Source organism: Pseudomonas sp. HLS-6 (genome assembly GCF_002753995.1).
In the GTDB taxonomy this organism is placed as follows: Bacteria; Pseudomonadota; Gammaproteobacteria; order Pseudomonadales; family Pseudomonadaceae; genus Aquipseudomonas; species Aquipseudomonas defluvii.
Window position 1 is genome coordinate 1 of record NZ_CP024478.1, and the last position, 57,671, is coordinate 57,671.

Consider the following 57,671-nt stretch of genomic DNA (forward strand, 5'->3'; position numbering starts at 1 on the left):
CACCACGCTCATCGCATCGGCATGTGGATAACTGCGCGGCCGGTCGGGTACAATGGCTGCTTGTTTTTGCCTCACCGGCTTTCAAACTCAGGGGATATCCGTGTCAGTGGAACTTTGGCAGCAGTGCGTAGAGCTTCTGCGCGATGAACTGCCTGCCCAGCAATTCAACACCTGGATCCGTCCGCTACAGGTCGAAGCCGAAGGCGACGAGTTGCGCGTGTATGCGCCCAACCGTTTCGTTCTCGATTGGGTCAATGAGAAGTACCTTGGGCGTCTGCTCGAACTGCTAGGCGAACAGGGCAACGGCATTGCGCCAGCGCTTTCCTTATTAATAGGCAGCAGACGCAGCTCTGCGCCTCGCGCTGCGCCCAATGCGCCGCTGGCGGCCGCTGTTGCCGCTTCCCAGGCGCAAGCCGCTCAAGTCGCCCCGCCGGTCGTTGAACCGATCGCTGCGCCAGTTGTGGCTCAAATCGAGGATGCGCCTTCACGCGATAGCTTCGATGCCATGGGGGAAAACAACGCCCCCCCTGCTTCTGGCGGCCGGGCCGAACAACGAACCGTGCAGGTTGAAGGTGCGTTGAAACACACCAGCTACCTGAACCGTACCTTTACCTTCGAGAACTTTGTCGAAGGTAAATCCAACCAGTTGGCCCGTGCGGCTGCCTGGCAAGTGGCCGACAACCCGAAACATGGCTATAACCCCCTCTTCCTTTATGGGGGCGTTGGCCTGGGTAAAACGCACTTGATGCATGCTGTGGGTAACCACCTGCTCAAGAAAAATCCGAATGCCAAGGTTGTCTACCTGCATTCCGAGCGTTTTGTTGCGGATATGGTGAAGGCGCTGCAGCTCAATGCCATCAACGAATTCAAGCGTTTCTACCGTTCGGTCGATGCGCTGCTGATCGATGACATTCAGTTCTTTGCCCGTAAAGAGCGTTCGCAGGAAGAGTTTTTCCACACCTTCAACGCCTTGCTTGAGGGCGGTCAGCAGGTCATTCTCACCAGTGACCGTTACCCGAAGGAAATCGAAGGCCTGGAAGAACGCCTGAAGTCTCGTTTCGGTTGGGGATTGACGGTTGCCGTCGAGCCACCGGAGCTGGAGACGCGGGTGGCGATCCTGATGAAGAAGGCCGATCAGGCCAAGGTCGATCTCCCGCACGATGCGGCGTTCTTTATCGCTCAGCGGATTCGTTCCAACGTCCGTGAACTTGAAGGTGCGCTCAAGCGGGTTATTGCCCATTCGCACTTCATGGGCCGTGACATCACCATTGAACTGATTCGGGAGTCGCTCAAGGATCTTCTGGCGCTGCAGGACAAACTGGTGAGTGTGGATAACATCCAGCGCACCGTTGCCGAGTACTACAAGATCAAGATCTCCGATCTGTTGTCCAAGCGGCGTTCCCGCTCGGTCGCGCGACCACGACAAGTGGCGATGGCGTTGTCCAAGGAACTGACCAACCACAGCTTGCCTGAAATTGGCGACGTATTTGGCGGTCGTGACCACACCACAGTGTTGCACGCGTGCCGCAAGATTAACGAACTCAAGGAATCCGACGCGGATATCCGCGAGGACTACAAGAACCTGCTGCGGACGCTGACAACGTGATGACTGTCAGCGCAGCTTATTAAAGGCAAGGGACTAGACCATGCATTTCACCATTCAACGCGAAGCCCTGTTGAAACCCCTGCAACTGGTCGCAGGCGTCGTCGAGCGCCGTCAGACCTTGCCGGTATTGTCCAACGTGCTGCTGGTTGTCCAAGGCCAACAACTGTCGCTTACCGGTACCGACCTGGAAGTGGAACTGGTTGGCCGTGTGCAATTGGAAGAGCCTGCCGAACCAGGCGAGATCACGGTACCTGCGCGCAAGCTGATGGACATCTGCAAAAGCCTGCCGAGCGATGCGCTGATCGACATCAAGGTCGATGAGCAAAAGCTGCTGGTCAAGGCGGGTCGCAGCCGCTTCACCCTGTCGACCCTGCCTGCCAACGATTTCCCGACAGTCGAGGAAGGCCCTGGTTCGCTGACCTGCACCCTGGAGCAAAGCAAGCTGCGCCGATTGATCGAGCGCACCAGCTTTGCCATGGCGCAACAGGATGTTCGTTACTACCTCAACGGTATGCTGCTGGAAGTATCCACAGGCACACTGCGAGCCGTTGCTACCGATGGCCATCGCCTGGCAATGTGTTCGATGAGCGCAAACATTGATCAAGCAGATCGTCATCAGGTGATCGTGCCACGCAAGGGTATTCTTGAGCTGGCGCGTCTGCTGACCGAGCCTGAGGGCACTGTCAGCATTGTGCTTGGCCAACACCATATCCGTGCAACCACTGGCGAGTTCACGTTCACCTCGAAGCTGGTCGATGGCAAGTTCCCGGACTATGAGCGCGTGCTGCCCAAGGGCGGCGACAAGCTGGTAGTGGGCGACCGTCAGGCACTGCGTGAGGCATTCAGCCGTACCGCAATTCTGTCCAACGAAAAGTACCGTGGTATTCGTCTGCAACTGGCCAATGCCCAGCTGAAGATTCAGGCGAACAACCCGGAGCAGGAAGAAGCGGAAGAGGAAATCAGCGTCGACTACAACGGCAGCTCGTTGGAAATCGGTTTCAACGTCAGCTACCTGTTGGACGTACTGGGTGTCATGACCACCGAGCAGGTTCGTCTGATTCTGTCTGACTCCAACAGCAGTGCCCTGCTGCAGGAAGCAGGCAATGACGATTCCGCATACGTCGTCATGCCGATGCGTCTGTAACCTTGTCTCGCATAGTCTAGATGTCCCTCAGTCGCGTTTCTGTCACCGCGGTGCGTAACCTGCACCCGGTGACATTCTCCCCCTCCCCCCGCATCAACATTCTGCATGGCGCCAACGGCAGCGGAAAAACCAGCGTTCTTGAAGCGATCCATTTGTTGGGTCTTGCCCGCTCCTTCCGCAGCACACGTTTGAACCCGGTTATTCAGTATGAACAGTTGGCCTGTACCGTGTTCGGTCAGGTTGAATTGGCCGAGGGTGGTTCAAGTAACCTGGGTATTTCCCGGGATCGCCAAGGGGAGTTCACTATTCGTATCGACGGGCAGAATGCCCGTAGCACGGCTCAATTGGCTGAAATTCTGCCGTTGCAATTGATCAATCCGGACAGCTTTCGCCTCCTTGAGGGCGCTCCGAAAATCCGCCGGCAGTTTCTCGATTGGGGGGTGTTCCACGTGGAACCTCGCTTCATGGGAACCTGGCAGCGACTGCAGAAGGCCCTGCGGCAGCGGAACTCATGGTTGCGGCATGGTACACTTGATCCGGTTTCGCAAGCGGCATGGGACCGGGAATTGTGCCTGGCCAGTGCGGAATTGGATGAATACCGCCGTACTTACATCAAAGCCTTGAAGCCGGTTTTCGAGCAAACCTTGAGTGAGTTGGTCGAGCTTGAAGGATTGACCCTCAGCTATTACCGCGGTTGGGACAAGGATCGGGAGCTTAGTGAAGTTCTCGCCAGCTCCCTGCAGCGGGATCAGCAAATGGGCCACACCCAGGCCGGGCCGCAACGTGCGGATCTGCGCTTGAGGCTAGGCGGGCATAACGCCGCGGAGATTCTCTCCCGGGGCCAGCAAAAGCTAGTGGTGTGCGCATTACGTATCGCCCAAGGCCATCTGGTCAGCCAGGCTCGGCGAGGTCAGTGTATTTATCTGGTGGATGACTTGCCGTCCGAGTTGGATGAGCAGCACCGCCACGCGCTTTGTCGTTTGTTGGAAGAATTACGCTGCCAGGTATTTATCACCTGTGTAGATCACGAATTATTGAGGGAAGGCTGGCAGACGGAAACGCCAGTTGCCTTGTTCCACGTGGAACAGGGCCGTATCACCCAGACCCACGACCATCGGGAGTGAAGGCATGAGCGAAAATCAAACGTACGACTCCTCCAGCATTAAAGTGCTGAAAGGGCTGGATGCCGTGCGCAAGCGTCCCGGTATGTACATTGGCGACACCGATGATGGTAGCGGCCTGCACCACATGGTGTTCGAGGTGGTCGATAACTCGATCGACGAAGCCCTCGCTGGCCACTGTGACGACATCACCGTAATCATTCACCCGGACGAGTCCATCACCGTCCGCGACAACGGCCGTGGTATCCCGGTCGATGTGCATAAAGAAGAAGGCGTCTCCGCAGCAGAGGTCATCATGACCGTTCTGCACGCTGGCGGTAAATTCGACGACAACTCCTATAAAGTCTCCGGTGGTCTGCACGGTGTGGGTGTTTCTGTAGTAAACGCCCTTTCTGAGCAACTGGTATTGACCGTTCGCCGCAGCGGCAAGATCTGGGAACAGATCTACGTTCACGGTGTTCCACAGGCACCGATGAAAATCGTTGGTGAAAGTGAAACGACTGGTACCCAGATCCACTTCAAGCCATCGGCTGAGACCTTCAAGAATATCCACTTCAGCTGGGACATCCTGGCCAAGCGTATTCGCGAACTGTCGTTCCTCAACTCGGGCGTCGGCATCCTGCTGAAGGATGAGCGCTCCGGTAAGGACGAGCACTTCAAATACGAAGGTGGTCTGCGCGCATTCGTTGAGTACCTGAACACCAACAAGACGCCGGTCAACCAGGTGTTCCACTTCAATGTCCAGCGTGAAGACGGTGTGGGTGTCGAGATTGCCCTGCAGTGGAACGACAGCTTCAACGAGAACCTGTTGTGCTTTACCAACAACATTCCACAGCGTGATGGCGGTACTCACTTGGTTGGTTTCCGCTCGGCGCTGACCCGTAACCTGAACAACTACATCGAGCAGGAAGGTCTGGCCAAGAAGAACAAGGTCTCGACCACTGGCGACGACGCCCGTGAAGGTCTGACCGCGATCATCTCGGTCAAGGTTCCAGATCCGAAGTTCAGTTCCCAGACCAAAGACAAACTGGTTTCTTCTGAAGTGAAGACGGCAGTGGAGCAGGAGATGGGCAAGTACTTCTCCGACTTCCTGCTGGAGAACCCGAACGAAGCCAAGGCCGTTGTTGGCAAGATGATCGACGCGGCGCGTGCTCGTGAAGCCGCGCGCAAGGCTCGGGAAATGACCCGCCGCAAAGGTGCGCTGGATATCGCCGGCCTGCCGGGCAAACTGGCTGACTGCCAGGAGAAGGACCCTGCCCTTTCCGAACTGTACCTGGTGGAGGGTGACTCCGCAGGTGGTTCGGCCAAGCAAGGCCGTAACCGCAAGACCCAGGCAATCCTGCCGCTCAAAGGTAAGATCCTCAACGTCGAGAAAGCACGTTTCGACAAGATGATCTCTTCCCAGGAAGTCGGCACGCTGATCACTGCCTTGGGTTGTGGTATCGGGCGCGACGAGTACAACATCGAAAAACTGCGTTATCACAACATCATCATCATGACCGATGCTGACGTTGACGGTTCGCACATTCGTACCCTGCTGCTGACCTTCTTCTTCCGTCAGTTGCCGGAGCTGGTTGAGCGCGGCTATATCTACATTGCCCAGCCACCGCTGTACAAAGTGAAGAAAGGCAAGCAGGAGCAGTACATCAAGGACGACGAGGCCATGGAAGAGTACATGACCCAGTCGGCCCTCGAGGACGCAAGCCTGCACCTGAACGACTCGGCCCCGGGGATTTCCGGTGAGGCGCTGGAGCGTCTGGTCAACGAGTTCCGCACCGTGATGAAGACCCTCAAGCGTCTGTCGCGCCTGTACCCACAGGAGCTGACCGAGCACTTCATCTACCTGCCGGCGGTATCGCTTGAACAATTGTCTGACCATGCCGGGATGCAAGCCTGGCTGGCCAAGTTCGACGAGCGCCTGCGCACCAGCGAGAAGTCCGGCCTGGTCTACAAGGCCAGCCTGCGTGAAGACCGCGAGCGCAATGTCTGGCTGCCAGAAGTGGAAATCACCTCTCACGGCTTGGCCAGCTACGTGACCTTCAACCGTGACTTCTTTGGCAGTAACGACTACCGGACCGTTACCGCTCTGGGTTCGCAGTTGGTCACTCTGCTGGACGACGGCGCCTATGTTCAACGTGGCGAGCGCAAGAAGGCCGTTACCGAATTCAAGGAAGCCCTTGACTGGCTGATGACTGAAAGCACCAAGCGCCACACCATCCAGCGCTACAAAGGGCTGGGCGAGATGAACCCGGACCAACTGTGGGAAACCACCATGGACCCAAGCGTGCGTCGCATGCTCAGGGTGACCATTGAAGACGCGATCGCTGCCGATCAGATCTTCAACACCTTGATGGGCGATGCGGTCGAGCCGCGTCGTGAGTTCATCGAGAGCAACGCACTGGCAGTGTCCAACCTGGACTTCTGATTAGCTGTATGTAGGTTCACAGAAAAGCTGCACGCTTTCACAAATAGATGACCGGCCGGGCTTCAACCATGGCCCCTGTCGGTCACCATCAAGCCCGCCTTCGCGGGCTTTTTTTTGCCTGGAATTCCTGCCGGGGCGCCCTACTCCGCTCATTGGAAAATGATGCAGATGGGGGGATTTGAGGAAGTGATTTGATGGGGCGCTGGAAGTGCTGAGAGGGTCGGCGGGCGGATCTGAGCAGCAGAGAGATTGAGAGGACTTTAAAACTAATATTTGAACACCTTAATAGTTAATTAAGCGTACGTGTTAAGTATTAATTTGAACAATTTAGTATGGAAATGGAATTTGGTGGAAGTTGCCATTTTGGATTTTTTGTAGATTTCGAAGGGATGTTGGAATAAGATCTATGACCAACTTTTCCGCTTTGCACTGAAGATTTTCAGCCAAATCAGCTGTTTGAAGCGAGAGCTTCAGACCTGATCCAAATTGCTCCAGCGATCACGAAGTCCCGCCGCGTCAGGATAGTTGTCGTGTGAGTTGATTCGATGAGTCTTGGTCGGTGGGCGGACGTGAGAGCCGTGTGGCGCGTTATTCGATAGAGCATCGGGAGTGGGTGGTGCGGCAGATGATGCCGCCCTTGAACCGGACGGTGCCGGAGCTGGTGGAAGCGACAGGCATTACTGATGCCACCCTGTATGCTTGGCGCAAACAGGCCAGAGCAGCGGGAGCAGTGGTGCCGGGAGATGGACAGCAGGCCGACCAGTGGTCGAGCCAGGACAAGTTTCGGGTGGTGCTGGAAAGCGCCAGCCTCAATGCGGCTGAGCTGGCGGAGTACTGCCGGCGCAAAGGCCTGTATGTCGAGCAGATCAACGCCTGGCGCGAAGCCTGCGAGCAGGCCAACAGCCTGGCTCAGCCGAGCAAGACCCGGCGCGAACGCGAAGAGGAAAAGGCCGCGAAGAAGCGCATCAAGCAGCTGGAGCGTGAACTACGGCGCAAGGATGCGGCGCTGGCAGAAACCGCGGCTCTGCTGGTGTTGCGAAAAAAAGCCGAGGCGCTCTGGGGGAAGGACGAGGACGAATGATCAGCGCCCCGGATCGCCGTGAAACGCTGCAGTTGATCGAGGACGCCGTGGCGGCGGGAGCGCGGCGGGCGCAGGCCTGCGCCGAACTGGGCCTGTCGCTGCGCAGCCTGCAGCGCTGGCAGCACTGCCCGGAGGATCGGCGTCCTTCGGCACAGCGAGCTGAGCCGGCCAACAAGCTGACCCCGCAAGAGCGCCGCCGCGTGCTGGAGGTTGCCAATCAGCCCGAGTTTGCCAGCCTGCCGCCGCAGCAGATCGTGGCGCGGCTGGCCGATCAGGGCACCTGGCTGGCCTCGGAGTCGACCTTTTACCGGTTGCTGAAGGACGCCGAACAGCAGCATCCGCGCGGCCGTAGCCGCCCACCGGTGAAACGAGCGCTGACGACCCATGTGGCCGACGGCCCGAACCAGCTGTGGTGCTGGGACATCACCTGGCTGCCGACCACGGTCAAGGGCCGTTACTTCTACTGGTACATGATCAAGGACGTCTACAGCCGGAAGCTGGTGGCCAACGAGGTGCATGAAAGTGAAAGCGCCGAGCAGGCCGCCCAGCTGCTACGCCTGGCCTGCCTACGTGAACAGCGAGCAGGCCAGCCGCTGGTACTGCACTCGGACAACGGCAGCGCTATGAAGGGCTCGACCATGCTGGCGGCCATGCAGAACCTGGGTGTGATGCCCTCGTTCAGCCGCCCGCGGGTGAGCAATGACAACGCCTATGCCGAGGCCTTGTTCCGCACGGCGAAGTACTGCCCGCTGTGGCCGGAGCGGCCCTTCGACACGCTGGAGCAGGCCAGGAACTGGGTGAACAGCTTCGTGGCCTGGTACAACCATGAACATCGCCACAGCGCCCTGAAGTTTGTGACCCCGGCGCAGCGACATACTGGCCAGGCGGAAGAGTTGCTGCGCAAGCGTATCGAGCTGTACGAGGCGGCGCGTGCACGGCACCCGGAGCGCTGGAGCGGCAACATTAGGAACTGGGTGCTGGCACCAATCGTGTGCCTGAACCCGGAGCGGGAAGCGGTACTGCAGCAAACATCAAAGGCAGCGTGACACGCTCACGCGACAACTACCTTGAAAATCGCCGAAGTGGCCGTTTAGAAATAAAGAGAGCAAGCCGATTGCTTTAGATTCTGATCAGTCATGAGAGTCATGACCAATGAGAGAAAAGGAGACCTGAAAATGTAGAAAAACGCGATCAATCCCGAGAGGACTGACCGCGCTTAGCGAAGCAGACTTGCGTCCTCAGAACCCGCAATGTCTGCTTTTTCGAAGCGACTGTCAATCCTCTCCCATTTTTTCGACCTTAGCGAGGTTACTCGACGGCACAGTGTTGCCTGTCGAAAGGCCTCACTTCGCCCGCCCTGCGCCTTGATTTTTTGGCGCAGCGTCGGCGCTCGTTTCGAGATTTTCGGAGGTGTTTCATGACAGTACGAAAGGTGGTCACGCGGCGGTCCAACCATTACCGCGGCTACTTCCCATCGCTCAAAAATAAAAAGCCTGTGCCCTGGGAGTCCCAGCTCGAAGGCGCTCTTTTTCGGCTTCTTGAGCTGTCTCCTGCGGTCATCGGCTACGTCCCGCAGCCCAGTGAGGAACGTGTTCCATCGCTCCAGGGCTACTTCAAATATTACCCAGACGTACAGGTTTTCCTCGCGGATGGGCGCGAGTGGTGGTTTGAAGTGAAGCCTCACGACCGACTGAAGATTGCCAGCGTCAGGCAGCGACTGGATGCCGCTGAGCGCTACTTCAACGCCACTGCCCGTAACTTTTCGGTGATCACTGAAAAGTTAATTGAAGCTGAACCCCTGGCTACCAATCTTAGAAGGCTGATGTATCACCGGCGCGGTCCAGAGCTTTCGCATCAGGCGTTGGAGGAGGTAATGGCGACCTTCAACGAATGGCCGCCTATGACCGTTGCAGATCTGCTCTACGTGGTTGGTGAGGGGAAAGCCTGGCGCTTGTTAGGCCTTGGGGTGGTGGGCATTGACCTTGATAGGTCAATTGACACTGACTCCCCGGTCTTCCTGCAAGGGGGGCACCGTCATGCAAACCTTTTCCCTTAGGGTGAAATTGGTCGTCATCGTTCGTGGCGTACTGATGGTGCTTGAGAAGAGGCTTATTGACCGGAAGCTGCTCTTTTTCGATGAGCTTGGTGAGCCCACGAAGCTATCCGAGAAGGAGTTCTATGAGGCCTACGAGAAGCGCGAGATCGAGATCTCCGCTGATCAGCCATACCTTGGGAGGGTTCCGTATGTGCGGAACGTCCCTCCAGATATTTCATGCTTCCCCAAAAAACATGGAGATGAGGCATTGCGTCGACGCAAGTATCTGGACGACCTAACTAAGCGCGGTAAATACAAGCTACCGGGTGACGAAGACATGATCAAGAAGCTTAGAGATATCGCCAAAAAGATTGGGGATGCGTGCGCACCCTCGGTTTCCACTATTCGACGTTGGGCAGCCAAATACATTGGCCAGAACGTAGTAAAGCTTATCCCTCAGCATGCCAAAAAGGGTCGGGCTGCCGCGATACAGGGAGAGCTCGAAGTTATTCTTGAAGGGGTGATTAATAAAACCTACCTGCAGGATACGATTCCAGCGGTCAGCGTGGTCGTTTCAGAATTCGAGGATCAGATAAAAGAGAGGAACAAAAGTCGTTTGCCTTCGGATCAGCTCAAGATCCCAAGCGGAATGACTGTCCGAAGGTACATCGCCAAGCTGGATCCGTACCTTGTGGATAAGGAGAGGCTCGGAAAACACGCAGCAGACAAGAAGCACCGTGTTGCGGCGGGTGTCCTACGTGTCCATGAGATTTTGGAACGTTGGGAAATTGATCACACCTTGTTGGACGTCCAGCTTGTGGATGAAACCTCGGGGCTGTGCATTGGGCGCCCCTATCTGACGATCGTCCTCGACCGCTTCTCTCGAATGGTGATGGGATATTTGCTCCACCTGTCGGCGCCAAATACGGAAACCGTGCTTCGTGTGATCGAACGCTCAATCCGTCCAAAAGCCGAATTGCTGAAGCGCTTTCCGAAAGTGAGAAATGAATGGTGGGCACGTGGGCTGCCGGCTCGAATAGTCCCAGACAACGCAGCGGAATTTCACGCGGGCGATCTCATCATGGGATTCAACGAGTTGGGTATCGAGATCATGTATCCCGCTTCAAGGGCCCCTCAAAGGAAAGGTGCCGTCGAACGCTTTTTCAGCACACAGAACCTGGGGCTTATCCACAACCTCCCGGGTACCACCTTCTCGAATATCCAGCAGCGTGGCGATTACGACTCGGAGAAGAATGCATGTTTCACGCTCCCTCAATTGGAGGCGGTGGTAGTGAAATGGATCGTCGATGGTTACCACCAGACTCCTCATCGGGGGCTGGACAACAGAACACCGGCTCAAGTCTGGGGGACTAGCGAGGCGAACCATGTCATCAGCCTTCCCGTCGACCTGGACTCGTTGGAGTGCATTCTGGCCAAGCGGGCCTCGGTGAAGGTTCACCATTACGGCATCGAGGTTGCCAAAGTGGGCTACCTGTTGGCGCTGATGGAAAATTGACCCACCCTGCCGATTGAAATTTGACCCAGGGCGGATTGCTGATTTTGTTACCAGCAACTGTGGATAAGTCTACCAGCGCAGCTGCTTTTGAACCCACTCCCTCGCTGTCCCAGTTCAGCTGTTGAAGACCTGCCACATGCAGCCATGCAGCAGGCCGTCGTCACCATGAAATCAGAACGACTCATCGTCCTCCGGTTCCTGGCCGTCCTTACGCTTTCGCTCCCGTGATTTGATCTTGGCCTGGGCCGCCAAGCTACTGTGTTGCAGGCGATAGGACTCGTTACCGGTTTCGACGATGTGGCAGTGGTGGGTCAGCCGATCCAGCAGGGCGGTGGTCATCTTGGCGTCGCCGAACACGCTCGACCATTCGGCGAAGCTCAGGTTGGTGGTGATCACCACGCTGGTGTGTTCGTACAGCTTGGACAGCAGGTGAAACAGCAACGCACCGCCAGCCTGGCTGAACGGCAGATAACCCAGTTCGTCGAGGATGACCAGATCCATGCGCAGCAGTGCCTGGGCGATCCGCCCGGCTTTGCCGTCGTGTTTTTCGCGCTCCAGCAGATTGACCAGATCGACCGTGGAGTAGAAGCGCACGCGCTTGCCATGCCGGGTGATGCCGGACACGGCCAGCGCGGTGGCTAGGTGGGTTTTACCGGTGCCTGGCCCACCGATCAGCACCACGTTCTGCGCGGTGTCGGTAAAGGCCAGGCTGGCCAGCTCGCTGATCAGGCGTGCGTCGGCGCTAGAGGCGTTGAAATCGAAGCTGGCCAGATCGCGGTGCATCGGCAGCTTGGCCATGTTCATCTGGTGGCTCACCGAGCGCATGGCGCGATCTGTGTGCTCTTGTTCCAGCAGGTGTTCGAGCAGCCACTTGGACGAGGCTGTGTTCGACTCACCCTGTGCAGTTAACTCCGCCCAGGCCGTGGCCATGCCGTGCAGGCGCAGCTCCTTGAGTTCCGCCATCAAATCACGCATGACCGACCTCCTCGACCTGGCCACGCAGGCGGTCGTAGCGCGCCGTGTTAGCGACGGGGGCTTCCTTGAGCGACAAGTGGGTTTCGACGCTGGGTGGTGGTTCGGATGCTGTCAGCCGTGCCACGACATTGAGGATGTGTTCGGCGCTCAGGCTGCCACTCTCCAGTACCAGCTCAACGGCTACCAGCACGGCATCGAGCCCGGCGACCGGTACGGCAGCCAGAACTTGCGCCATGATCCGGTCACCGCCGGCATGACGCCCCAGACCGTGCTTAAGCTGACGCAGCGGCGCCGGCAGATCAGCAAAGGGCGCGCCGTTGCGCAGCGCACCGGGCTTGCGTTCGATCAGCGGGAGGTAGTGCTGCCAGTCATAGCTGACCTGGTCGCGATCCAGCAAGCGGACATGGCTGGCGATCAGCGCGTCGTCAGCCACCACCTCGATTCGCGTCGGATACAAACGGCTGCTGACCCACTTACCCGCGTACTCACACGGCACCGAGTAGCGGTTGCGCCCGACGCTGACCAGGCAGGTGCTGGAGACCCGCGCAGGCCGCTCGACGTAACCGTCGAATGGCGCTGGCACAGGCATCAGTTCAGCGCGCTCCAACTCCAGCACTTCGGCCACACTCAGACCGCTGTATTGAGGGTGCGTCAGCTCGTTCCAAAGCGCGCGGCAGCGCTGGCCCAGCCAGGCATTGAGTTCCTCGAAGGAGTGAAACTGGCAGTCCTGGGCGTCTAGCCAGATATGCCTGCGGCTGTCTTGCACGTTCTTTTCAACGATGCCCTTTTCCCAACCAGCGGCGACGTTGCAGAAGTCCGGATCGAACAGGTAATGCGCGCACATCACCGCAAAGCGTGCATTCACCGCCCGGCCTTTGCCCTTATTGACCTTGTCGACGGCGGTCTTCATGTTGTCGTAGATGCCCCGGCGCGGCACGCCGCCCAAGGCGCCGAACGAGCGTGTATGGGCGTCAAATAACATCTCATGGCCCTGGCTCGGATACGCCACAAGCCAGAACGCACGGCTGGCACACAGCTTCAGATGTGCCACCTGCATACGCCGGTAAATGCCGCCGACCAGCAAGCCTTCCTCGCTCCAGTCAAACTGAAACGCCTCGCCAAGAGCAAAGGTCAGCGGCACAAAGGCCTGCGACGCCTTGCCCTGTCCCCCTCGCCAGGCACGGATAAACGCGGTGAGCTGGCTGTAGCCACCGTCATAACCATCGGCTTTGATTTGCGCCAACAGCGCCTTGGCACTGCGCCGCTGTTGCTTGGGGCGCAGCGAATCGGCTTTTAGCGCCTGCTCTAGCGTGACGTGAAAAGGGCTGAGTTTGTTAAAGATCGCGCGGCGTTGGTACACCGGCTGCTTGGCCTCAGGTGCTCTGACCCACTTGCGAATCGTGTTGCGCGCCAGCCCGGTGCGCTTGGCTATCTCATGCAGCGACAGCTTGTCGCGGAAATACATCCGCCGAATTTTGCCCATCATTTCCATACTGATCACCCTGTGTTCTCCTGCTCAAAAATTGAGCAGAAGCAGTTGAACACCTGGGTCAGTTTTCAGTCGGCAGAACAGCCTCTACTGGGTCAGTTTTCGGTCAGCGGCAACACTCAGCTGTCAAAGCAGGCTGGTGCAGAACCGCCTGGCCGATGATCCGGTCCACATCGAACATTCAGAGGCCAGAATAAGAGCCTCCGACAAAGGGCTTACAAGGGGCAGTGAAATCCAGCGCTGAGCGATACGAAGACGTCTGGACGTTCATCATGCCGAGCACGGTGTGGAACAGGTTGTCGTGGCTCAGCGGTGACGTGGTTTGAGCTTTCAAACAACCCACGTTGACCTTTTCGCTCTTCGCGAGCGAGTCAGACATCCAAAGTACCAACGGCACCTTTGTTTGCTCGTCAGGAGCCATCGCGTAAGGCAGCCCGTGTAGATAGAGCCCACCCTCCCCCAGCGATTCGCCGTGGTCCGAAACGTACATCAGCGCAGTGTCGAACTTGGTGTTGGCCGCCAGGATATCGATGAGATTTGCAGTCACATAATCGGTGTAGAGGATTGAGTTGTCGTAGGCATTGACCACCTCCTCCTGCTTACATTTGTCGAGCTCGTTGGTCTCGCACACCGGTGCGAATTTCTTGAATTGCGAGGGGTAGCGCTTGTAGTAGGCCGGGCCGTGACTGCCTTTGTAGTGGAGCACCAGGACAGCATCGCCTTCCTGGCGCTTGATGAAGTCTTGCATCTCCGTGAGCAGCACCCCGTCCTTACACTCCTCGCTGGTGCACAGTTGGGAATCCGCGTGAGAGGCAGCCTTGTGGTTGGGAACCCTGTCGCAGACCCCTTTGCACCCCGAGTTGTTGTCAGTCCACATGACACTGATGCCAGCGCGTTGAAGCACGTCGAGCAGCCCTTCTCGGCTCTTGGCCAAGCCATCTTTGTACTGGGCCTTACCCACGTCCAGGAACATGCATGGCAGCGAGACCGCGGTAGCGGTACCGCAGGAGCTCACGTTCGTGAAGCTAATGACATTTCGCTTTTCTAGTTCCGGATTCGTTTCACGGGAGTAGCCGTTGAGGGAGAAGTTGGCGGAGCGAGCGGTCTCTCCTACTGCCAGTACCAGCAGCCTGGGTTTACGAGCCGCACCCTGTCGATTAACTACCGCATCAGTACCAATGGCCGTCAGCGTTTTAGGTGAGGCCAGCTGACGCTTCAGGTACCCATGGCCAGCCGCAAACAAGTTGGTAGGTACCAGAATCAGCCGGATCTCCCGATTGTTGCGCAGCAAGGAGGCATACGACTGGTACTGACTCAACGCGATGCCAGATAAGGTCAACAGAGCGAGCGACAGAGCAATGAACCTGCTGACCAAAGCTTTGGCCCAAGGCTTGCGCCGGAGGGGAACCCGGGCAATCAGGTAGACGGGCAACACCCCAACCATTGCGACCCAAAGACCGAGCTTCCAATTCAGCAGCTCGGTTGCCTCAGCGACGTCGGTCTCCACAACGTTGGTGAACATTGTGTAATCGATCACGATGCCGTAGGCATTCATGAAGTAACTCGCAAAAGACGCGCTGATCAGTACCAGGCACAGTATGGGTTTGGCCAGCCGCCCCCATGACAGCAAGCTCAGAACGGTAAACACCCATGCGAATACTATGACTGGGAGGCTAGCCGCTAGCTGCCAGTTCACTTCATCGGTTTTGAATACCAGCTTCCAGAGCACGTTCCAGAGCTCAGCGTTCGCGAATAGCAGTAACCAAAAAGTCACCAGGCCGATTAGCAAATTAGTACTGATGCCTTTCTGCCGCGCATTGCGAATAGCAAAGATCCATTTGCTTAACAGGGTGTGAACAATGGATTTGGAAGGTGTCATTATCAAACTCTGGAAGCTGCTTATCCATGGCGGTAGCTATGGAGTTAGCGGGAGCTACAAGGCAAACCGTCGACAGATGCTGAGCGATTGCGCAATGTGCGGAGCGTCAGAGGCCTTAGGCCCCTAGGCGTTGGGGACGCTTAGTATGTGTGAGGCATAGGGATAAAAAGAGAAATGAATCTCGCTGAGCGCATTATTTCCGGGACCTGATAACGACACGATGACCTCGGGATTACAATGCTGACAGAAATCCAATTACTGCTGTTTTGATTGTCATTGATCACGCTATGATCAAAATTAGGGGGATACTACCCACCAAAAGCAATGCTCCGCTCAGCTAGATAAATTTAATTTCACAAACAAAACGGTTTCGTTTTGTCGTAGGCTAATTTTGAACTTTCAATTCAACTTACAAGTCTTTCTCGCGAGCAGAATATTATTTTCAACTTTTGCTCGTTAATATGTCACCCATCAATGAGGGGCGAATACCATGAGCTTTTTCAAAAACATCCTGGGCGGGCACCATGGCCGTGGAAACCACGGTGGAGGCAAGCACCACAGCGGGGGACATGGGGCCGAGCAATATGATCGCCATGGCCGGCAGCAGGGCTGCGACGGCGGTAATCAGGTGTATGACGGCGGGCGCCCTCCCACTCCTGCCCCCATCAAAGATCTGCAGGGCTGCAGGCAGTGCCGGACGGCCAACGATCCGTCAGCACGCTTTTGTCTAAACTGCGGAACACCGCTATCGAGTGGTTGCACCGCCTGCGGCTCGCTGCTGAGTGCAGGAGCAAGATTTTGCAGTCACTGTGGCCAAGCGACGCTCTAAGGCTAGGTAGACAGGAAGGCCAACGAGACCACAACCCTGCGCAAGGAGAAATACGTGGGTTCAAATCATGACCATGGCAGCGCTGCAGTACGCGAGGGGCATCAGAAGAAGCTAATCATGGCGCTCGGCTTGACTGGCAGCTTCATGATTGCAGAAGTGATCGGTGCGTGGATTACCGGCAGCCTGGCGCTGCTGTCGGACGCATCTCACATGTTCACAGATACTGCCGCCTTGGCGATCTCACTGATTGCACTTCAGATAGCCAAGCGGCCGGCGGATCAGAAAAGAACCTTCGGCTATGCGCGCCTGGAAATTCTGGCTTCGACGTTCAACGCCGTGCTGCTCTTCCTGGTGGCGATGTACATCTTGTATGAGGCCTACCAGCGCTTCTTCATGCCGGCGGAGATCGCTACCGGAGCGATGATGTGGATCGCAATCGCCGGCCTGATCATCAACCTAATTTCGATGCGCCTTCTGGCATCTGCGAGCAACGAAAGCCTCAACGTCAAAGGAGCCTACCTCGAAGTTTGGAGCGACATGCTCGGCTCGCTTGGCGTAATCATCGCGGCACTTATCATCCGCTTCACCGGCTGGACCTGGGTCGACACGATTGTCGCTGTGGCGATCGGCCTTTGGGTTCTGCCGCGGACGTGGCAGTTGCTTCGCGAAAGCCTGGGGATCCTCATGGAGGGTGTCCCGAGGGGGCTCGACGTTACGGCAATCGAGGCCACCATCCTCGGAGTAGATGGCGTGACGGACGTTCATGACTTGCACGTGTGGGCTGTCAGCAGTGGCAGTAACGTGATGACGTCGCACGTAGTGGTTCGGGATTCTGCAGATGGGGATGCTGTGTTGGCGGCCGTCGTGGATGCTGTCAGCGATGCATTCGAAATCCATCACTGCACCATCCAGATCGAGCGGGCAGCTTTCCACGAGAGCGTTCCCTCACCCTCGCACTGACCGATCGGTAAACACCATGCAAACACATCACCCTCCTGGCTGAGGGTGATGTTGCAAAAAAAATGCGGTGAGGGATGCCGTAAACGGCAGGAGCGCTTCAAGGGGGTTGGTGAATGGCTTCGCCTGCCCTCGTCAACAACCTCCAGAAGGCTCAGCGATGGCCTGGATCATCACGAAGTACCTACTCACTGCCGGTATAGTGATTCTCGTGTCAGAGCTGGCGAAACGCAGCGACAAGCTGGGCGGCTTGGTCGCCGCCCTACCCTTGGTCACGGTCGTGACGTTGGTCTGTAAGCGTCCAGCCAAGTCACCTTCCGCAATCCCGCATTAAGGGCGATGGTGTCCGCGTATTTTTAAGCGGACGCGATAGCCCTTATCGCCGGGATTTCCATGCGCCAACGAAGCTCTTACCCCAAACCGTTCAAGGCCCAGGTTGTTCAGGAGTGCCTGCAACCTGGTGCGACCGTCTCCAGCGTGGCCATACGCCATGGCATCAACGCCAACGTCATTCGCAAGTGGCTACCGCTTTATCGGGATCAACTGCCAGCGGCGTTGCCGGCGTTCGTTCCTGCGAGGGTTACGCCCAAACGACCAGCTGAAGCAGCGGTGATTATCGAGCTACCGCTGGGCGCGCAATCGGTCACGGTGAAATGGCCAGCCTCCGATCCTGAAGGTTGCGCCCGCTTTGTCCGTGGGCTCGCCCAGTGATCCGCGTGGATAGTATCTGGCTCGCCACCGAGCCGATGGATATGCGTGCGGGTACTGAAACCGCGTTGGCCCGCGTGGTGGCGGTGTTCGGTGCGGCGAAGCCGCACTGCGCCTATCTGTTCGCCAATCGCCGCGCCAACCGCATGAAAGTTCTGGTGCATGACGGCGTGGGTATCTGGCTCGCCGCGCGGCGCTTGCACCAGGGCAAGTTTCATTGGCCAGGCATCCGGCACGGCTCGGAAGTCGAACTCGACACCGAGCAACTTCAGGCTTTGGTACTGGGGTTGCCCTGGCAGCGAGTCGGCGCAGCCGGCGCGATCACAGTGCTGTAGCACCTGCCATTAGCCCATCGGTTTATCTCCGCTGACCGCCTGCTCTGGCACAATCAGCGGCATGACTTCCTCGCCCAATCTCGACCAACTGACACCTGACCAGCTGCGCGCACTGGCCGCGCAGTTGCTCACGCAAGTCGATGCGATGGGCAAAAAGATCCACCGCGATCAAACAGTCATCGAGCAGCTCACCCACGAAATCGCATGGTTCAAACGGCACAAGTTCGCCAAGCGCAGCGAGCAGCTAAGCCCTGATCAGGGCAGCCTGCTTGATGACCTGCTCGACACCGACATCGCCGCCATCGAGGCCGAGCTGAAAGCCGTCAATCCTCCGGTTACCCCAGCCGAACCACGCCAACAACCCAAGCGCACACCGCTGCCACCGCAATTTCCGCGCACCGTGATCCGTCACGAGCCGGAGAACACCCAGTGCGCCTGCGGTTGCCAGCTTCAGCGCGTCGGCGAAGACGTCAGCGAAAAGCTCGACTACACGCCGGGCGTGTTCACCGTCGAACAGCACGTGCGTGGGAAATGGGCCTGCCGCCAATGCGAAACGCTGATCCAGGCGCCCGTGCCGGCCCAGGTGATCAACAAGGGGATCCCTACCGCCGGCCTGCTGGCTCACGTGATGGTGGCCAAGTTCGCCGACCACCTACCGCTGTACCGGCAGGAGAAGATCTTTGGCCGTGCCGGCCTGGCCATCGCTCGTTCGACACTGGCACAGTGGGTCGGGCAAACCGGCGTGCAGCTCCAGCCCCTAGTCGATGCGCTGCGCGAAGCGGTGCTTGCCCAGCGCGTGATCCATGCCGACGAAACCCCGGTTTCGATGCTCGCGCCCGGCGAGAAGAAGACCCACCGTGCCTACGTCTGGGCCTACAGCACCACGCCCTTCGCCGATCTGAAGGCCGTGGTCTACGACTTCAGCCCCAGCCGTGCCGGCGAGCATGCGCGCAATTTTCTTGGCCAGTGGAATGGCAAGCTGGTCTGCGACGACTTCGCTGGCTACAAGGCCAGCTTCGAGCAAGGCATCACCGAAATCGGTTGCATGGCTCACGCCCGCCGCAAGTTCTTCGATCTGCACGCGGCGAACAAAAGCCAACTGGCCGAACAGGCGCTGCACTCTATCGCTGGGCTGTACGAAGTCGAACGCCAAGTGCGCGACATGAGCAATGAAGAACGCTGGCGAATACGGCAGGAAAAGGCTTCACCGCTCCTCGACGCACTACATGACTGGATGCTGGCCCAGCGTGATCTTGTGCCCAACGGCTCAGCCACGGCGAAAGCTTTGGATTACAGCCTCAAACGCTGGGTAGCGCTGACGCGCTACCTGGACGATGGCGCTGTGCCCATCGACAACAACCAAGTCGAGAACCAGATCCGCCCGTGGGCTCTAGGTCGCTCCAATTGGCTGTTTGCCGGGTCGCTACGCAGCGGCAAACGGGCGGCGGCAATCATGAGCCTGATCCAGTCGGCGCGGATGAATGGGCATGATCCGTATGCCTATCTCAAGGATGTGCTAACGCGACTGCCGACGCAGAAGGCCAGCGCTCTGGCCGAGCTGCTGCCGCACAGCTGGGTATCCGTCGGCAAGGTGTAATGCCCGTTCGCTTACGTTGGTCTGGCTCTATTTAGAGAACCAGAGCATGGAGAAGATCTCCAACCATGCTTGGTACACGTTCTGGTACGTGCTTCCGACCCTACCGATGTTTATTGCTTTTCCATTGCTGCTACCTAAGCTCGGCTTTTGGCCGACACTGATCAGCAGCATCCTCATCACAATGGCCAGCTTCGGAGGCTTCGCCATACTGCTGCGCCGGTTCGGCATTGAGCTTCTATGATCCGGTGGCCGCAGGGATCATCTTGATGAGTCTTAACGGCTATTAACACACTCGCCCTTCACCAGGTAGCGAACCATGTGCAGTTCGCCTTTCGAGTCTTCGTAGGTCATCATGCTTCTTACATTACCGCAGTACCGCACACTGGGTGATACATACACCAACTTACCAACGTCCAGGTCCATGCCATAGGCGTAGTCTTCTAGTTGAGGCATGGGCTTTTTTACGCGTTGAGCATAATCCGCTGTAGCCTCTCTAGCAGTACGCTCGATGCGTTTATTGATCTCCATACCGCTTTGGGCATTGGCTGTTAGTGATGTAAAGAGCAAAAACACGGCGATCGCTGATACAGTAGTGTTCATAAGAAGTCCCTTAATAAAAAAGCGCCCGTAGGGGGGCGCTAAAATTCACCTACCAAAGGAGCGTATGGTTTACAGGTGAATGCACTGGCGCGAACAACTGCTCGGTGCTCTTGCCAAGCTGCTTTGAAATGAGACAATTTCCAAAGCAGCGATGCCTCTTCCGCTGCCCTTAAACTAGCAAAGGAGGCTAACACCAAGATGATCGGGCAATTACAATTTGGACATGTAATAGATTGTAAGATAATTATTCGAGAGAATATCGAGCCGCCACGTGAACTAATTTGCAGAAAGGCGCTGCGGTTTGCGGCCGTGCATGGGGTCTGCCTGCGTGGCGCCCTCGATCCAAGGCCAGTACCAGTCCTTGCAAGCTAACGACCGAAATGCTGCCTGTCCTGGCCGATTCCACCTGCCAGGCGAATCTGTCATACACCGCCGCAGGCCCCAGAATCCGCTATGCTTAGGGGTGGAGCCTGCATGACTGTCAGAAATCTTGCGGCTACATTACAAATTTGTAGGATTTCGCCGCGGCCAGCTTCTTCGCGTTAAGATTCAAGCGTCCTCAGGTGACCCGGCGTATGGACAGAGGTAGCGACTACCACATGCCATACCCTCAGCCAAACTTTCGAACAGCCTGCAACCATAATCTTGGCGGATTAGGCCAACTCCTTCCTCACACCTTGAGATAAGTTATGCGCGTTCTAGTTGTGGAAGACGAAATTAAAACTGCCGAATATCTTCAGCAGGGCCTATCCGAAAGCGGGTATGTCGTAGATATCGTGCACAACGGTGTAGATGCTCTGCACTTGTTCAACACTAATGTCTATTCGTTGGTCCTCCTGGACGTGAACCTCCCGGGTATCGACGGCTGGGACCTGCTGGAAACCATCCGTAAGACCAGCCGGGTCCGCATCATCATGCTGACCGCCCGCGGACGCATCAATGACAAGCTCAAGGGCTTGGACGGCGGCGCGGATGACTACCTTGTGAAGCCATTCGAATTCCCTGAGCTGCTTGCTCGCATCCGTTCGCTGCAACGCCGTGGTGATGAGTTAGTCGAGAAGAGCTCGCTGAAAATTGCCGATCTGGAACTCGACTCCGTCCGCCATCGCGTCTTCCGCGGTGGCACACGCATCGATCTCACCACCAAGGAATTTGCGCTTCTGCACCTGCTCATGAGCCGAACGGGCGAAGCGCTGACTCGCTCTCAGATCATCTCGTTGGTCTGGGATATGAATTTCGATTGCGACACCAATGTCATCGATGTAGCCATCCGGCGCTTGCGCTCGAAGATCGATGAGCCGTTTGAAACCAAGCTCATTCACACGCTTCGTGGCGTTGGGTACGTTTTTGAGGAACGCGCATGAGGCCATTCAGCCTGGCTGCAAAGCTGGGGTTAAAAGTTGGGTTGATGAGCGCAGCGTTGCTGCTTCTGTTCGCCACCTTTGGCTATCTGATGGTAGGCAAGGCTCTGGAAAGAAATGCCAGAGCAGACCTGGAAGTAAAGATGGCGGGGATGGCTCACAACCTGTCCACCATCCCGGACATCTCCGGCGTCAACGCGGATGCGCATCAGCTTGTCGATTTGGTCATGGGCCACAACAACCTGTATGTGAGCATATTCGATACCTCACAGAATCAGACTCCCCTGCTCTCGATTGGCTCGAAACAGGTCAATCTGGAGGTGCACAAGTTTCAGCCGGCGGCCCAGCCCAAAGAGCACGAATGGCGTGATACGCAGGACCGTCCTCTGCTGAGTGCTTCTCGAATCATGCGTTTGGGCGATGGAACAGAGGTCAGCGTCTATATGACCATGGACCAGTCATCCAGTGAGGCGCTGCTCGATGCGTTGCTGACCTGGGCCTTGATGATGTCCCCCGTCATCCTCGCACTGATCTTGGCCATTGGCTGGTGGACTGTGCGCAGAGGCCTGCTACCACTGACCAAGTTCCTCAAGATCGCCTCGAAAATCTCAACCGAGAGCCTCGACCATCGCCTTCCAACTGATGGGATGCCGGCAGAACTCAAAATGCTCGCCGACGGCATCAACATCATGCTGGCTCGCCTGGATGATGGGGTTCAGCAGCTCTCGCAGTTTTCTGACGACCTTGCTCACGAACTTCGAGCACCGCTTTCCAACCTGATGGGCAAGGCCCAGGTTGCCTTGACCAGAGAACGATCGCTTTCCGAGTACCGGGAGGTTCTGGAGTCGTGCACAGAAGAGCTGGACCGCATGAGCCGCATGGTTTCCGACATGCTGTTCTTGGCCCAGGTCAGTCATCCAGCATCAATGGTGGAGTTCGAATCCGTCTCCTTGGTCGACGAGGTTCAGCGAGTGTGCGAGCTCTTCAGCATTTCAGCAGAAGAAGGCGAGATTCAGCTGCAGATCTCCGGCAGTGATGACGTGGTGCGCGGGAATCGCCTGATGGTTCAACGTGCCGTCTCGAATCTGGTCTCGAACGCGATCCGTTACTGCCCTCGCGGCCGCACGGTCTACGTTAAGGTGCAGCATAGTGCGAGCGGTACGACGTTGAGTGTCGGCAACCCCGGCCGTGGTATTGCCAAGGAACACCACGCGCACTTGTTTGAGCGGTTCTACCGTGTGGACAAGAGCCGAGCACGGAGCGAAGGCGGTACCGGTCTTGGCTTGGCCATTGTGCAGTCGATCATGAGTCTGCACCAGGGATCGGCGAGCGTGGAGGTGACCGAAGAAAACTTCACCTGGTTCCACCTTCACTTTCCGGAAGCCCAGCAAATGCAGCCGGCAATGACCGCCGCTTAAATTGCGCAGACACGATTAGGCCCGTCAATCGACGGGCCTTTTGTTTGCCTCAATGCATCAGTGCCGAAGGACCACAGGGTCCATGGGCGACCGCAGAATCACCGACTTAATAATCTTCTGTTCGTCAGGATTGGCGTTTTTCCACAGGTGTGAGAAGTACTGAGCATTCACTTTCTCTTGAGCACTTACGCTGCCGGCGGCATCGATCAGGCGCATGGTCGAGTAGACACAGATCAGCGCCAGAATGAAGAACGCCGTGGCGACCACCATCACATAACGCTTGGCCAGCACCGGTGCCCGCTTGAGCTCCTGGATAGAGGCGTCCGCCGCCTTTGTCGCTGCTGTAAGCTCCGAGATCAGTGGCTGGATGGCGGTGTCGACTCCGCGGCATGCAGCTGAATACGCTGATGCAGCGGCGCGCAAGGCAACCTCCTCCGCGTTCGACCAAGCCTTCTCCGCCTTTCGCACCTCCTCCTGAATCTGCCGGCCGACAGCGTCCACCTGCTCCACCAGTTCGTTCGACCTCTCCAGAACAGCGCTGGAGGTGCGCGTCTGCGAGGTCAGCTCATCGAGCTGGACAGTGAGTTTTTCAGTGCAGCGGCGAAAGTCACCGATAGCAACTGCCCAGGGCTCTATGTCATTCATGGCTATCTCCTAGGGCGGCCAACAACGCCGCGCTGAATTAACGCGCTAGATATCAAAATTGTAATTTAAGAGAAAATTCGAAGTCGCCCTCGACAGTGCCGAGATAGACATGATCCTTCCAGATTTGAAGATTTAACGCATCCTATCTGCAGCCAAAATTACGGAATTGTAATTATTGACTCACCTTGTCGTTAGCTTCGCGTTCCTAAACTACAAACCAACAAAGGCCGCTAATCAGGTTGGCCTAGTATGAACCGAGGTTCACAATGAAATTTGTCAAATCTATCGCTATTGGCAGCCTGCTGCTGGGTCTCATGGGTACCGCTTACGCTGAAGGCGGCTTCGAGCGAACGAAACAGTTCAACGAGAACTTCCGAACCGAACAGGCTCGCCTATGGAGCGATGACTCTTCGGACCAGAACAAACAACAAGTCGCTCAAGAGCAAAAGAAAGAAAGCAAGGATGGTAAGGAACAAGCCGACAATTAATCGGCGGTTAAATAGGACTTCAAATGACGAAAGAAATCGACAAAAAAGCCAGGGTAAAACCTGGCTTTTTTGTGCTTGGAATTTAGCCTTCGTTCTTGCGAGGCGTTTCCGCATTGCTTTCTCCGGCCAGACCCTCGGCACCTTGTGCGGGGCGTTTCCAATGGCACAGCAGGAGCTGGCTGGCGTTCGCTTCGGTGATCGATGTGCAAGCTAGATCAGCGGGCAGACCATCCTTGCTGTCTCGCAAGCGCCTGGACAGATAGAACGAGCCATCCCGCGGCCACTTGGCAGGATCCTTGATGTTCTCGGACTTCCCGCTGCTGTAAAACTCCGACGAGTATGAGCGGCGGCCAGGATAGATCAGGGGAGCGGAATGAGCAGACTGCACATTGAGCCAGGCTTGAACCACATCCCGCTGATTCTGAGGGCGCTCCTCTAGTACCCCGGCGTAGATGATGCCCGCACCGATGATTGGCAACACCAATGCGCTCGCAGCGGCAGCCCAGGTGGTCTTCGGGCCAACTTCGCTGACCCGTGCAGACAGCAGCAATGCCCACGCTGGCAGCGCGGGTAGCAGGTAGGTCCACAGAATGTTGCCTGCAAATGTGAAGAAGACCGGTGTCGCCAAGGCCCACAGCCAGAGGTAGGCTTTGAAGCGCTGCATCGATCCACGCTTGCGGATCAACAGTGGTAGAAACAAGGCCCATGGCAGTAGCGACAATCCGAGCTGGATCCAGATGCTGCCGTACGGCTTGGCATGAGCACTACCATAGAGGTCCCCTGCCCAGTTACTGACGACGTAGCGGCTCCAGTGCTCACCAACGAAGAAGTACTCCATGAAGCCGGGCGTTTTCATCTCGGCCGCGACATACCATGGCACGGATATACCGAACATGAGTACAAGGCCGCTAATCCAGGGAAGCCTCAGTACCCGTCCCCATTCCTTGTAGATAACGAACCAGGCGAATGCCGGCGCCCCCATAAGCACCAGGGTCAGCGGCCCTTTGGCAAGCAAGCCCAGCCCGAGACCTGCGAACATCAGGTAGGCATCCGCCTTGCTGGCGCACTTCATCCAACGCCAGAAACCGTAGCTGGCCAGCAGAATCGAGAACGACAAAACAGGGTCAGTCAGCACAACACCGCTGGAGACCAGGCCAAGTGTGGTGCTGGAAAAAATAATGGCAGCCCAGATGCCGGCGTTACGAGAAATCTGCTGCGTGCCGAGTTTGATGATGATGAAACAGCTTGCCAGGTGGAGTAGCCACGCTGGGAAGCGCGCAGCGAACTCGTTAACGCCGAAGACCGTCATGCTCGCGGCCTGGGTCCAGAAGGACAACGGAGGCTTGCCCCAGAACGGTACCCCGTAGTCGAACATGGGCGTGATCCAGTCATTCAACTCGACCATCTTGCGAGCCATTTCAGCGTAACGGGCCTCAGATGTGTCCATCAGCGGGTAGATGCCCAGCCCCACCAAACGCAATAGCAAAATCGAACCCAGGACCCACCACAGCGTCCTCTCGTTCTTCAGGTTCAGCATTTCTTACCCTCGATCGAAGCCATCGAAGGGTGGAGTGACACGGGATCTGCCTTGTTGCTGTGCTTCAGGAAATAGAGAGGCCGGCGCTTCACTTCCGCGAGTGTCACGCCCAGGTACTCCCCCACCATGGCGACACCGACGCACATGAATGAAGCCATTCCGACGATCAGGTGATGGATGTCGAAACTGCCTGCCACAAGCGACGCAAGCATGTAGCAGATGCTGGAGACGAAAAGACCGAAACTGATGAGGCTGAAAATGCGCAGTGGTTTGCGAGAGAAGCTGACGATGCTCTCGATGGCCAGATTGAACAGGCCAGCTGCATTCCATTTGGTGCTCCCGGCATGGCGAACAGTGCGATTGTAGGGCAGTTCGATGGTACGAAAGCCTACCCAGCCGATCATGCCTTTGAGAATCCTGGAGCGTTCATCCAGGGCCCGCAGGGCTGCCAGCGGCGCAGGCCCAATCAATCGGAAATCGCTGACATCGGCCGGCATGTCCACCTTCTCCACCAGGCGCTGCATGACCCAGTAGTAAGCCCGGGCACTCATGCGCTTGAACCACGAATCACCGATTCTCAGGTTGCGCTGCATGTTCACCACGTCGTAGCCGCGTTGCCAGTAGTCCACCATGGCCGCGATGAGCTCTGGTGGATCCTGCAGGTCGACATCAATGAAGATCAGCGCACTGCCACGGGCATGGTCTATCCCGGCGCTCAGTGCAGCCTCTTTGCCGAAGTTGCGACTCAGGGACAGGCAACGTACAGATGACCCATCCTGATAGTGGCGAAGAATGTCGGCCGTCCGGTCATTACTGCCGTCGTCGACATAGAGGATTTCGCAGGAGACGGGTAAGCGCTTCACCACGCGGGTGATTCGCTGGTGGAACTCGGGGATGGTTTCCTCTTCCTGGAAGCAAGGGACCACGATGGTTAACAAGGGATCAGGGCGCTCGGGAAAGCGATGTAATGTCTGCATGATTGAATGTCCAAAAACGATGTGCAATGAATCCAAGTGCAGTGAGGCTTAAGGTCACTACGACTTGGGAGATGAGCGGTGACAGATTCGACTTGATGAGGAACCACATACCCACGCCATTGCCGAAGTTTGTGGTTAACGCGACCAGTGCAAACCTGACAGGCTGAAACTTACGAGAGCCATCTGCCACAAAACAGAGCGCCCTATTTCCAATGAAGCTCGCGATTGCGCCAACCATGCCGCCACAGATACTGGCCAGTAACGGAGTAACGAATTCTGTCGTAACCAGCAATAGGAACACCGCATAATGGACTCCCGTTGCTATGAAGCCGATCCCCAGATAACGAATCAGTAAGGTAGTAAGAGGTGGGGTTTGATTTTCCATGCCCAAAGCCTATGGAGGCAAAGGTGAAAAAATAGTGAACTAAATGTAAATGCGTAATTAGCCGAATCTATATATGGTAAGTAACAAGTCGGCGCACTAGGCTAGCACGCTACAATATCAGAGGGATTGCCTGAAAATTACGCTTTCGAAATAAAAGCCTTCCGATAACGCATGCATGACCCGTGGATTACAATGTTGACAAGATAAGGAAACACCGGGTGGCATTGAGATAGATTCCCCGAATTAAGGGGGACCTAATGGTTACACAAAATGAAACATATACAAGCAGCGTTGTTCCTTACAGCCCTGACATATTGGATGATTTGCCAATTGATGATCAGCTGGCCGTAGAGTTTTTCGCAACAGCACGTTGTGCCAGTTTCAAACAGGCTGCCCGAGGGCTCAATGTGCCAGTGGTAGGCCTGCGGAAACGCTTGGAGAAACTGGAAGAGCACATTGGTGCTCCCGTGTTTGTCTACAAACACAACAAGCTTGCCCTGACCCGCACAGGCGAGAGGGTCAGCCATTACCTGTGCCAGCTCTTCGGCCCAGACGGCCTTGGCAAGTCCGGTGAAAAGGAAGTCCCCAGGCTTACCATCGCGATCACAGAGCCAGTGCTGAACGACATCGTAAACCGCGATCTAGTCGCCTACGTGCGTGATCATGCCGAAATGCAGCTGGAAATCCATTCAGAATGCACAACGCAGATGCTTTCTGAGTGTGAAGTCGATGTGGGTATCGCTTTGGTGAGCCCAGATGATAAAGGCGCGCTTGATCGCCATCCTACGTATAGGTTTGAAAGGCTTGGCCGGATTGGGCACGCCCTGTTCATTTCCAGCCGCTATTCAAGAAGCGTCACCCTTCCAGTGGAGAGCTTGGATTTGCACAACTTCATGCTCGTTGTCCCTTGGGATGAAGAGATCTTGGCGGGCTCACGAAAGTGGGCATCGATAATGGCTGAGCATCAGGGCGGTACCACTCGGGTCAAGAGCTACAACCTATCACGAGGCCTTGTCGTTGGCGGTGCGTGTATTGGAGTGCTGCCCGACTACAGCCGAAAACTGGAGAGAAATATCCTACCCGTGCCGGGTTTCCTGGACGACCTGGAGGAGAAAGATGTCTATCTTGTTATCAAAACGAAGCTTGTCCGCAATCCGCAGGTTTTGGAAATTCGAAGATTGATCAAGAAGAGCTTCTTTGATAAGAAGGACTGGCTTGTTCGGTAACAGTTTTGTTAGGTTTCAAACTCCTCCGTTAACACTACAGAAACACAACTGTCATATTCGCTTGCAACCTAGTCAGAGTGCTTAGAACAAAGGCATCTTGTTACAGCGGGTGACAACCGTGGCCTGCTCCCATCTGCAAGATAAATTTAGGCCGGCGCAGGGCGAAATATAACGTCGGTAGCTAAGCACTTAACATACGAGAGGCAAGCAATGATCCGTTCTTCGAACATGCGGGAAAAGCTGTTGGCTGCCGCAATAATAGGCACATTTTCCTCGCAAGCATTCTCCGGAACAGTAACCACTGACGGAGCTGACATCGTTCTGAAGACCAAGGGCGGTCTTGAAGTATCGACTTCTGACAAGGAATTCAGTTTCAAACTGGGCGGCCGAGTTCAGGCCGACTACGGCCGTTTCGATGGTGTCTTCACCAAGAATGGCGATACCGCTGACGCAGGCTACTTCCGTCGCGCCTACCTTGAGCTCGGTGGCGTGCTGTACCGCGACTGGAAGTATCAGCTCAACTACGACCTTTCCCGCAACACGGGCAACGACTCCGACGGCTACTTCGACGAAGCCAGCCTGACCTACACGGGTTTCAAGCCGGTGCAACTGCGCTTTGGCCGTTTCTACACCGACTTCGGTCTTGAGAAAGCCACCAGTTCGAAGTGGACCACCGCCATGGAGCGGAACCTCTCGTACGACCTGGCGGACTGGATCAACGACAACGCCGGCATGGGTGTTCAAGCCACCAGCACCATCGCTGACATGGCTTATGTTTCCGGTAGCGTTTTCAGCGAAACCAATAACAACTCGGATGGCGACAGCACCAAGCGCTACAACGTACGTGGCGTGTTCGCACCGCTGCACAGTGATGGCAACGTCCTGCACGTCGGTGCTCAGTACGCTTACCGCGACCTCAAAAACAGTGCGGTCGATACCCGGATTCGTTCGCGTCTGGGCGTCCGCGGTGTAGATACCAATGGCGGCGGCGATGCCGGCACCAACGGCAACCGCATGCTGTTTGGCGGTGCTGCTGCACAAGATGGCCTGTGGAAGGACGACTCGGTCTGGGGTCTCGAAGGTGCCTGGGCCACCGGCCCGTTCTCGGTTCAAGCGGAATACCTTCGCCGCAAGCTGAAAGCTGACCAGGCCAACAACGACATGAAGGCCTCCGGTTACTACGCCCAGATGGCTTACACCCTGACCGGCGAGCCGCGTATCTACAAGCTCGATGGTGCCAAGTTCGACACTATCAAACCAGAGAACAAGGAACTGGGGGCCTGGGAAGTCTTCTACCGCTTTGACGATATCAAGGTCGAAGACGGCAACCTGGTCACCGCGGCGGACCAATCGAACGAGCGCAAGGCCAAGAGCCACACGGTGGGTGTGAACTGGTACGTCAACGAGGCGGTGAAAGTCAGTGCCAACTACATCAACGTGCGCACCGACAACAACGAGAACACCGTGGGCGACGACAGCGGCAATGCCATCGTGACCCGCCTGCAATACGTCTTCTGATCCCTCTCATCAGTCTGACGTGAGAAAGCCGGAAGCGCTCAACGTGCTTCCGGCTTTCCTGTTTCTGGAGGTGATCAAGCATGGAGCGCCCTCCTCCTACCTGCTTTCGCTTACCGATGACCGCTCTTGCCAAAGCTCGGCGAATCTGATGTGATTGCCGCGTCGGGCTTTGCATGGTGGCCGTGCAAGCAAATCAAACCTGACTCCTATTCATGATTGAACCTGATTCGACGTCCAGCTTCGCGTCTAACGGCCCTACAAGCGCAGCTACCCCAACGTCGCTCATTAGGGGATAGTCATGTCTGCAAAAAAGCTGCTTCAACCTCTCGCTGCTCAGCTGCACGCCTCGTTCTCGGCTTCTGGCCGCCCGTACTCTCATCTGCACCTCCACCAGCTGTTCCACGCGGCCATCGGCTCCGTTGCACCGCAAGTTGCCATCCAAGACAAGCTGCCAATTCAGGTCTGTCGTGACAACGAGACACGGCAGTACAACCTCTACGCGGCGGTCGAGCGGGCGAAAACGTGCTTAGGATTGACCGATCTTCAAGCAGTCGGTGTGGCTGAAGAAGTCATTGAGGTGCTACGAACTGCGGGAATCGGCGTGAACCAGGTTCGCCTGCTCCTTGACCCCTCCTTCAGCTCGAAGACTCGCAAAAAGGCCTTCAAGGCTCTCTGCAAGAACCTGGATCTGAACGAGCTAGGCGATCGCTTCGTCCCCAAGACTGCCACGTTGGCCATCGCTGCTGGTATTGCGCCGCCTCCCAAAATGTCGTGGAAGGATCGCTTCGCCCTGGCTGCAAATTCCCCCATGCGGGGGCCAAGCGAGCTCATCAGCATGGTCAACCGGGATGAGTGTTATCTGTGGGTATTCCCACCGACTGACCATCATGCGACGGCTCCAGCGACGCATGACCGTTTCTTTGGTGAAAAGACCCACCCGAGCGCAGAAATGGGCATGGGGTTCAGCATCATCGATTCCGGCTGGACCCGCCCCAAGTACCCGCTATCCAGGCAGTCACAAGAGACCTTCATCCAGTATTCGCTTTCTGCGCCGATGTGGTCCTGGCGCGCACAAAGTGACACCTGGCGCCTGGGAAACATCCTGCGTTCAAGAATCCTTGACGGGGCTCCTTGGCATAACGAGCCTCTGAGTGACGTGCTTCCGAGCGGCCTTAAATCCCTGCCCCGGATCTATGGGTGCGAAACCTGCCGAACGCTGTTCATTGAGAATCACAGCGACTACCCGGATGTACCCACTCAGTGCCAATGCGGTGAGGCGAGCAGCACGGGTGACCAAAACGAGTCATCTGCTCTCAATAGCTGATTTTCCTTACGGTGGCGGGCTGAGCCCCCCGTTAGGGATTGGCTATGGGAGCGGGATTCGCTCACCCCAAACCTGAAGGCGCCGCCACCTAACCGAGCGATATGAGCTGAATGCTCGCGGAGTAGATATGCAAAAGAGTAAAAACAAACAGGACACCCTGGCGGCGATCAATGCGCTTGTCGAGATTGCGTATGATCAGGGATTTGCGGACGGACACGGAGTCGGCAATCAAGTCGGTTTCGTAGCCGGTGTCATGAGCCTCAAAGCTGCATTGGCCTGCGGCTTACGGCATGGCTCACCTGAGTGCGGAAAGGCCCTTGAAAGCCTCAAGCGCATCGGGATCGACGAGTGAGAGAAAAGTACGGGTCATTTCCCTGCTTAGCTTCATGATTGAAGCTCAGGGATCAGGTGCTTCTGCGGTAGGCCAACAGGCGCAAGGCGTTGAAGACGACCAACAGTGTGGAGCCCTCATGGATCGCAACAGCGGCACCAATGCTCAAGCCCATGATGGTGGACGGAACCAGGATGGCCACAATCCCCAAGCTGACGAACAGATTCTGGTGGATGATCGATCGCGTGTGACGGCTCAGCCCCACCGCAAATGGGAGTTGCCTGATGTCGTCAGCCATAAGCGCGATATCAGCCGTTTCCAGGGCAACATCAGATCCAGCAGCCCCCATTGCGATACCAACGCTCGAACTGGCCATGGCAGGGGCATCATTGACGCCGTCACCCACCATGGCCACCTTGGCGCTAAGGCGCAGGTTTTTGATGGCCTTGACCTTGTCTTCCGGCATCAGGTCTCCCCACGCTTCATCTAAGCCAACTTGTTTGGCTACAGCCTCTGCAACGCGGTTGTGGTCTCCAGAAATCATGACCATGCGTTCGATGCCCATCTCTCTAAGCTTCTGGAGTGCCTCTTTGGCCCCCTCCCGGGGTGTGTCCAATAGCCCGATAGCGCCCAGATCCTTGTCAGCACGCCGTACCACCATGGTGGTACGGCCTGACTGACGTAGACGCTCCGCAGCCTCCAGGGCTGCCTTGCTGAGTGCGGGAATACCATTGGTACCGAACATCTCGACCTTGCCAATCCAGACGAACTGCCCATCAAGCTCAGCACGCACGCCGCGGCCAATCATGTTGCTCATGTTCTTGGCTTGGAATCGGCGCCGTGTGCCAATCATCTCTTCACCGTCACGCACAATTGCCGCAGCCAGCGGATGGTCGCTCATCGACTCCACAGCGATGGCGACGTTTAGCAGATCCTCGATCTGCGTGCCGCCTATGGGTATTACATCGGTGATACGTGGGCGCCCTTCGGTCAGGGTACCGGTCTTGTCGAATGCCATGGCATTCAATGATCCAAGCTCTTCAAGTGGCGCACCGCCCTTGATCAGCACGCCACCTCGGGCTGCCCTGGCGATGCCAGAGAGAATGGCGCTTGGTGTAGCGATCGCGAGCGCGCAGGGGCTGGCTGCAACCAGTACGGCCATCGCCCGGTAGAACGAGTCACGGAACGGCTCGTCAAGGAAAATGCCGGCAAATAGCAGCCCGACTACCAGCAGTAAAACCAACGGGACGAATATGCGTTGGAAGCGGTCCGTGAATCGCTGGGTCGGTGACTTCCTGACTTCGGCTTCACTGACCATCTTGATGACCCGCGCCAAGGTACTCTCCGTAGAGCGCCGTGTTACCTCAACCTCGATGAGCGTTTCGCCATTGATGGTACCGGCGAAGACTTTCGAGGCTGCATCCACTGCATCTGGCTTGCTGCGTGCGAGTTCGGCATCAGGAACAGGTTGCTTGTCCACGGGGACGCTCTCACCGGTTACTGGCGCCTGGTTGATACTTGAGGAGCCTACGACTACAAAACCATCGGCCGGCAGGCGGTCATTGGGGCGCACGATGACAACGTCACCGGGAACCAGCAGCTCCACGGGCATCTCCACCGTGCCATTTGCTCTGCGTACGATCGCGGTGGCTGGTGCGAGCTTGGACAGTGCCTCAATCGCTTTCTTGGCCCGCCCCATCGCGTAGCTTTCAAGGGAATGCCCCAGACTGAACAGGAACAGCAGCAGAGCCCCCTCCGCCCAGGCGCCGATGCTCGCGGCACCGACTGCGGCGAGAAGCATCAGCGAGTCGATCTCGAAGCGTTTCTGACGGATGTTGGTAACCGCTTCCTTAGTGGTGAACCATCCACCGAACACGTAGGCCGACACGTACAGAATCAGAGGCAGACGATCAATCAGGCCAAGTTTTCCTGCGAGAGCTCCGGCACCCAGGAGAGCACCACAGATCAGCGCGAAAATCAGCTCTGTGTTCATTCCAAAAATGCCGCCATGCTCATGGCTATGACCTTCATGCCCGGCTTGGTCATCAGGGCGTTCAAGCAAACTCTTCATAACTCGTCCCTTCTGGGGTCAAGGCTTCCAATTGCCCTCTGCAGTTGGGGAGCCGTCTCTGTTGGTTGGCTAAGATCTATTGCACGGTTTGCCCGAGCCCAGGCGTTAACATTTCGAAGCTATGGGGTATCGGGCGTAATAAAAAATGCCAGGCACTGCCTGGCATTTATGAATTCTCTAATTGTTCTGTTCAAATCGTTTACTACTTGTTGTTGATGCATTGCGAATACATCGAGTAACGAACAGTCTTGAGCGTGCCCTGGGAGTCCTCGAAGGTCATCAACCGTGGATAGACCTGGCAGGTACGGGGGTCCTGCGACTGACGTACGAATTTCGCAACGTCTATCTTCATGCCATATTTGTAATCCTGAATCTCTGGCATTGGCTTGCCATTTTTCTCCGCGTACTTGGCCACTGCGGTCTGGTGTTCCTTGGTGTATTGAAGCTGCTTGCTCTCGGAGAAAGTGTTGGCCTGCGAAGCCACCGAGAAAACAACAAGTGCAGCAGCGATAATTAGCTTTTTCATAAAACCCTCTCAATTTCAAAACTTCTCGGGCGTAACCTTAGCAATGCATAGGCATCACCGGCATGACGAGAAACTTACAATTTTGAAAGGTAAGTGCATCTACTTCACTTTAAACAAAAAAGCCCACAACACGTGTTGTGGGCTTCTCTTTAGCGGAGGCTGTTAGCTAACCACTTCGGCCTCGTCGCCGTCTTCATCCTTGCGGTGTGCCCAGTGATACAGGGCAGGCAGTACCAGCAAGGTCAGTGCGGTGGAGGACAGGATCCCGCCAATCACCACCGTCGCCAATGGCCGCTGAACTTCGGCACCGGTGCCGGTGGCCAAAGCCATCGGGATGAAGCCCAGGGACGCTACCAAGGCTGTCATCAGAACAGGTCGCAGACGGGTCAATGCACCTTCATCGACTGCCTGTCTGAGCGTTCGTCCCTCCTCCCTTAGCCCGCGGATGAAGGCAATCATCACCAGGCCGTTCAGTACTGCAACGCCGGACAGTGCAATGAAGCCGACACCTGCCGAGATCGACAGTGGGATGTCCCGCAGCCACAACGCCACAACACCACCGGTGAGTGCGAATGGAATACCGGTGAAGACCAGCATGCCGTCCTTCAGGTTGTTGAACATCAGGAACAACAAGGTCATGACCAGCAGCAAGGCGACTGGAACAACGATCTGCAGGCGTTTGGCAGCCGACTGCAGCTGCTCGAACTGGCCCCCCCAAGTCGTCCAGTAGCCCGCAGGGATTTGCACCTTCTTGTCCAGCGATGCGGTCGCCTCCTCAACGAAGGACCCCAGATCGCGGCCTCGAACGTTGGCGCTGACGATAACCAGACGTTTGCCGTTCTCGCGGCTGATTTGGTTCGGGCCCAGTTGCAGGTCCAGATTGGCGACCTGGGACAGCGGGATGAAGCCGATCTGATTGGCACCCTGTGCCGCATTGGCAGGTACCGGGATCAGCAAGCTGGACATACCCGCTACGTCGGTGCGAACGGTCTCTGGTAGGCGTACTACCATGTCGAACCGACGGTCGCCCTCATACAGCGTGCCGGCCTGACGGCCACCCACGGCGATAGCGATCGAGTTCTGAACATCCGCGATGTTCAGGCCGTAGCGTGCTGCTTTTTCGCGGTCAATGTTGATGGTCAGCACCGGCAGGCCGGATGTCTGCTCAACTTTCACTTCCGATGAGCCCGGGACCGCTTTGAGCGCTGCCGCGATCTTGTTGGCGGTGTTGTTGAGCACGTCCATGTCATCGCCGAAGACTTTCACAGCGACGTCACTACGCACGCCCGAAATCAGCTCGTTGAAACGCAGTTGGATTGGCTGCGACAACTCGTAGTTGCTTCCTGGAACACCCGCTGCGGCCTTCTGCACTTCAGCAATCAGCTCATCACGAGGCTTCTTCGGGTTAGGCCACTGATCCTGAGGCTTGAGCATGATGTAGGCGTCAGAGGCGTTCGGCGGCATCGGGTCAGATGCAATTTCTGCGGTACCCGAGCGTGCGAACATCCGCTCAACTTCAGGCACCTGCGCAATCACCGCTTTCTCCAGACGCTGCTGCATCTCGACAGATTGAGTGAGGCTCGTTCCAGGCACACGCATGGCCTGCATCGCAAAGTCACCCTCACTGAGGCTTGGGATGAACTCGCTACCCATACGACTTGCCAGCAAACCACTGAGCACGACCAAGGCTACTGCGGCCGAGAAAGCGATGTTCCGATGTCCCAGCACCCATTGCAGAACCGGTTCATAGCGCAGTCGAGCTGTGCGCATGACCACGCCTTCCTCTTCCTTCACCTTGCCAGTGACGAACATGGCAATAGCTGCAGGAACAAAGGTAACGGACAGGACCATTGCACCCAGCAGCGCCATCACAACGGTGAAGGCCATCGGGTGGAACATTTTGCCTTCGACGCCGGTGAGGGCGAAGATCGGCAGGTACACCACCATGATGATCAGCTGACCGAAGATCAGCGGCCGGCGAGCTTCTCGCGCCGCGGCAAAGACCTCGTGGAAGCGTTCGGTTTTGGTGAGCATGCGGCCATGCTTATGTTGCGCATGAGCCAGTCGACGGATCGCGTTTTCTACAATAACCACGGCACCGTCGACGATGATGCCGAAGTCGAGTGCCCCCAAACTCATTAAGTTGGCACTGACCTTGTTGTTGAACATGCCTGTGAAGGTGAACAGCATGGACAGCGGAATCACCATCGCGGTGATCAGAGCCGCACGGATGTTGCCGAGGAACAGGAACAGAATGGCGATAACCAGGATCGCGCCTTCCACCAGGTTCTTCTTCACCGTCGCGATGGCTTTTTCAACCAGGTTGGTACGGTCGTAAACAGTCACAGCCACCACGCCCTTTGGCAGGGTGCGGTTGATGTCCGCCAATTTGGCGGCGACAGCTTGAGATACGGTGCGGCTGTTTTCACCAATCAGCATGAACACGGTACCGAGCACGACTTCGCGGCCGTTCTCAGTAGCAGCACCTGTACGGAGCTCTTTACCGATGCTGACGTCAGCAACGCTGCTGATGCGAATCGGTGCACCATCCACACTGGTGATCACGATGTTGGCGATGTCTTCGATATTGCCTACCTGACCCGGTGCACGGATGAGCAACTGTTCACCATTACGCTCGATGTAGCCGGCACCGACGTTGGCGTTGTTACTTTCCAACGCTGCGACCAGGTCATTGAGTGTCAGCTTGTAGGTAGCCAGGCGCTTTGGATCCGGCGCAACCAGGAACTGCTTGGCATAACCGCCGATGGTATTGATCTCGGCCACACCCGGGACGTTACGCAGCTGAGGCTTGATGATCCAGTCCTGGATCACGCGCAGGTCGGTCGGGGTGTACGGCGTACCGTCCTCTTTGACCGCGCCATCTTCGGCTTCAACAGTCCACAGGAAGATCTCGCCGAGGCCGGTAGATACCGGACCCATGACGGCCTCTACACCTTCTGGCAGCTGTTCCTTCGCAACCTGCAGCCGCTCGTTGATCAACTGGCGGGCAAAGAAGATGTCAGTGCCATCCTTGAAGATCACGGTGACCTGAGACAGGCCAGAGCGAGACAGGGAACGGGTCTGCTGAAGGCCCGGGAGACCGGCCATGGCCGTTTCAACTGGAAACGTGATCCGTTGTTCGGTTTCCAAGGGCGAGTAACCAGGCGCTGCAGTGTTGATCTGCACCTGGACGTTGGTGATATCGGGTACCGCATCGATGGGCAGCTTTTGATAGCTGTAGATACCGATACCCGCCATGATCAGAACGGCGATCATTACTACGATGCGCTGCTCGATGGCGAATCTGATGATACGTTCAAACATGAGAAATCATCCTGTCAGTTCGCATCAGTGACCGTGTTCGGCAGAAGCTTTGCCGAGCTCGGACTTGAGTGTGAAGCTGCCACTGGTTGCTACCTGGGCGCCGGCTTCAATACCGTCGATGATTTCCACGTACCCATTGTCGCGGCGACCCAGTTTTACCGGGCGGGTGTCAAAGCCATCTGGGGTGCGTACGAATACCGAAGGTTTGTCTTCAACGGTCTGCACAGCGTGCTCAGGGACCGCTACGGCAACTCGATCGGTCTGGGAGGTGACCGCAATGTTTACGAACAGGCCTGGACGCCAGGCGCCGTTGGGGTTGGTCAAGGTGACGCGGACAGTAGCTGCACGGTTTTGCTCGCCCAGCAGGCTGCCGACATAACCCACCTTCCCTTCGACCTCGACGTTCATGTCAGGCGAAGAGACTTTCACTGCACGGCCAGTCGTGACCTTGCCCAGATCTGTCGGCGGAACTGCGAAGGTCGCCCAGACCTGATTCAGGTCGGAAAGGATGAAGGCGTTGGTCGCCTCGCTGACGACTTCGCCGACGGTCAGGTGTTTCTCCACTACCACGGCGTCGAAGGGAGCGCGGAGCTCGTAACGATTACCGCCAACGGAGTTAACCGAGGCACCGATTGCGCCGACCTTCTGCTTGGCGTTGGCCAAGGAGATCTCCGCTTCTTGCAGCGCTTGGCGTGCTTGGAGGTAGTCTTGCTCTGCAGAGATCTTGTCCTGCCACAGTTGCTTCTCACGTTCGAAGGTCACACGCGCCAGTTCGACGCGACGCTGTGCGGCCTGTTGTTCGCTGCGCAGGTCAGAGATCTGCTGGCTGGCGATTACCGCGAGGACTTGCCCTTTCTTGACCGTCTCGCCCAGGTTGGCCTGGACAGCCTCAACAACGCCAGGAACACGAGGAACCACGTGGGCAGTACGATCTTCGTCGAAGCGAATTTCGCCAGGGAAGCTCACGACGGTACCGAGGTCACGAGGCGCTGCAGCTTCCAGGGCAACACCAGCGGCCTTGATCTGTTCAGCGCTGAGCGTCAGCTTGCCCTCTTCTTCACCGCCCTCTTCGCTGTGGCCTTCTTCACCATGGCCCTCATCACCTTCCTCTTTGGCGGCAGATGCGGCTTTCTTTTCGTCGCCATGGCCATCGTTAGCGCCATGCTCGGCAGTACTGGCGGCCTGCTGTCCGGAACTGTTGTTCCAGGCAAGGCTGCCAAATCCGAGGGCTGCCACAGCGGCTACCGCGAGGGCGATCTTGCGTTTGTTATCCATTGCTACTCCTGCTGATCGTAGGCACCGGCTTGTTCAAGGCTGTGTGCCGAAGAAAATGTTTGGCCCGTTCAGCGAGTGCCGGCGGTTGAGCCGACTTCGCCATAAACCCTTTCCACCTGCGCACGCGCATTGGTCGCCGCTGCCAACGATTCGAGGTATTGGCCACGAGCGACGATCAAGGTGCGCTGGGCATCCAGCACTTCGATGAAACCGAATTTGCCCATCTCGAAGCCGCGGGTTGCGGTCTCTACGGCTTGTTGGGCTGAAGGCAGAATGGTCTTGTCGTAGGACTCGACCTCCTGCATGGCGGTGGACCATTGGTTCAACGCGGTTTGGGTTTCGGTGCGCAGGCGCAGCTCAACAGCATTGCGCTGGTCCCGGGCCTGATCTGCACGACGAGAAGCGGAAAGAATGTTGCCCTGGTTACGATCGAACAGCGGCAAAGGCATAGACAGGCCCACAGTGTTGACCCGCTCGCGCACAGAGCGGTCGTACTGGCTACCTACACTGACAGTAAGGTTCGGGATACGCTGAGCTTTCTCTGAGCCGAGCGAGGCATCGCTCTTGTCTATCTGCACCACGGCCTGACGCATTTCTGCTGTTTGGTCGAGCTTAGCCAGCAGATCTTCAGTGCGAGGTGGCAAGCCCGGGGAGAGGGTTGGCGATTCGAGTCGATCAAACACGGTGACTGAGCTCCCGGTAATTTGAGCGAGCTGTTGGTAAGCGGTCGCTTTTTCCGTTTCTGCACGTCGAACTTGCAGCTGGGCTTCGGCCAGTTGCACTTGAGCGCGGGTCGCCTCCACTGGGGACGACTTACCTGCGCGAACACGGCCATCGACGATGCGAAGACCGCGCTCAGTCAGTTCGAGAGATTGCTTGGCCAGGTCGAGACCTGTCTGGGCCCGCAACGCGGCGTAAAAGGCTTGGACGACATCTGCACGCAGGCCGTTAACGCGACGGTCTAACTCAAGCTGTGCGGCGGTCTGCCCGTATGTGGCGACGTCAACACGAGCCCCCCGCTTACCGCCCAGCTCAAGGGTCTGGCTGAGAGAGACAGTCGTCTGGCTGGTGTTACGACGGGTGTCTTCCACGTCATACGAGATTGTGGGGTTGGGGATAAGCCCGGCCTGCTTGCGAGCACCATCAGCGATCCCAATTTCTTGCCTGGCCGCGGCCAGGTCTGGGTTGGCATCCATGGCCGTCGAAAGCGCCTGGGGCAAGCTGATGCTTTGGGCAAGGGCTGCAGGCGCCATCAACCCAGAGATGACTGCACAGAGTGCAGCGATCTTCCAGGGCGAGACGGGGGTCTTGGGTAAGACATTGCGGTTATACCGGGGCACTTTGATGGTCCTCGTGCACAAACTTCGATAAAGCTTGGCGAGAACGCCGAAACAGCTGCCAAGCCCCACTTGATTAGGTGATGGCACTCTAATGAGCGGTAGCTATCAGAGGGGTGGCTAGAAAATTACAATTCCGTAAGAATGTCCTGTAATGCCCGAAAATACTGGGAAACCAAACCCGACACGATGATTTCGTTACAAGCAACGGAGATGGCAAACACGCGGTGCGAAGGCCCGAACAACAGGTAGATGACGAAATTGTAATTTTCCTATCACCCCCCCGTTATCTTCGGCCTGCAAATATGAGCTCGCGCTACGCTAGGCGCGCCGCCTGGTCAGAACAATTAACGACACCCGCGCCGGTAAACATAATAAAAACTGCCGTGAATCAAAGGAGCATCGGATGAAAATCAAAGTACCACTGTATTTGGCGGCAGTTTCTGCGCTGTCTGGAAGCTATGCTATTTCGGCACAGGCAGAAGACAAGCCAGAAGGCTTCATTGAAGGCAGCAGCCTTACAGTGCTGAACCGTAACTTCTACTTCAACCGTGATAACCGCGACAGCACTGCCCCCACTTATAACAGTGGCAAGGGCAACACCAACGGCTACTCCGAAGCCTGGGCGCACGCGATCATCAGCAAATTCAACTCTGGGTTTACCCAGGGAACCGTTGGCTTTGGCGTTGATGCCTTCGCCATGATCGGCCTCAAGCTCGACACCGGTGATGGGCGCAACGGCGGCCGTAGCTCCTTCGACGTGCTACCCGTTGATAACAAGGGCGAAGCTCGCGACGAATACACCAAGGTCGGCGGCGCAGCCAAAGTCCGCTTGTTCGATACCATCGTGAAAGTAGGTGATGTTTTCCCATCGACTCCGGTCGTTGCATCCGGCGACTCTCGCCTGCTGCCAGAAAGCTTCCGCGGCGTGACCGTTGAGAACACCAGCATCCAAGGCCTCACCCTGCAGGGTGGTCGTCTGCATGCGATGAGCCAGCCGGTCTCAAGCAACCTGAACGACAACTTCGTGACGTTCTACGGCGGCCCGGTCAACTCGCCATGGATCGGTTACGGTGGCGGTGACTACTCGATCAACGACAACTGGACTGTGAGCGTCTACGCCAGCCAGCTGAAAGACGTCTGGAATCAGTACTACGCCGGCACCAGCGTGGTTTACCCGCTGAGCGACGATCTGGCGCTGATCGGTGGCTTCAACTACTACAAAGCCGTAGATGAAGGTAAGAAGCGCCTGGGTGAATTCGACAACAACATCTGGAGTGCCAAGGTCGGCGTGCGTTACGGTGCCCATACCCTAGCCCTGTCGCACCAGCGCAACAACGGCGACGACGATTTTGACTACCTGCGTCAGTCGGACTCGATTTTCGTCGACAACTCCATCCAGTACAGCGACTTCAACTCGCCGAAAGAGCGTTCCTGGATGCTGCGCTATGACCTGAACTTCACCAGCTACGGCATTCCAGGCCTGACGTTCATGACCCGCTACGCCAGAGGCTCGGGCGCGGATTACTCGAACGCTAACCAGTTCTACATGCGCACTGATGACAACGGCAACCCGCTCGACAATCAGAAGCGTTGGGAGCGTGACGTCGAAGTCAAATACGTTGTCCAAACCGGTCCAGCAAAAGATCTGTCCTTCCGGTTGCGCCAGGCAACCACACGTGCCACTGCATTCGAATCGGATCTGGATGAAACCCGTGTGATCATTGAGTACCCGCTTTCGATTCTGTAATTCGCTAACTGGACCAGTTATTCATTAACTGGTCCTATTAGTAAAACGAGCATTACGAATTCACCTTGAGTGGCTTAAGTGCTCCTTTGGTAAAAGGTGGATATTTGGCGCCCATTGGGCGCCTTTTTTTGCCTAAAATTCAAGTAGGCGTTCGATTGTACGCATCGCATGCCGGTGAAGTTCATGACTACACCAATGACCAGTCTCTTCAATGTGAGCGACCTCGCCGTCATCTGAGCGGAACGAAGCCAGCACAAAGAAGAAAATAACCCAATACTTCATAAGGTCAAATCACCTGCTGGAGAGAGGGCCCGCAACTGTCAAACCCAAACCGCGACAAGATATACCGCCAGACTATCAACTGTATTACCTAGAAATTACAAATCCGTCATTTGAGCCCCGGCACGCTCATTTTGATTTACCATCCCTTTCAATAATGCCGGCGCGCGTGCGCGGTTAATTGCTCAGTGATATCGAGACAAAATCCCATGCGAATTCTGGTAATTGAGGATGAAGTAAAAACTGCGGAGTATGTGCGTCAAGGTCTGACGGAATGTGGCTATGTCGTAGATTGCGTCCACACCGGGTCAGATGGATTATTCTTGGCTAAGCAGCACGAATATGAGCTGATTATCCTGGATATAAATCTGCCAGAGATGGACGGTTGGCAGGTCCTTGAGTTGTTGCGTCGTAAAAACTGCCCTTCCCGTATCATGATGCTGACGGCGAGAAGCCGGCTGGCGGATAAGGTCCGGGGGCTGGAGAACGGAGCAGATGACTACCTGATCAAGCCATTTGAGTTCCCTGAGCTGCTGGCCCGGGTTCGCGCCTTGATGCGCAGGTCAGATCACCCTGCATCCGTAGAGGTCATTCGCGTCGCTGACCTGGAGCTTGATCAGAGCCGGCACAGGGCATTCAGGGACGGTCAGCGCATTGACCTGACCACGAAAGAATTCGCGTTACTGCATTACCTGATGCGTAATACCGGTGTGGTGCTGAGCCGCACCCAAATTATTTCGCAGGTTTGGGATATGAATTTTGACTGCGACACAAACGTTGTAGAGGTGTCGATTCGAAGACTCAGAGCCAAGATAGATGACCCTTTCGAGACCAAACTGATACATACGCTTCGGGGCGTAGGGTATGTGCTTGAAAAACGATAGTTGCCAAGCTCTCTAGTACCGAAAATCCGCTACATGCTCCCGTCGCTTGCGAACTTGAGGTTTCTGTTTACGATCCGCGGCGCTGATTCCTCACTCAACAAATGAGGTAGGCTGTACATGAGGTATAGCATTGATTATCAGCAGGTTTCGCAAGGACAATCCGATGCCAGCATTGATGCCTGTCCAGCTGACATTGTCTTCAACAGCGACCATGGCCTAGCTCTTATCCCGTGCGTTGGCGATGTTATCAACCTCCCCTCTACGGCGGTCAAAGAAGGGGTTTGCGGCATCGTTAGATCAAGGATTTTCAATTATCTCAGAGGTCCTGAAGAGCTGTACTGTCACGTCAATATTCTCGTTGAGGAGGCGGACATCAATTTCGAAAGTCTCATCTCGGAATACATGCGCAATCAGTCACGTGCTCGCTCGCCTTCTTCATAAAGTCGAAGGCGGGCCAGTCCATTAATGGTTGTGTATGGGTGAGGGTTCAGCAGAGCGAGCGCCTACTGAGCACCAGAGATGAATAGTCACAGCCTAGTGGTTTAACGCGGTACTGCTGGTGTACGCAGGGCCGGACTCATTGTTTTTTGAATGGCGCATTGCAGCACATAGAAATATAAAACCCCGGAAGCAAATACGATTGCGGACAGATAAGCAAACTCAGAGTCTAAAACCCCGGAAACCATATACAATTTAATCGTGATAGAACCCATAATAATTCCGGTACAGTACATGACGCCTGTGAACTGATTGCCCAAAAAACTCAGTATGCCGCTGAAGGCATTGTTCGCACTCAACAGCATTGCTTTCAGTATCGTCCAGCCGAGAACTGGCAGAAAAGCCTTGATCATGAAGGCGAATAACATCGACGATGCAAACAGTTTTATCGGGGTTTCTGCCCACGGCTTGATGGTGCCGTCTACTTCAACGCCGGTATACAAGATGATATTCAGAATAATCGCCATAAGGGTGCATATGCCGAGGCGTATCATTTCCCGCTTAAGCGGGGCCATCATTATCACTGCGTGAATCTTGTTTCCAAAGTATCGTTTTAGTCCTTGGATCGACATTTTTCTTCCTATGCTCTCGGGTATGACGCTGTTGTAGCGTTGTATGACGGTCATGCTTTTACCCGAAGAGAGGTGACGCTTCAACGGTCCTGAATTGCGCAGGGGATCTCATGTCCTTCCCCTGGCTGGGTAGCTTGCTGAGAAATTCTCATCTACCTGCGTGGCAACGATGCGGCCACCCCGCCGCCGTCAGAGCTCTGGAGGACTGGCTGCTGTCAGCAACTCATCGAGTGACGGAACCTTAGCGTTTGCACTGAGGACGAGTGTTCTGGATCGGAGTATGGATACATCAAAGAAAGATTCGCACTCGACTCTTCCGTTTACTTCTCTCCAGTGGGTGACTTCTGGTATCAACTCATTAGGCACCGGGTATAGTGCCATAGGGTTATGGAATACCTCCACTTCAGCAGACCACGGCTCGTAGCCATATTGCGGCCAGAGCTGACCGTAGTCGCTGGACGCTACATCCAACAGAAATGGGATACCTCGTGATGCTCCCGGAGAACGGTCGAAAAACTCACCAAACCGCAAGTATCGGTACCCGTCTAGATGAGCTCCACCTGAGATCGGCACTCGGCTGAGCTTTGGCACTGTGCAGGCATTGGTGAAAATGACCGCTGAAAGATGGGCATTTTCCATTAGCGTAAATAGGCCGTTGGGGCGCCCTGATAGCAGAGATGTCTCTTCCTCCACAGTTATCAGGTGCGTACCACGATGCGCAGATGAGTGAACTGCAAAGCCATAGAGATAGCTGATGAGCGACTCCCTGCTCCACAGCATTGAACTGGGCGCATGGAAATCGGCTAAGGCCAGAATGAGCGGCTTACCCTCCACGTGCGGTAGGGATTCGTAACGCTTGTCCAATTTGTTTTGGATGGTCCTCGCAAACCTTTCTGCAGCCGCTCCTAAGAAACGCTCATGTCGGTCAGCGGGTGGGGGGGACCGGCGAGGCGCCAAAATGCTCATACCGCTCTTCCGGGTTGGCTGTCACTGCTTCAACCCAGGCCTCATCTCCCAGCCTATTCTCGATGTGAAAATCGGGTGATTCTTTAGGCTGGGTGACCAAGAGTCCCTGTTCACGAAAAATCGCTAATAGGTGGGCTTCCCAGAGGCGGGTGTGAAAATTCTCAGTCTGGCAATCGGGAACCCAATTTCTGTCTGGGGATGGCAGTGCGAGATACAGTTGATTCAGCGCCCACGCCCCAATACGGCGGCTTGGATCAAATAGTGATTTGAACACCACGCTTGGTGTGCGCTTACCCATTCTGCTTAGAGGAGCACGTCGTCGTTCACCTGAAGGGAGTGGAAGCGGATGGGCTTGGGTATAGAGAAAATGGCTGATTGAGGCGCGGGCTTCAGACTCGCCAGTGGTGCGCTCACTATGGCTGAGGAGCACCCACACGCTATCGACACGACGCCGCAAGGTGACAATTCCGAAGCTGCCGGAATGGATATTTCGGGTTAGAGCGGCACAAGAAATTCCGTCCTCACTAAGCCATGCCCCTACTGGCGGGCTGTCCCCAAACCCCAACCCTCGTGGAAGCGACAAAGCGATTAGATCGAACATCGGCGCAGCAATTTCTTTCATTCGCTGATCTCGGCAGCCGTCAAAATGCATTCCATCAATGCCTCGGAGCGTGCCCGCCGGCGATGGCATCGGTGGAGGTACCTATTGAAGAAGGGGGCCTTGTTCCACCAGGACATCTCGGTTGGTGAAGATGGTCTCAATGGTTGCAGCCTCGGCAGCCACATGAGTCTTTCGCGTGATCTCTTCAAGGGCCAGTTCGAGCCGGTAGTCTTGGAAATACTCGTACAGCTTTTCAGAGCTCTCGGATATCTCCTCCCCACCATTCTTCGCGAACAAGATGTGGATGATCGCTGCGAGTGGGAGAGAGATGTCGAGATCCTTCTCTTCTGCATCTGAATCCGAGTTCAAACCGTCGAAATACCTCTCCAGATGACTCTGGAGCTCCTCAAGCCAGAACTGAGATAGGTTGCTTGGAAGGGAGCTTTCAGGCCCGGTCAGAAGGACTTCATCTCTGAATAGAGCCAGCAGATTGGGGTTTGCCATGGAGGACCTCACGATTAGATTTGAGAGCAACTGGTCAGCATAGTCCACCTCAAGATGACCACCTCCTTGACGCCCATCCTGGTGCTCCTGAGCATCAGACGAGTGAATCGCCCCGAAACCTGTAGATACAAAATGACCGCTTCTCGCCGTTAGCTGCCTTTCTTGAAGGACAGCTTTGGGTCGATAGCGGCCTTCGTGGAGGTTGGTGTCTACGGGGTCGGTTTAGTCAATCTGAATCTCCGGTTTCACCTCCGTGAGGCCGGCCATCGTCATGCATCAGATCTTGATTGACACGCGTGCCGCTTTGGATAGCCTTGCAATTGAGGGCTGCAACTGCGCATTTGTCGGGCCTGGGTACCAGCATGAGCCCCCCGCAATTTTGGCAGCAGAGGAAGCTGGTTCCTCTGAAGTAGTGACGGCGGGCATTGCCAGTCGGATTCTGAACCCAAGGTCGCCAGACTAGGAGCTAAAGGATCGCTGCGACTACTCCTCATCCCTTACCGAAAAGTCACGCGTCGGTCGTAAACGGCCCTTTCCAGGCCAATCAACTTTTGTGATTGGTGAGTAGGGATTTCTCGGCTTTTCTGTGAAAAGCACCCCTTCATTTCACAAAAAAAATGGCGAAGATTCCAATTTCACGGGGTCTGGCCTATCACCTATTTTGTGAACCTACACTGTAGGCTCTCAGAACCGGTGTATGGTCCCCCGCCGCGTCAGGATAGTTGTCGTGTGAGTTGATTCGATGAGTCTTGGTCGGTGGGCGGACGTGAGAGCCGTGTGGCGCGTTATTCGATAGAGCATCGGGAGTGGGTGGTGCGGCAGATGATGCCGCCCTTGAACCGGACGGTGCCGGAGCTGGTGGAAGCGACAGGCATTACTGATGCCACCCTGTATGCTTGGCGCAAACAGGCCAGAGCAGCGGGAGCAGTGGTGCCGGGAGATGGACAGCAGGCCGACCAGTGGTCGAGCCAGGACAAGTTTCGGGTGGTGCTGGAAAGCGCCAGCCTCAATGCGGCTGAGCTGGCGGAGTACTGCCGGCGCAAAGGCCTGTATGTCGAGCAGATCAACGCCTGGCGCGAAGCCTGCGAGCAGGCCAACAGCCTGGCTCAGCCGAGCAAGACCCGGCGCGAACGCGAAGAGGAAAAGGCCGCGAAGAAGCGCATCAAGCAGCTGGAGCGTGAACTACGGCGCAAGGATGCGGCGCTGGCAGAAACCGCGGCTCTGCTGGTGTTGCGAAAAAAAGCCGAGGCGCTCTGGGGGAAGGACGAGGACGAATGATCAGCGCCCCGGATCGCCGTGAAACGCTGCAGTTGATCGAGGACGCCGTGGCGGCGGGAGCGCGGCGGGCGCAGGCCTGCGCCGAACTGGGCCTGTCGCTGCGCAGCCTGCAGCGCTGGCAGCACTGCCCGGAGGATCGGCGTCCTTCGGCACAGCGAGCTGAGCCGGCCAACAAGCTGACCCCGCAAGAGCGCCGCCGCGTGCTGGAGGTTGCCAATCAGCCCGAGTTTGCCAGCCTGCCGCCGCAGCAGATCGTGGCGCGGCTGGCCGATCAGGGCACCTGGCTGGCCTCGGAGTCGACCTTTTACCGGTTGCTGAAGGACGCCGAACAGCAGCATCCGCGCGGCCGTAGCCGCCCACCGGTGAAACGAGCGCTGACGACCCATGTGGCCGACGGCCCGAACCAGCTGTGGTGCTGGGACATCACCTGGCTGCCGACCACGGTCAAGGGCCGTTACTTCTACTGGTACATGATCAAGGACGTCTACAGCCGGAAGCTGGTGGCCAACGAGGTGCATGAAAGTGAAAGCGCCGAGCAGGCCGCCCAGCTGCTACGCCTGGCCTGCCTACGTGAACAGCGAGCAGGCCAGCCGCTGGTACTGCACTCGGACAACGGCAGCGCTATGAAGGGCTCGACCATGCTGGCGGCCATGCAGAACCTGGGTGTGATGCCCTCGTTCAGCCGCCCGCGGGTGAGCAATGACAACGCCTATGCCGAGGCCTTGTTCCGCACGGCGAAGTACTGCCCGCTGTGGCCGGAGCGGCCCTTCGACACGCTGGAGCAGGCCAGGAACTGGGTGAACAGCTTCGTGGCCTGGTACAACCATGAACATCGCCACAGCGCCCTGAAGTTTGTGACCCCGGCGCAGCGACATACTGGCCAGGCGGAAGAGTTGCTGCGCAAGCGTATCGAGCTGTACGAGGCGGCGCGTGCACGGCACCCGGAGCGCTGGAGCGGCAACATTAGGAACTGGGTGCTGGCACCAATCGTGTGCCTGAACCCGGAGCGGGAAGCGGTACTGCAGCAAACATCAAAGGCAGCGTGACACGCTCACGCGACAACTACCTTGAAAATCGCCGGTCCCACAAAAAATGACCGGCCAAGCTCACTCTTTGGAGCTAGGTCGGTTAGCTGAAAAAGCCCGCGCAAGCGGGCTTTTTTACTCACACAGTCATCCGCTTCATTGGAAAACGAGTGCGACTGGATCAGCGCATCTCACCGGATCTGGCTCGTCTTCTTCAGCGTTTCCTCAGTCCTTCAGTTGCTTCTTCAGGTAGTAACGCTGGTGTCCAGGTGGGCAGTCTTCCAGCACGCCCATCACCTGATAGCCCTGCTTCTGATAGAAGTCAGGTGCTTGGAAGCTGTAGGTATAAAGAAAAACGCCCTTGCAGCCCCGGCGTCGTGCTTCTTCTTCTGCCCGCTTCAACAAGTTGCTGCCCAGGCCGTGGCTGCGCAGGGTGTCGTTCAACCAAAAATAGTCGATGTAGAGCCAGCCCATCCCACTGTGGCCGAATAGACCGCCAACGACCTGGCCGCTGCTATCGCGGGCATAGAGCTGGAAATCCGCATAGGTATAGGGGCCAATCTGCCCCACATTGAAGTGTTCCAGACCTTGGCGCACTACCGCCATGGCCTCGGCGTCAGCACCCAAGCTGAAGCTGTAAGTGTTATCCGTCATACACTCTCCTGTGTGGCGTTCTTGGGAAGAACAAATACTCTCATGGCTGCAAACGCTTGTGGTGATGAAACTCCCCTCCTCAACGTCTGCCGGTTGCCAGTGAGTACAAAGCAGATGATCTGCTAATCTCGTGAATAGTGACGTAAAAGGCCAATTCTCTGAATTGGCCTTTTTTGTGTGCGTTCGGAAATCAAATTCCCTCAGCACGCCTGCCAGGGAGGGTTTGCATTTTTGAGGTCCCCGCCGCGTCAGGATAGTTGTCGTGTGAGTTGATTCGATGAGTCTTGGTCGGTGGGCGGACGTGAGAGCCGTGTGGCGCGTTATTCGATAGAGCATCGGGAGTGGGTGGTGCGGCAGATGATGCCGCCCTTGAACCGGACGGTGCCGGAGCTGGTGGAAGCGACAGGCATTACTGATGCCACCCTGTATGCTTGGCGCAAACAGGCCAGAGCAGCGGGAGCAGTGGTGCCGGGAGATGGACAGCAGGCCGACCAGTGGTCGAGCCAGGACAAGTTTCGGGTGGTGCTGGAAAGCGCCAGCCTCAATGCGGCTGAGCTGGCGGAGTACTGCCGGCGCAAAGGCCTGTATGTCGAGCAGATCAACGCCTGGCGCGAAGCCTGCGAGCAGGCCAACAGCCTGGCTCAGCCGAGCAAGACCCGGCGCGAACGCGAAGAGGAAAAGGCCGCGAAGAAGCGCATCAAGCAGCTGGAGCGTGAACTACGGCGCAAGGATGCGGCGCTGGCAGAAACCGCGGCTCTGCTGGTGTTGCGAAAAAAAGCCGAGGCGCTCTGGGGGAAGGACGAGGACGAATGATCAGCGCCCCGGATCGCCGTGAAACGCTGCAGTTGATCGAGGACGCCGTGGCGGCGGGAGCGCGGCGGGCGCAGGCCTGCGCCGAACTGGGCCTGTCGCTGCGCAGCCTGCAGCGCTGGCAGCACTGCCCGGAGGATCGGCGTCCTTCGGCACAGCGAGCTGAGCCGGCCAACAAGCTGACCCCGCAAGAGCGCCGCCGCGTGCTGGAGGTTGCCAATCAGCCCGAGTTTGCCAGCCTGCCGCCGCAGCAGATCGTGGCGCGGCTGGCCGATCAGGGCACCTGGCTGGCCTCGGAGTCGACCTTTTACCGGTTGCTGAAGGACGCCGAACAGCAGCATCCGCGCGGCCGTAGCCGCCCACCGGTGAAACGAGCGCTGACGACCCATGTGGCCGACGGCCCGAACCAGCTGTGGTGCTGGGACATCACCTGGCTGCCGACCACGGTCAAGGGCCGTTACTTCTACTGGTACATGATCAAGGACGTCTACAGCCGGAAGCTGGTGGCCAACGAGGTGCATGAAAGTGAAAGCGCCGAGCAGGCCGCCCAGCTGCTACGCCTGGCCTGCCTACGTGAACAGCGAGCAGGCCAGCCGCTGGTACTGCACTCGGACAACGGCAGCGCTATGAAGGGCTCGACCATGCTGGCGGCCATGCAGAACCTGGGTGTGATGCCCTCGTTCAGCCGCCCGCGGGTGAGCAATGACAACGCCTATGCCGAGGCCTTGTTCCGCACGGCGAAGTACTGCCCGCTGTGGCCGGAGCGGCCCTTCGACACGCTGGAGCAGGCCAGGAACTGGGTGAACAGCTTCGTGGCCTGGTACAACCATGAACATCGCCACAGCGCCCTGAAGTTTGTGACCCCGGCGCAGCGACATACTGGCCAGGCGGAAGAGTTGCTGCGCAAGCGTATCGAGCTGTACGAGGCGGCGCGTGCACGGCACCCGGAGCGCTGGAGCGGCAACATTAGGAACTGGGTGCTGGCACCAATCGTGTGCCTGAACCCGGAGCGGGAAGCGGTACTGCAGCAAACATCAAAGGCAGCGTGACACGCTCACGCGACAACTACCTTGAAAATCGCCGGGTCAGGTGCTGCGAAAATGCAGCAGCGGGGGGCGTTTACTCGCTGAGAGCCCTGGTCTCTCTGCTACTTGAGGTTGGCATGCATTGTGCGCATCTAACCCCGAGCCCATTTCCACTGTTCGGACGCACACATGTCGCTTATTCAAACCCTCGCTGATCGGGGTGCCCTACTTAGCTGCACGGTCTGTAAAAGTGGACGCATGACCAACGTCTCTTCGTCGTTGAGTGACCAACTCGGTTACTCCCCGGTAGAGATGCAGAACTGCAGCATCGAAAGCATCTTCACTGCTGAATCCACGCACCTTCTGCGTAAACTGTTTTCCTGCCCGCCGGCAGATGAAAAGCTGAGCAGCCTGGCGCTTACGTTCATCCGCCACAGCACAAGCCTGTTTCCCGTTCTAGCCAGCGGCTTCCTCGAATGGCGTGACGCCGACGCTCCCAGTATTCACCTCGTGTTTATACCGCTGGGCTCGTTGAGTCACCGCTTGAGTGAACTGCAAAACGCCAACGAAGTCATGACTCAGATGCTCTACAGCGCCAAGGTGGCGTACTGGTGCATCGAGTTCGCTGAAGCGGTGGACATTACCCAGACACCCGATGAAGTCGTCCGTCAGGTGTTCGAAAACCGCTCTTACTGGCGCATGTGTAACCGTGCCATGGCGGATGTTTACGAGATGCCGGCGGACGTCGACTTTAATCAGCAGCCGGTGCGACTTTACTGGCCGCGCAGCCCGGCCAACGAAGAGTTCGTAAGGCGCCTGGTGGAAACCGATTTTTGTGTCGACGGCGCGCTTTCGGTGGACCGCCGCCACGATGGTTCCCCTGCCTATGTGGAGAACGATGTCCGTGCCGCCATCCACGACGGTCGCCTGTTGCGTATGTGGGGCAGCATCCGTGACGTCAGCCAGGAGCTGCGTATGCAGCACGATGCTGAGCAGCGTATCGATGCCTTGCGCCGGGTCTTCGATGCGGTACCGGACGCTGTGCTGGTGATCGACGAAGAGCTGCAACCGCGGTGGCGTAACGCCGCCTTTGAGCAGGCCTTCGGCATCACCCAAGGTGCGAGCATCGCCCACGCCCTGCTCGACCGGTCGCTGCCTGAACGCACCTGGCACAGTCTGCACTTGATCAATCTCAGTGGTCACCTGCAACTGTTCAATGTCCACTGCTCGCGCATCCTCATGCAAGAAGGCGTGGCCTGGAAGGTGGCAGTGCTGCGCGCGGCGGAGCGCACTATCCAGCACAACGGCGAGCTGCATCCATGATCGAGAAAAGTCTCTTGCCGCCCCTGAAGATGGGCATGCGATCTTCGGTCAATGTCAGCAGCGAAGTGCTTTCCGCACTGTTGGAAACCCCTGCGCTGCACGCCCTGTTGGACAGCTTCAGTGAGGCAATCATCCTGTGCGATGGTGAGTCCCGTGTGCGCTTTCTCAATCTTGCCGCGGAGCGGGTGAATCGCCTGTCTCGAGAAGACGCAATCGGCTTGCCCAATGCCGAGTTCTTCCAGCGTTCGGCCGTGAGCTTCGATGATTTCCAGCAAGCTGTTGGACGTGGTGGTAACAGCGCTTTGACCCGCTCCCGCGATGGTCGCATGTTCCTCACCAGCACTCAGGCGGTTCCCACCGGCGCTTACGAAAAGCCCTATACGCTATTGGTGCAGCGCGATTTTGAAGGCCGTGAGAGCCCTCGTCGCACGTCGCAGCAGGCGTTCGCCCCTGCGGAAAATAATGGCCTTGGCGATCCACAGGACAACGCCTTGCACCTCTCGCCGCTGCTCTCCAGCATCGCCGACACTGGCGTACGTGCATTTCGCCGCCGCGCTCGCTTGCTTCTGCTGGGGGAGCCTGGTGTTGGCAAGACCGCCATTGCCCGGCATATCCACCGCGCTGCGGGTTGGGGCGACCGGCCCTTCATTCACGTCAACTGCGGCAGCATTCCGGAAAGCCTGTTTGAGTCGGAGATGTTCGGCTACGAGCGCGGTGCTTTCACGGGAGCCCTGCAGAGTGGCAAGCGCGGCTACATCGAAAGTGCTTCAGGGGGCACCCTGTTCCTTGATGAAATTGGCGAAATCCCTCTGCATGTCCAGGCCAAGCTGCTCAAGTTCCTTGAAGACGGCAGCATTCAGTCGGTCGGCTCGCCATTGAGCAAGACGGTACAAGTCCAGGTGATCGCCGCCACCAACAAGGACTTGCGGCGGCTGGTCGAGTCCGGCGAGTTCCGTGCCGACCTGTACTACCGCCTTGCTGTGCTGCCGGTGGAGATCCCGCCACTGCGCCAGCACCTGGAAGACCTGCCAGTGCTCATGGACATCCTGCTGATGCGCATCAACCGTGACCGCCAGCCCACGCTGCGGTTGTCCGGCGGGTGCCGTCAACGGCTCCTGAGCTATGACTATCCGGGCAACATCCGCGAGCTGGTGAATATTTTTGAGCGCTTGGCTGTGCTGGCTGATGACGAGGCCAGTGAACAGCATCTGCCACCGGAACTGCTGGGGCTTATCGCACCGATTTCCATCAGGCCAACGACTCCACGCCAGGAGACGGATACAGAGCTGCCAGCCGACGACGAACTGGGCGAAAGCCTGAAGGCGCAGGTTCAGCGCTATGAGCGCCAGCTCATTCTCCAGGCAGTCCAGAGCCAAGGCAGCAAGCGCAAGGCAGCCCAGCAACTGGGCATTGATATCGGTACCCTGATTCGCAAGCTGCAACGCGATTGATTTTCCCGGCACAGGGATGTGCCGTCTGCTGCAATTTTCCCCCTCCGCCGCCTCCCATACCGCTGCAAGAATGCCTACGGCACACGCTATTTTTGCCTACGTTCATGCCTGCTAATAATAAAAATCCATAAATTTCAGTGACTTAAAAATTGGCACAGCATGTGCAACAGCAGCCTGCAACCCATCCAGCTGATGGGTCATTGCATCGATGCTGAATGCCCTATCGGGCATTGGCGGTCCTGGAGGTAAAACAACAATGCTGATCACAGGTATCAAGAGTCGGCCGGTCTATGACCAACTGCGCCCCCTGCCGGGTGGAATCCGCCACCTCGTCGCAGGCCAGGGTAGTGGTGGCCGCGCCATGCTGCGTCTGCTGGATGAAATGTCCGAGCAAGGCATGCAGACCACTCTGCTCTATTCACAGGAATCCTTCTCCGGCCTGGACTACCTCGCCGAACTGCAGCAGCGGCAGGTCGCCGAGCTGCGTGTGTACCCCAGCAATCATGAGTTGGTGGCGGATCTGGAGCGCATCCTGGGCAATGCCCGCATGGGCACCCGGCTCTACCTTTCGGGCTCGGAGAGCTTCATCGGTACCGCCATGCAGGTGGCCACCCACTACGACATGAACAGTGACGAGGTGCTCCGCGAGCATGCCGGGTCGTTCGTCCGTCGTATCTGGTGCGTGCACTGCGACAGCTACACCGAGAACGTCACCCAGCGCGTGTTCCAGTGCCCTGGCTGCAACGCAATGTTGGTGGTGCGTGACCATTATTCCCGCCGTCTCGCCGCCTTCCAGGCCGTGAAGGCCGACGCCGAAGTCCCCGGCGAATTGCCAGAAGCAGAGGAGCTCGACACATGAGCTTGAGCAACGGAACCCTGAGTGTGCGGGTTGCCCGCATCGAAGCCGTCACACCGGAAATCAAGCGGTTTACCCTGGTGGCCACCGATGGCGCGCACCTGCCGCCCTTCTCGGGCGGCAGCAACGTGGTGGTATTGATCCCTCACGAAAACGGCACCTACCGCAATGCCTACTCGCTGATGAGTTCGCCGTACGACTCCAGTGCCTACCAGATCGCCGTGCGCCGTGTTGACGAAGGGCGTGGCGGTTCACTGCGGATGCACGAAGCCGTGAACGAAGGTGATGTGCTGGAAATCCTGCGCCCGGTGAACCTGTTCCCGCTGAGCAAGCATGCTCGTCTGCACCTGTTCATCGCCGGTGGTGTCGGCATTACCCCGGTCTGTTCGCAACTGGCCGAACTGCGTCTGCGTGGCACGCCGTTCGAGGTGCATTTGGCCGTACGCGGTGCCGAGCACGCACGCTTGGGCGAAGAGCTGGTGCGCGAGTATGGCGATGCTGTACGCCTGTATCGCAACGATATCGGCCAGCGCCTGGATATCTCGGTTGTCGTCGCCGCTCGCCCGCTGGGCAGCCACCTGTATGTGTGCGGCCCTGAATCCATGATCCAGGATGCCATCGACAGTGCCCATGCCCAAGGCTGGACCGATAGCCACATTCACTACGAGCGCTTTCTAGAACAAGGCAGTGTCGGCGAGGCCTTCAGCGTTACCTTGGCGCGCAGCGGCGCGACCATCGAAGTGTCGCCTGACCAGAGCCTGCTGGAAGCCGCTGAAGCGGCCGGCCACTCGATTCCTTACCTGTGCCGTGGCGGCGCCTGCGGTGAGTGCGAAACCCGCGTGCTCGAACTCGACGGCGAAATCGTCCACACCGACGACTGGCTGTCCGACGAAGACAAGGCCGCCAACACAAAAATCATGCCCTGCGTGTCGCGTGCCAAGTGCTCGCGGCTGGTCATCGACTGCTGAACGGAGAACCACCATGACCATCCAGTTCCGACCCGACGAAACCTACCGCGACGACTACACCTACGCGAACAGCCCCGAGTGCATCGCCCGTGCGCCCTTCCCCTTCCCGGACGACGAGTACATGTACTCAATGAACCTGGAGCCTCACGTGTCGGTGGGCGACGGTGCGCTGAAGGCCGTCTTCGACATCGATGAGCACTACATCAGCGAGTGCCGTGACCGTGCGATCACGCTGGAAAAAGATCCGGGCATGCACTACGTGTCGGCGCCGCACATGATGGAAGCGCAGTGGGACCTGCTCGAGCTGATCATGGAGTCCTACGCCAGCGACTACCCGGAGTACTTCACTTTGGAGAAGGACGGCACTCGCTGGCACTGGACCAACACGCTGCTGAACATCGATGACACCTTCACCTTCGGTGACCCGTCCACCTTGCCCTACGAGCCAATGGAGTACATCACCCGCCAGGCTCAGGGCGACTGGGTACTGCAGGAAGAGCGTGACGGCACCCTCTACTGGGGCGCCGGTATCGCTACCCAGCGCGCCGACTACTCGCTGCGTTTCAACCTCGGCATGGCCTGGCACGAATTTCACGGCCCGGTGCCGCTGCTGAAGGAAACCGGCATGCTCGACCGTGCGCTGAAGTTCCTTCTGCGTCTGCGCTGCGGCCACCCGGTACGCCGCCTGAACTGGTCGCTGACTGTCAATCCGCGGCTCGATGTCTCTGCCGAAAGCCTGCCGGACTGGGCGCCCGACCGCACCACGGTCACCGCCGAGAACGCCGGCAAGCTGGTTTATCTGCGCATTGAACTGCAACCTCTGCACCGCCTGCCGCGCAGCAACGCCATCGTCTTCCCGATTCGCACTTACCTGCTGAACCTGGAAGACATCGCCACCAACCCAGCCTGGGCCAAGCGCATGCACCGCGTGCTCAAGACCCTGAATCAGGAACTGGTGGACTACAAGGGCTTCACCCGGTACCGCGATGCCGCCGTTGAATGGCTCTCGCAGTTTGACGACGGCCAAGATGAGGAGGTGGCCAAGGCTGGATAAGTGTGCATCACGCTTCACCCATAACAATAAAGGCTCTTCGATGAGCAACGGCGGGCAGCGACCCGCCGCCATGCAAACGACTGCCATTCAAATGAGGAAAACAATATGAGTGGGTCTTCTGCGGCAAGTGCAACCGCTTCTCTCGATCAGGACGCCGAGCAACTGCGTGCGCTCGGCTACAGCTCCAACTTCAACCGTAGTATGAGCCTGTGGGAAAACTTCTCCCTGGGCTTCACCTATCTGTCGCCGGTGGTCGGCGTCTACACCCTGTTCGGCCTCTGCCTCGCGGCAGGTGGTCCGCCGATGTTCTGGTCTTACCTGCTGATTGGCCTCGGCCAGATGCTGGTGTGTCTGGTGTTCGGTGAGGTGGTGTCGCAGTTCCCCATCTCTGGTGGCGTCTACCCTTGGGCGCGACGCCTGGTCGGCAAGCGCTGGGCCTGGATGGTGGGTTGGGTCTATGCCTGGGCGCTGTGCGCCACCATCGCCGGTGTCGCCGTCGGTGCGGGCCCTTACATGGCTGCCATGCTTGGTTTTGACGCCAGCTCAAACGCCAACATTTATATCGCCCTCGGCCTGATCCTGATGTCTACCGCACTCAACCTGGTGGGCACCAAGCTGCTCGCCCGAGTGGCCATGTTCGGCTTCCTCTGTGAACTGGTGGGCGCCATTCTGGTGGGCGGCTACCTGTTGATCTTCGAGCGTCATCAACCGATCAGCGTGCTGTTCAACACCTTTGAGCTCAACGTCAACGGCTCCTACCTGCCAGCCTTCCTCGCTGCCTCCCTGGCGGGCCTGTTCCAGTACTACGGCTTCGAGGCCTGCGGTGACGTGGCGGAAGAAACCCCCAACCCCGGCAAGCGCATCCCCAAGGCCATGCGCATGACCATCTACATTGGTGGTGCTGCGGCCATGTTCGCCTGCCTGGCGCTGATTCTGGCAGTCCCGGACATGCAGAAAGTGATCGCTGGCGAAGATACTGACCCGGTTGCCACCATCCTCGCCAATGCCTTCGGCCCGGTAGGTTCGAAACTGGTGATGGCGGTAGTGATGGTCTCCTTCATCTCTTGTGTACTGAGCCTGCAAGCTGCTGCCAGCCGTTTGCTGTTCTCCTACGCACGTGACGAGATGATCGT

General features: G+C 57.2%; 47 protein-coding genes and 2 pseudogenes (1 of these 49 running past the window's edge). 32 read left to right on the forward strand and 17 right to left on the reverse strand.

The window, feature by feature from the left end; genetic code table 11:
* The first annotated feature begins 100 nt into the window (after positions 1-100).
* From dnaA to CS390_RS00035, 7 genes are all read left to right on the forward strand, one after another.
* Positions 101-1,606 carry a chromosomal replication initiator protein DnaA gene (dnaA, locus tag CS390_RS00005; RefSeq protein WP_065759562.1) on the forward strand — a complete coding sequence of 502 codons (1,506 nt, stop codon included), beginning with the start codon at positions 101-103 and terminating at the stop codon, positions 1,604-1,606.
* A gap of 40 nt (positions 1,607-1,646) precedes the next feature.
* Entirely contained in the window at positions 1,647-2,750 is a 1,104-nt protein-coding gene (gene dnaN, locus CS390_RS00010; protein WP_065759561.1) for a DNA polymerase III subunit beta, read from the forward strand.
* Positions 2,751-2,770: 20 nt separating this feature from the next.
* Positions 2,771-3,874, forward strand: coding sequence for a DNA replication/repair protein RecF (gene recF, locus CS390_RS00015; RefSeq protein ID WP_065759560.1), 1,104 nt, complete (start codon positions 2,771-2,773; stop codon positions 3,872-3,874).
* 4 nt (positions 3,875-3,878) lie between these two features.
* Positions 3,879-6,296 carry a DNA topoisomerase (ATP-hydrolyzing) subunit B gene (gene gyrB, locus CS390_RS00020; protein WP_065759559.1) on the forward strand — a complete coding sequence of 806 codons (2,418 nt, stop codon included), beginning with the start codon at positions 3,879-3,881 and terminating at the stop codon, positions 6,294-6,296.
* A gap of 580 nt (positions 6,297-6,876) precedes the next feature.
* A protein-coding gene (locus CS390_RS00025; protein ID WP_256587615.1) for an IS3 family transposase occupies positions 6,877-8,423 on the forward strand; the annotation gives its coding sequence in 2 pieces (ribosomal slippage) (positions 6,877-7,363 and positions 7,363-8,423; 1,548 coding nt in all).
* Between the two features lie 371 nt (positions 8,424-8,794).
* Positions 8,795-9,433, forward strand: a complete 639-nt coding sequence (locus CS390_RS00030) for a TnsA endonuclease N-terminal domain-containing protein (protein ID WP_011953077.1) — start codon at positions 8,795-8,797, stop codon at positions 9,431-9,433.
* The gene (locus CS390_RS00035) at positions 9,414-10,928 is read left to right on the forward strand and encodes a DDE-type integrase/transposase/recombinase (protein WP_256587545.1); all 1,515 of its coding nucleotides are present in this window, start codon (positions 9,414-9,416) and stop codon (positions 10,926-10,928) included. The genes CS390_RS00030 and CS390_RS00035 overlap by 20 nt, the downstream gene beginning before the upstream one ends.
* A 171-nt stretch (positions 10,929-11,099) precedes the next feature.
* Here CS390_RS00035 and istB read toward each other — a convergent pair whose 3' ends face one another.
* From istB to CS390_RS00050, 3 genes are all read right to left on the reverse strand, one after another.
* Positions 11,100-11,903 carry an IS21-like element ISPst3 family helper ATPase IstB gene (istB, locus tag CS390_RS00040; RefSeq protein WP_099773209.1) on the reverse strand — a complete coding sequence of 268 codons (804 nt, stop codon included), beginning with the start codon at positions 11,901-11,903 and terminating at the stop codon, positions 11,100-11,102.
* Positions 11,896-13,395, reverse strand: coding sequence for an IS21-like element ISPst3 family transposase (gene istA / locus CS390_RS00045; protein WP_157767169.1), 1,500 nt, complete (start codon positions 13,393-13,395; stop codon positions 11,896-11,898). The genes istB and istA overlap by 8 nt, the downstream gene beginning before the upstream one ends.
* 178 nt (positions 13,396-13,573) lie before the next feature.
* Positions 13,574-15,271, reverse strand: a complete 1,698-nt coding sequence (locus tag CS390_RS00050) for a phosphoethanolamine transferase (protein ID WP_003298414.1) — start codon at positions 15,269-15,271, stop codon at positions 13,574-13,576.
* A 490-nt stretch (positions 15,272-15,761) separates the two neighbouring features.
* Between CS390_RS00050 and CS390_RS00055 the strand changes: the two genes are divergently transcribed.
* The 7 genes and pseudogenes from CS390_RS00055 to CS390_RS00080 all read left to right on the forward strand — a co-directional run.
* Positions 15,762-16,100, forward strand: coding sequence for a zinc ribbon domain-containing protein (locus tag CS390_RS00055; protein ID WP_071890582.1), 339 nt, complete (start codon positions 15,762-15,764; stop codon positions 16,098-16,100).
* A 54-nt stretch (positions 16,101-16,154) separates the two neighbouring features.
* Positions 16,155-17,060 carry a cation diffusion facilitator family transporter gene (locus CS390_RS00060; protein WP_010951438.1) on the forward strand — a complete coding sequence of 302 codons (906 nt, stop codon included), beginning with the start codon at positions 16,155-16,157 and terminating at the stop codon, positions 17,058-17,060.
* Positions 17,061-17,169: 109 nt separating this feature from the next.
* A pseudogene (locus tag CS390_RS25185) lies at positions 17,170-17,349 on the forward strand (hypothetical protein); the annotation flags it as partial.
* 101 nt (positions 17,350-17,450) lie between these two features.
* The gene (locus tag CS390_RS00065; protein WP_079761861.1) at positions 17,451-17,768 is read left to right on the forward strand and encodes a transposase; all 318 of its coding nucleotides are present in this window, start codon (positions 17,451-17,453) and stop codon (positions 17,766-17,768) included.
* Between the two features lie 5 nt (positions 17,769-17,773).
* Positions 17,774-18,100: an IS66 family insertion sequence element accessory protein TnpB gene (gene tnpB / locus CS390_RS25190; protein ID WP_145991801.1), complete on the forward strand. Its 327-nt coding sequence runs from the start codon at positions 17,774-17,776 to the stop codon at positions 18,098-18,100.
* A 61-nt stretch (positions 18,101-18,161) separates the two neighbouring features.
* On the forward strand, positions 18,162-19,697 hold the full coding sequence (locus CS390_RS00075) for an IS66 family transposase (protein WP_099773211.1): 1,536 nt from the start codon (positions 18,162-18,164) through the stop codon (positions 19,695-19,697).
* Positions 19,698-19,707: 10 nt separating this feature from the next.
* Positions 19,708-19,938, forward strand: a pseudogene (locus CS390_RS00080) (DUF3147 family protein); the annotation flags it as partial.
* A 32-nt stretch (positions 19,939-19,970) separates the two neighbouring features.
* On the opposite strand, the gene CS390_RS00085 reads toward CS390_RS00080, so the two are convergent.
* Complete coding sequence (locus CS390_RS00085; RefSeq protein WP_011953106.1) at positions 19,971-20,297, reverse strand: DUF2790 domain-containing protein; 327 nt, start codon at positions 20,295-20,297, stop codon at positions 19,971-19,973.
* Between the two features lie 689 nt (positions 20,298-20,986).
* On the opposite strand from CS390_RS00085, the gene CS390_RS00090 reads away from it, so the two are divergent.
* Both CS390_RS00090 and CS390_RS00095 read left to right on the forward strand, forming a co-directional pair.
* Positions 20,987-21,661 carry a heavy metal response regulator transcription factor gene (locus CS390_RS00090; RefSeq protein WP_015268421.1) on the forward strand — a complete coding sequence of 225 codons (675 nt, stop codon included), beginning with the start codon at positions 20,987-20,989 and terminating at the stop codon, positions 21,659-21,661.
* The gene (locus CS390_RS00095) at positions 21,658-23,076 is read left to right on the forward strand and encodes a heavy metal sensor histidine kinase (protein WP_011953107.1); all 1,419 of its coding nucleotides are present in this window, start codon (positions 21,658-21,660) and stop codon (positions 23,074-23,076) included. Before CS390_RS00090 ends, CS390_RS00095 begins: the two co-directional genes overlap by 4 nt.
* 57 nt (positions 23,077-23,133) lie before the next feature.
* On the opposite strand, the gene CS390_RS00100 is transcribed toward CS390_RS00095, so the two are convergent.
* On the reverse strand, positions 23,134-23,721 hold the full coding sequence (locus tag CS390_RS00100) for a hypothetical protein (RefSeq protein WP_010951442.1): 588 nt from the start codon (positions 23,719-23,721) through the stop codon (positions 23,134-23,136).
* 266 nt (positions 23,722-23,987) lie between these two features.
* Between CS390_RS00100 and CS390_RS00105 the strand changes: the two genes are divergently transcribed.
* Entirely contained in the window at positions 23,988-24,209 is a 222-nt protein-coding gene (locus CS390_RS00105; RefSeq protein WP_010951443.1) for a hypothetical protein, read from the forward strand.
* An 82-nt stretch (positions 24,210-24,291) separates the two neighbouring features.
* On the opposite strand, the gene CS390_RS00110 is transcribed toward CS390_RS00105, so the two are convergent.
* The 3 genes from CS390_RS00110 to CS390_RS00120 are packed head-to-tail and all read right to left on the reverse strand — an operon-like array spanning position 24,292 to position 27,108.
* A complete protein-coding gene (locus CS390_RS00110) occupies positions 24,292-25,746 on the reverse strand; it encodes a phospholipid carrier-dependent glycosyltransferase (protein ID WP_010951444.1) in 1,455 nt (484 codons plus the stop codon).
* Positions 25,740-26,723: a glycosyltransferase family 2 protein gene (locus CS390_RS00115; protein WP_010951445.1), complete on the reverse strand. Its 984-nt coding sequence runs from the start codon at positions 26,721-26,723 to the stop codon at positions 25,740-25,742. Before CS390_RS00115 ends, CS390_RS00110 begins: the two co-directional genes overlap by 7 nt.
* Entirely contained in the window at positions 26,689-27,108 is a 420-nt protein-coding gene (locus CS390_RS00120) for a GtrA family protein (protein WP_010951446.1), read from the reverse strand. The genes CS390_RS00115 and CS390_RS00120 overlap by 35 nt, the downstream gene beginning before the upstream one ends.
* A gap of 257 nt (positions 27,109-27,365) precedes the next feature.
* Here CS390_RS00120 and CS390_RS00125 point away from each other — a divergent pair, with 257 nt between their 5' ends.
* The 4 genes from CS390_RS00125 (at position 27,366) to CS390_RS00140 (ending at position 31,528) form a co-directional block, all read left to right on the forward strand.
* A complete protein-coding gene (locus CS390_RS00125) occupies positions 27,366-28,334 on the forward strand; it encodes a LysR family transcriptional regulator (RefSeq protein WP_011953108.1) in 969 nt (322 codons plus the stop codon).
* A 210-nt stretch (positions 28,335-28,544) separates the two neighbouring features.
* Positions 28,545-29,852 (forward strand): OprO/OprP family phosphate-selective porin, encoded by a 1,308-nt coding sequence (locus CS390_RS00130; protein WP_009395904.1) that lies wholly within the window; start codon positions 28,545-28,547, stop codon positions 29,850-29,852.
* Between the two features lie 298 nt (positions 29,853-30,150).
* Positions 30,151-31,176: a hypothetical protein gene (locus tag CS390_RS00135; RefSeq protein WP_011953109.1), complete on the forward strand. Its 1,026-nt coding sequence runs from the start codon at positions 30,151-30,153 to the stop codon at positions 31,174-31,176.
* 127 nt (positions 31,177-31,303) lie between these two features.
* Positions 31,304-31,528 (forward strand): hypothetical protein, encoded by a 225-nt coding sequence (locus CS390_RS00140; RefSeq protein WP_010951451.1) that lies wholly within the window; start codon positions 31,304-31,306, stop codon positions 31,526-31,528.
* Between the two features lie 52 nt (positions 31,529-31,580).
* Here CS390_RS00140 and CS390_RS00145 read toward each other — a convergent pair whose 3' ends face one another.
* The 5 genes from CS390_RS00145 to CS390_RS00165 all read right to left on the reverse strand — a co-directional run bounded on the left by CS390_RS00145 (position 31,581) and on the right by CS390_RS00165 (position 40,043).
* Positions 31,581-33,578 carry a heavy metal translocating P-type ATPase gene (locus tag CS390_RS00145; RefSeq protein WP_010951452.1) on the reverse strand — a complete coding sequence of 666 codons (1,998 nt, stop codon included), beginning with the start codon at positions 33,576-33,578 and terminating at the stop codon, positions 31,581-31,583.
* A gap of 202 nt (positions 33,579-33,780) precedes the next feature.
* Positions 33,781-34,104 carry a DUF2790 domain-containing protein gene (locus CS390_RS00150; protein WP_003253432.1) on the reverse strand — a complete coding sequence of 108 codons (324 nt, stop codon included), beginning with the start codon at positions 34,102-34,104 and terminating at the stop codon, positions 33,781-33,783.
* A gap of 162 nt (positions 34,105-34,266) precedes the next feature.
* Entirely contained in the window at positions 34,267-37,428 is a 3,162-nt protein-coding gene (locus CS390_RS00155; protein WP_010951454.1) for a CusA/CzcA family heavy metal efflux RND transporter, read from the reverse strand.
* Positions 37,429-37,452: 24 nt separating this feature from the next.
* On the reverse strand, positions 37,453-38,703 hold the full coding sequence (locus tag CS390_RS00160; protein ID WP_010951455.1) for an efflux RND transporter periplasmic adaptor subunit: 1,251 nt from the start codon (positions 38,701-38,703) through the stop codon (positions 37,453-37,455).
* Between the two features lie 68 nt (positions 38,704-38,771).
* On the reverse strand, positions 38,772-40,043 hold the full coding sequence (locus CS390_RS00165; protein WP_010951456.1) for a TolC family protein: 1,272 nt from the start codon (positions 40,041-40,043) through the stop codon (positions 38,772-38,774).
* Between the two features lie 403 nt (positions 40,044-40,446).
* Between CS390_RS00165 and CS390_RS00170 the strand changes: the two genes are divergently transcribed.
* The 3 genes from CS390_RS00170 to CS390_RS00180 all read left to right on the forward strand — a co-directional run bounded on the left by CS390_RS00170 (position 40,447) and on the right by CS390_RS00180 (position 43,394).
* Positions 40,447-41,790, forward strand: a complete 1,344-nt coding sequence (locus CS390_RS00170) for an OprD family porin (RefSeq protein WP_003253422.1) — start codon at positions 40,447-40,449, stop codon at positions 41,788-41,790.
* A 488-nt stretch (positions 41,791-42,278) separates the two neighbouring features.
* On the forward strand, positions 42,279-42,953 hold the full coding sequence (locus CS390_RS00175; protein ID WP_003253420.1) for a heavy metal response regulator transcription factor: 675 nt from the start codon (positions 42,279-42,281) through the stop codon (positions 42,951-42,953).
* Between the two features lie 117 nt (positions 42,954-43,070).
* Positions 43,071-43,394 carry a hypothetical protein gene (locus CS390_RS00180; protein WP_010951457.1) on the forward strand — a complete coding sequence of 108 codons (324 nt, stop codon included), beginning with the start codon at positions 43,071-43,073 and terminating at the stop codon, positions 43,392-43,394.
* Between the two features lie 101 nt (positions 43,395-43,495).
* Here CS390_RS00180 and CS390_RS00185 read toward each other — a convergent pair whose 3' ends face one another.
* The 3 genes from CS390_RS00185 to CS390_RS00195 all read right to left on the reverse strand — a co-directional run bounded on the left by CS390_RS00185 (position 43,496) and on the right by CS390_RS00195 (position 46,094).
* Positions 43,496-44,023: a hypothetical protein gene (locus tag CS390_RS00185; protein WP_012269855.1), complete on the reverse strand. Its 528-nt coding sequence runs from the start codon at positions 44,021-44,023 to the stop codon at positions 43,496-43,498.
* Positions 44,024-44,948: 925 nt separating this feature from the next.
* Positions 44,949-45,611, reverse strand: a complete 663-nt coding sequence (locus CS390_RS25195) for a hypothetical protein (RefSeq protein WP_226342902.1) — start codon at positions 45,609-45,611, stop codon at positions 44,949-44,951.
* Between the two features lie 81 nt (positions 45,612-45,692).
* Positions 45,693-46,094 (reverse strand): hypothetical protein, encoded by a 402-nt coding sequence (locus CS390_RS00195; protein WP_012269857.1) that lies wholly within the window; start codon positions 46,092-46,094, stop codon positions 45,693-45,695.
* Positions 46,095-46,871: 777 nt separating this feature from the next.
* Between CS390_RS00195 and CS390_RS00200 the strand changes: the two genes are divergently transcribed.
* Positions 46,872-48,418, forward strand: a protein-coding gene (locus tag CS390_RS00200; protein ID WP_256587615.1) for an IS3 family transposase whose coding sequence is annotated in 2 segments (ribosomal slippage) — positions 46,872-47,358 and positions 47,358-48,418 — 1,548 coding nt in all. Because the reading frame shifts where the segments join, the coding sequence is not laid out codon by codon here.
* 204 nt (positions 48,419-48,622) lie between these two features.
* Here CS390_RS00200 and CS390_RS00205 read toward each other — a convergent pair.
* Entirely contained in the window at positions 48,623-49,051 is a 429-nt protein-coding gene (locus CS390_RS00205; RefSeq protein WP_099773212.1) for a GNAT family N-acetyltransferase, read from the reverse strand.
* A gap of 312 nt (positions 49,052-49,363) precedes the next feature.
* Here CS390_RS00205 and CS390_RS00210 point away from each other — a divergent pair.
* The 7 genes from CS390_RS00210 to CS390_RS00240 all read left to right on the forward strand — a co-directional run.
* Positions 49,364-50,910 (forward strand): IS3 family transposase gene (locus CS390_RS00210; RefSeq protein ID WP_256587615.1). Its coding sequence is split into 2 segments (ribosomal slippage): positions 49,364-49,850 and positions 49,850-50,910, totalling 1,548 coding nucleotides; the frame shifts between segments, so codons are not numbered across the junction.
* 234 nt (positions 50,911-51,144) lie between these two features.
* Positions 51,145-52,209 (forward strand): PAS domain-containing protein, encoded by a 1,065-nt coding sequence (locus CS390_RS00215; protein WP_256587546.1) that lies wholly within the window; start codon positions 51,145-51,147, stop codon positions 52,207-52,209.
* Positions 52,206-53,660, forward strand: coding sequence for a sigma-54-dependent Fis family transcriptional regulator (locus tag CS390_RS00220; protein ID WP_099773214.1), 1,455 nt, complete (start codon positions 52,206-52,208; stop codon positions 53,658-53,660). The genes CS390_RS00215 and CS390_RS00220 overlap by 4 nt, the downstream gene beginning before the upstream one ends.
* A gap of 256 nt (positions 53,661-53,916) precedes the next feature.
* A complete protein-coding gene (locus tag CS390_RS00225; protein WP_099773215.1) occupies positions 53,917-54,519 on the forward strand; it encodes a dimethylamine monooxygenase subunit DmmA family protein in 603 nt (200 codons plus the stop codon).
* The gene (locus tag CS390_RS00230; protein WP_099773216.1) at positions 54,516-55,484 is read left to right on the forward strand and encodes a PDR/VanB family oxidoreductase; all 969 of its coding nucleotides are present in this window, start codon (positions 54,516-54,518) and stop codon (positions 55,482-55,484) included. Before CS390_RS00225 ends, CS390_RS00230 begins: the two co-directional genes overlap by 4 nt.
* 13 nt (positions 55,485-55,497) lie before the next feature.
* On the forward strand, positions 55,498-56,538 hold the full coding sequence (locus CS390_RS00235) for a DUF3445 domain-containing protein (protein ID WP_099773217.1): 1,041 nt from the start codon (positions 55,498-55,500) through the stop codon (positions 56,536-56,538).
* Between the two features lie 105 nt (positions 56,539-56,643).
* Positions 56,644-57,671: the 5' portion of an APC family permease gene (locus CS390_RS00240; protein WP_065760503.1), read on the forward strand. It continues 499 nt past the right edge of the window; 1,028 of the gene's 1,527 nt are visible here — the first part of the coding sequence; the start codon lies at positions 56,644-56,646; the stop codon falls past the right edge of the window.

Bases quoted from the DNA above. Each gene is read 5' to 3' on its own strand.
- dnaN (WP_065759561.1), top strand. From the start codon at position 1,647: ATGCATTTCACCATTCAACGCGAAGCCCTGTTGAAACCCCTGCAACTG.
- recF (WP_065759560.1), top strand. From the start codon at position 2,771: ATGTCCCTCAGTCGCGTTTCTGTCACCGCGGTGCGTAACCTGCACCCG.
- gyrB (WP_065759559.1), top strand. From the start codon at position 3,879: ATGAGCGAAAATCAAACGTACGACTCCTCCAGCATTAAAGTGCTGAAA.
- CS390_RS00030 (WP_011953077.1), top strand. From the start codon at position 8,795: ATGACAGTACGAAAGGTGGTCACGCGGCGGTCCAACCATTACCGCGGC.
- CS390_RS00035 (WP_256587545.1), top strand. From the start codon at position 9,414: ATGCAAACCTTTTCCCTTAGGGTGAAATTGGTCGTCATCGTTCGTGGC.
- istB (WP_099773209.1), bottom strand. From the start codon at position 11,903: ATGCGTGATTTGATGGCGGAACTCAAGGAGCTGCGCCTGCACGGCATG.
- istA (WP_157767169.1), bottom strand. From the start codon at position 13,395: ATGGAAATGATGGGCAAAATTCGGCGGATGTATTTCCGCGACAAGCTG.
- CS390_RS00050 (WP_003298414.1), bottom strand. From the start codon at position 15,271: ATGACACCTTCCAAATCCATTGTTCACACCCTGTTAAGCAAATGGATC.
- CS390_RS00055 (WP_071890582.1), top strand. From the start codon at position 15,762: ATGAGCTTTTTCAAAAACATCCTGGGCGGGCACCATGGCCGTGGAAAC.
- CS390_RS00065 (WP_079761861.1), top strand. From the start codon at position 17,451: ATGCGCCAACGAAGCTCTTACCCCAAACCGTTCAAGGCCCAGGTTGTT.
- CS390_RS00075 (WP_099773211.1), top strand. From the start codon at position 18,162: ATGACTTCCTCGCCCAATCTCGACCAACTGACACCTGACCAGCTGCGC.
- CS390_RS00085 (WP_011953106.1), bottom strand. From the start codon at position 20,297: ATGAACACTACTGTATCAGCGATCGCCGTGTTTTTGCTCTTTACATCA.
- CS390_RS00090 (WP_015268421.1), top strand. From the start codon at position 20,987: ATGCGCGTTCTAGTTGTGGAAGACGAAATTAAAACTGCCGAATATCTT.
- CS390_RS00095 (WP_011953107.1), top strand. From the start codon at position 21,658: ATGAGGCCATTCAGCCTGGCTGCAAAGCTGGGGTTAAAAGTTGGGTTG.
- CS390_RS00100 (WP_010951442.1), bottom strand. From the start codon at position 23,721: ATGAATGACATAGAGCCCTGGGCAGTTGCTATCGGTGACTTTCGCCGC.
- CS390_RS00105 (WP_010951443.1), top strand. From the start codon at position 23,988: ATGAAATTTGTCAAATCTATCGCTATTGGCAGCCTGCTGCTGGGTCTC.
- CS390_RS00110 (WP_010951444.1), bottom strand. From the start codon at position 25,746: ATGCTGAACCTGAAGAACGAGAGGACGCTGTGGTGGGTCCTGGGTTCG.
- CS390_RS00115 (WP_010951445.1), bottom strand. From the start codon at position 26,723: ATGCAGACATTACATCGCTTTCCCGAGCGCCCTGATCCCTTGTTAACC.
- CS390_RS00120 (WP_010951446.1), bottom strand. From the start codon at position 27,108: ATGGAAAATCAAACCCCACCTCTTACTACCTTACTGATTCGTTATCTG.
- CS390_RS00125 (WP_011953108.1), top strand. From the start codon at position 27,366: ATGGTTACACAAAATGAAACATATACAAGCAGCGTTGTTCCTTACAGC.
- CS390_RS00130 (WP_009395904.1), top strand. From the start codon at position 28,545: ATGATCCGTTCTTCGAACATGCGGGAAAAGCTGTTGGCTGCCGCAATA.
- CS390_RS00135 (WP_011953109.1), top strand. From the start codon at position 30,151: ATGTCTGCAAAAAAGCTGCTTCAACCTCTCGCTGCTCAGCTGCACGCC.
- CS390_RS00140 (WP_010951451.1), top strand. From the start codon at position 31,304: ATGCAAAAGAGTAAAAACAAACAGGACACCCTGGCGGCGATCAATGCG.
- CS390_RS00145 (WP_010951452.1), bottom strand. From the start codon at position 33,578: ATGAAGAGTTTGCTTGAACGCCCTGATGACCAAGCCGGGCATGAAGGT.
- CS390_RS00150 (WP_003253432.1), bottom strand. From the start codon at position 34,104: ATGAAAAAGCTAATTATCGCTGCTGCACTTGTTGTTTTCTCGGTGGCT.
- CS390_RS00155 (WP_010951454.1), bottom strand. From the start codon at position 37,428: ATGTTTGAACGTATCATCAGATTCGCCATCGAGCAGCGCATCGTAGTA.
- CS390_RS00160 (WP_010951455.1), bottom strand. From the start codon at position 38,703: ATGGATAACAAACGCAAGATCGCCCTCGCGGTAGCCGCTGTGGCAGCC.
- CS390_RS00170 (WP_003253422.1), top strand. From the start codon at position 40,447: ATGAAAATCAAAGTACCACTGTATTTGGCGGCAGTTTCTGCGCTGTCT.
- CS390_RS00175 (WP_003253420.1), top strand. From the start codon at position 42,279: ATGCGAATTCTGGTAATTGAGGATGAAGTAAAAACTGCGGAGTATGTG.
- CS390_RS00180 (WP_010951457.1), top strand. From the start codon at position 43,071: ATGAGGTATAGCATTGATTATCAGCAGGTTTCGCAAGGACAATCCGAT.
- CS390_RS00185 (WP_012269855.1), bottom strand. From the start codon at position 44,023: ATGTCGATCCAAGGACTAAAACGATACTTTGGAAACAAGATTCACGCA.
- CS390_RS25195 (WP_226342902.1), bottom strand. From the start codon at position 45,611: ATGAAAGAAATTGCTGCGCCGATGTTCGATCTAATCGCTTTGTCGCTT.
- CS390_RS00195 (WP_012269857.1), bottom strand. From the start codon at position 46,094: ATGGCAAACCCCAATCTGCTGGCTCTATTCAGAGATGAAGTCCTTCTG.
- CS390_RS00205 (WP_099773212.1), bottom strand. From the start codon at position 49,051: ATGACGGATAACACTTACAGCTTCAGCTTGGGTGCTGACGCCGAGGCC.
- CS390_RS00215 (WP_256587546.1), top strand. From the start codon at position 51,145: ATGACCAACGTCTCTTCGTCGTTGAGTGACCAACTCGGTTACTCCCCG.
- CS390_RS00220 (WP_099773214.1), top strand. From the start codon at position 52,206: ATGATCGAGAAAAGTCTCTTGCCGCCCCTGAAGATGGGCATGCGATCT.
- CS390_RS00225 (WP_099773215.1), top strand. From the start codon at position 53,917: ATGCTGATCACAGGTATCAAGAGTCGGCCGGTCTATGACCAACTGCGC.
- CS390_RS00230 (WP_099773216.1), top strand. From the start codon at position 54,516: ATGAGCTTGAGCAACGGAACCCTGAGTGTGCGGGTTGCCCGCATCGAA.
- CS390_RS00235 (WP_099773217.1), top strand. From the start codon at position 55,498: ATGACCATCCAGTTCCGACCCGACGAAACCTACCGCGACGACTACACC.